Annotated in this window: 53 protein-coding genes and 1 tRNA gene (1 of these 54 running past the window's edge); 38 read left to right on the forward strand and 16 right to left on the reverse strand. The window is 29.3% G+C overall.

The window, feature by feature from the left end:
- The first annotated feature begins 102 nt into the window (after positions 1-102).
- The 5 genes from BUA86_RS10630 (at position 103) to BUA86_RS10650 (ending at position 2,269) form a co-directional block, all read left to right on the forward strand.
- Positions 103-543: a hypothetical protein gene (locus tag BUA86_RS10630; protein WP_072932541.1), complete on the forward strand. Its 441-nt coding sequence runs from the start codon at positions 103-105 to the stop codon at positions 541-543.
- A gap of 10 nt (positions 544-553) precedes the next feature.
- On the forward strand, positions 554-748 hold the full coding sequence (locus BUA86_RS10635) for a DUF2283 domain-containing protein (RefSeq protein ID WP_072932543.1): 195 nt from the start codon (positions 554-556) through the stop codon (positions 746-748).
- A gap of 94 nt (positions 749-842) precedes the next feature.
- A complete protein-coding gene (locus BUA86_RS10640) occupies positions 843-1,373 on the forward strand; it encodes a hypothetical protein (RefSeq protein WP_143147303.1) in 531 nt (176 codons plus the stop codon).
- A 128-nt stretch (positions 1,374-1,501) separates the two neighbouring features.
- A complete protein-coding gene (locus BUA86_RS16120) occupies positions 1,502-1,837 on the forward strand; it encodes a hypothetical protein (RefSeq protein WP_072932546.1) in 336 nt (111 codons plus the stop codon).
- A 9-nt stretch (positions 1,838-1,846) separates the two neighbouring features.
- The gene (locus BUA86_RS10650; protein ID WP_072932548.1) at positions 1,847-2,269 is read left to right on the forward strand and encodes a hypothetical protein; all 423 of its coding nucleotides are present in this window, start codon (positions 1,847-1,849) and stop codon (positions 2,267-2,269) included.
- Positions 2,270-2,355: 86 nt separating this feature from the next.
- On the opposite strand, the gene BUA86_RS10655 is transcribed toward BUA86_RS10650, so the two are convergent.
- Together BUA86_RS10655 and BUA86_RS10660 are read right to left on the reverse strand one after the other, a co-directional pair.
- Positions 2,356-3,063: a 3'-5' exonuclease gene (locus tag BUA86_RS10655; RefSeq protein WP_072932550.1), complete on the reverse strand. Its 708-nt coding sequence runs from the start codon at positions 3,061-3,063 to the stop codon at positions 2,356-2,358.
- Positions 3,038-4,243 (reverse strand): serine hydrolase domain-containing protein, encoded by a 1,206-nt coding sequence (locus tag BUA86_RS10660; protein ID WP_072932552.1) that lies wholly within the window; start codon positions 4,241-4,243, stop codon positions 3,038-3,040. Before BUA86_RS10660 ends, BUA86_RS10655 begins: the two co-directional genes overlap by 26 nt.
- Positions 4,244-4,379: 136 nt before the next feature.
- Between BUA86_RS10660 and BUA86_RS10665 the strand changes: the two genes are divergently transcribed.
- From BUA86_RS10665 to BUA86_RS10705, 9 genes are all read left to right on the forward strand, one after another.
- Entirely contained in the window at positions 4,380-4,982 is a 603-nt protein-coding gene (locus BUA86_RS10665; RefSeq protein ID WP_072932554.1) for a superoxide dismutase, read from the forward strand.
- Between the two features lie 68 nt (positions 4,983-5,050).
- Positions 5,051-5,407 (forward strand): dihydroneopterin aldolase, encoded by a 357-nt coding sequence (gene folB / locus BUA86_RS10670; RefSeq protein WP_072932556.1) that lies wholly within the window; start codon positions 5,051-5,053, stop codon positions 5,405-5,407.
- A gap of 52 nt (positions 5,408-5,459) precedes the next feature.
- Positions 5,460-5,530 (forward strand) — tRNA-Cys (locus BUA86_RS10675).
- A gap of 113 nt (positions 5,531-5,643) precedes the next feature.
- Positions 5,644-7,134 carry an AAA family ATPase gene (locus tag BUA86_RS10680; protein ID WP_083580352.1) on the forward strand — a complete coding sequence of 497 codons (1,491 nt, stop codon included), beginning with the start codon at positions 5,644-5,646 and terminating at the stop codon, positions 7,132-7,134.
- Entirely contained in the window at positions 7,131-7,985 is an 855-nt protein-coding gene (locus tag BUA86_RS10685; protein WP_072932557.1) for an HNH endonuclease, read from the forward strand. Before BUA86_RS10680 ends, BUA86_RS10685 begins: the two co-directional genes overlap by 4 nt.
- A gap of 358 nt (positions 7,986-8,343) precedes the next feature.
- Positions 8,344-10,554 carry an NADP-dependent isocitrate dehydrogenase gene (locus tag BUA86_RS10690; RefSeq protein ID WP_072932559.1) on the forward strand — a complete coding sequence of 737 codons (2,211 nt, stop codon included), beginning with the start codon at positions 8,344-8,346 and terminating at the stop codon, positions 10,552-10,554.
- A gap of 184 nt (positions 10,555-10,738) precedes the next feature.
- A complete protein-coding gene (locus BUA86_RS10695) occupies positions 10,739-13,288 on the forward strand; it encodes a phosphoenolpyruvate carboxylase (protein ID WP_072932561.1) in 2,550 nt (849 codons plus the stop codon).
- A 53-nt stretch (positions 13,289-13,341) separates the two neighbouring features.
- On the forward strand, positions 13,342-13,890 hold the full coding sequence (ruvC, locus tag BUA86_RS10700) for a crossover junction endodeoxyribonuclease RuvC (protein ID WP_072932562.1): 549 nt from the start codon (positions 13,342-13,344) through the stop codon (positions 13,888-13,890).
- A gap of 58 nt (positions 13,891-13,948) precedes the next feature.
- Complete coding sequence (locus BUA86_RS10705) at positions 13,949-15,007, forward strand: glutaminyl-peptide cyclotransferase (RefSeq protein WP_072932564.1); 1,059 nt, start codon at positions 13,949-13,951, stop codon at positions 15,005-15,007.
- A gap of 98 nt (positions 15,008-15,105) precedes the next feature.
- On the opposite strand, the gene BUA86_RS10710 is transcribed toward BUA86_RS10705, so the two are convergent.
- Positions 15,106-15,801, reverse strand: a complete 696-nt coding sequence (locus BUA86_RS10710; protein WP_072932566.1) for an ABC transporter ATP-binding protein — start codon at positions 15,799-15,801, stop codon at positions 15,106-15,108.
- Between the two features lie 246 nt (positions 15,802-16,047).
- Between BUA86_RS10710 and BUA86_RS10715 the strand changes: the two genes are divergently transcribed.
- The 7 genes from BUA86_RS10715 (at position 16,048) to BUA86_RS10745 (ending at position 25,260) form a co-directional block, all read left to right on the forward strand.
- Positions 16,048-16,869, forward strand: coding sequence for a prephenate dehydratase (locus BUA86_RS10715; protein ID WP_072932568.1), 822 nt, complete (start codon positions 16,048-16,050; stop codon positions 16,867-16,869).
- Complete coding sequence (locus BUA86_RS10720) at positions 16,866-18,011, forward strand: pyridoxal phosphate-dependent aminotransferase (RefSeq protein WP_072932569.1); 1,146 nt, start codon at positions 16,866-16,868, stop codon at positions 18,009-18,011. Before BUA86_RS10715 ends, BUA86_RS10720 begins: the two co-directional genes overlap by 4 nt.
- A complete protein-coding gene (locus BUA86_RS10725; RefSeq protein WP_072932571.1) occupies positions 18,008-18,859 on the forward strand; it encodes a prephenate dehydrogenase in 852 nt (283 codons plus the stop codon). The genes BUA86_RS10720 and BUA86_RS10725 overlap by 4 nt, the downstream gene beginning before the upstream one ends.
- Positions 18,860-18,907: 48 nt before the next feature.
- On the forward strand, positions 18,908-19,987 hold the full coding sequence (locus tag BUA86_RS10730) for a bifunctional 3-deoxy-7-phosphoheptulonate synthase/chorismate mutase type II (protein WP_072932573.1): 1,080 nt from the start codon (positions 18,908-18,910) through the stop codon (positions 19,985-19,987).
- 6 nt (positions 19,988-19,993) lie between these two features.
- Entirely contained in the window at positions 19,994-20,911 is a 918-nt protein-coding gene (gene rsgA, locus BUA86_RS10735; protein WP_072932575.1) for a ribosome small subunit-dependent GTPase A, read from the forward strand.
- 206 nt (positions 20,912-21,117) lie between these two features.
- Positions 21,118-23,883 (forward strand): SusC/RagA family TonB-linked outer membrane protein, encoded by a 2,766-nt coding sequence (locus BUA86_RS10740; protein ID WP_072932577.1) that lies wholly within the window; start codon positions 21,118-21,120, stop codon positions 23,881-23,883.
- Positions 23,884-23,895: 12 nt separating this feature from the next.
- Positions 23,896-25,260, forward strand: coding sequence for a RagB/SusD family nutrient uptake outer membrane protein (locus tag BUA86_RS10745; RefSeq protein WP_072932578.1), 1,365 nt, complete (start codon positions 23,896-23,898; stop codon positions 25,258-25,260).
- 79 nt (positions 25,261-25,339) lie between these two features.
- Here the strand turns inward: BUA86_RS10745 and BUA86_RS10750 are convergent, their stop codons facing one another.
- From BUA86_RS10750 to dprA, 6 genes are all read right to left on the reverse strand, one after another.
- Complete coding sequence (locus BUA86_RS10750; protein WP_072932580.1) at positions 25,340-26,359, reverse strand: T9SS type A sorting domain-containing protein; 1,020 nt, start codon at positions 26,357-26,359, stop codon at positions 25,340-25,342.
- Between the two features lie 64 nt (positions 26,360-26,423).
- Positions 26,424-27,572 (reverse strand): cytochrome-c peroxidase, encoded by a 1,149-nt coding sequence (locus BUA86_RS10755; RefSeq protein WP_072932582.1) that lies wholly within the window; start codon positions 27,570-27,572, stop codon positions 26,424-26,426.
- A 148-nt stretch (positions 27,573-27,720) separates the two neighbouring features.
- Complete coding sequence (locus BUA86_RS10760) at positions 27,721-28,158, reverse strand: hypothetical protein (protein WP_143147305.1); 438 nt, start codon at positions 28,156-28,158, stop codon at positions 27,721-27,723.
- A 143-nt stretch (positions 28,159-28,301) separates the two neighbouring features.
- Positions 28,302-29,021, reverse strand: coding sequence for a DNA repair protein RecO (recO, locus tag BUA86_RS10765; RefSeq protein WP_072932586.1), 720 nt, complete (start codon positions 29,019-29,021; stop codon positions 28,302-28,304).
- On the reverse strand, positions 29,021-31,270 hold the full coding sequence (gene porZ, locus BUA86_RS10770) for a type IX secretion system anionic LPS delivery protein PorZ (RefSeq protein WP_083580353.1): 2,250 nt from the start codon (positions 31,268-31,270) through the stop codon (positions 29,021-29,023). Before porZ ends, recO begins: the two co-directional genes overlap by 1 nt.
- A gap of 57 nt (positions 31,271-31,327) precedes the next feature.
- The gene (dprA, locus tag BUA86_RS10775; RefSeq protein WP_072932589.1) at positions 31,328-32,425 is read right to left on the reverse strand and encodes a DNA-processing protein DprA; all 1,098 of its coding nucleotides are present in this window, start codon (positions 32,423-32,425) and stop codon (positions 31,328-31,330) included.
- 87 nt (positions 32,426-32,512) lie between these two features.
- Between dprA and BUA86_RS10780 the strand changes: the two genes are divergently transcribed.
- On the forward strand, positions 32,513-33,607 hold the full coding sequence (locus BUA86_RS10780; RefSeq protein WP_072932591.1) for an HU domain-containing protein: 1,095 nt from the start codon (positions 32,513-32,515) through the stop codon (positions 33,605-33,607).
- A gap of 116 nt (positions 33,608-33,723) precedes the next feature.
- Positions 33,724-34,245, forward strand: coding sequence for an acyl-CoA thioesterase (locus BUA86_RS10785; RefSeq protein WP_072932592.1), 522 nt, complete (start codon positions 33,724-33,726; stop codon positions 34,243-34,245).
- Between the two features lie 67 nt (positions 34,246-34,312).
- On the opposite strand, the gene BUA86_RS10790 is transcribed toward BUA86_RS10785, so the two are convergent.
- The 4 genes from BUA86_RS10790 to BUA86_RS10805 are packed head-to-tail and all read right to left on the reverse strand — an operon-like array spanning position 34,313 to position 37,955.
- Complete coding sequence (locus BUA86_RS10790; protein ID WP_072932593.1) at positions 34,313-34,711, reverse strand: acyl-CoA thioesterase; 399 nt, start codon at positions 34,709-34,711, stop codon at positions 34,313-34,315.
- Positions 34,692-35,702 carry a Gfo/Idh/MocA family protein gene (locus tag BUA86_RS10795; protein WP_072932595.1) on the reverse strand — a complete coding sequence of 337 codons (1,011 nt, stop codon included), beginning with the start codon at positions 35,700-35,702 and terminating at the stop codon, positions 34,692-34,694. Before BUA86_RS10795 ends, BUA86_RS10790 begins: the two co-directional genes overlap by 20 nt.
- Before the next feature lie 5 nt (positions 35,703-35,707).
- Positions 35,708-37,369 carry a DUF6909 family protein gene (locus BUA86_RS10800; protein ID WP_072932596.1) on the reverse strand — a complete coding sequence of 554 codons (1,662 nt, stop codon included), beginning with the start codon at positions 37,367-37,369 and terminating at the stop codon, positions 35,708-35,710.
- Between the two features lie 7 nt (positions 37,370-37,376).
- Positions 37,377-37,955 (reverse strand): DUF3109 family protein, encoded by a 579-nt coding sequence (locus BUA86_RS10805; protein ID WP_072932598.1) that lies wholly within the window; start codon positions 37,953-37,955, stop codon positions 37,377-37,379.
- 73 nt (positions 37,956-38,028) lie between these two features.
- Here BUA86_RS10805 and BUA86_RS10810 point away from each other — a divergent pair, with 73 nt between their 5' ends.
- From BUA86_RS10810 to BUA86_RS10845, 8 genes are all read left to right on the forward strand, one after another.
- Positions 38,029-39,768 carry a 1-deoxy-D-xylulose-5-phosphate synthase gene (locus BUA86_RS10810; protein ID WP_072932599.1) on the forward strand — a complete coding sequence of 580 codons (1,740 nt, stop codon included), beginning with the start codon at positions 38,029-38,031 and terminating at the stop codon, positions 39,766-39,768.
- Between the two features lie 50 nt (positions 39,769-39,818).
- Positions 39,819-40,313, forward strand: coding sequence for a DUF4252 domain-containing protein (locus tag BUA86_RS10815; RefSeq protein ID WP_178300415.1), 495 nt, complete (start codon positions 39,819-39,821; stop codon positions 40,311-40,313).
- Positions 40,314-40,470: 157 nt separating this feature from the next.
- The gene (locus BUA86_RS10820) at positions 40,471-40,743 is read left to right on the forward strand and encodes a hypothetical protein (RefSeq protein ID WP_072932603.1); all 273 of its coding nucleotides are present in this window, start codon (positions 40,471-40,473) and stop codon (positions 40,741-40,743) included.
- 136 nt (positions 40,744-40,879) lie between these two features.
- Complete coding sequence (dtd, locus tag BUA86_RS10825) at positions 40,880-41,329, forward strand: D-aminoacyl-tRNA deacylase (protein ID WP_072932605.1); 450 nt, start codon at positions 40,880-40,882, stop codon at positions 41,327-41,329.
- Between the two features lie 23 nt (positions 41,330-41,352).
- Complete coding sequence (locus BUA86_RS10830) at positions 41,353-43,248, forward strand: DUF3857 domain-containing protein (protein ID WP_072932607.1); 1,896 nt, start codon at positions 41,353-41,355, stop codon at positions 43,246-43,248.
- A 7-nt stretch (positions 43,249-43,255) separates the two neighbouring features.
- On the forward strand, positions 43,256-45,262 hold the full coding sequence (locus BUA86_RS10835; protein WP_072932609.1) for a transglutaminase family protein: 2,007 nt from the start codon (positions 43,256-43,258) through the stop codon (positions 45,260-45,262).
- 92 nt (positions 45,263-45,354) lie between these two features.
- Positions 45,355-45,681, forward strand: a complete 327-nt coding sequence (locus BUA86_RS10840) for a nucleotide pyrophosphohydrolase (RefSeq protein ID WP_072932611.1) — start codon at positions 45,355-45,357, stop codon at positions 45,679-45,681.
- Positions 45,682-45,684: 3 nt separating this feature from the next.
- Positions 45,685-46,914: a 3-phosphoshikimate 1-carboxyvinyltransferase gene (locus BUA86_RS10845; RefSeq protein ID WP_072932613.1), complete on the forward strand. Its 1,230-nt coding sequence runs from the start codon at positions 45,685-45,687 to the stop codon at positions 46,912-46,914.
- Between the two features lie 118 nt (positions 46,915-47,032).
- On the opposite strand, the gene BUA86_RS10850 is transcribed toward BUA86_RS10845, so the two are convergent.
- Positions 47,033-48,868 carry an ABC transporter ATP-binding protein gene (locus BUA86_RS10850; protein WP_072932615.1) on the reverse strand — a complete coding sequence of 612 codons (1,836 nt, stop codon included), beginning with the start codon at positions 48,866-48,868 and terminating at the stop codon, positions 47,033-47,035.
- 145 nt (positions 48,869-49,013) lie between these two features.
- Positions 49,014-49,439 carry a DUF2147 domain-containing protein gene (locus BUA86_RS10855; RefSeq protein WP_072932616.1) on the reverse strand — a complete coding sequence of 142 codons (426 nt, stop codon included), beginning with the start codon at positions 49,437-49,439 and terminating at the stop codon, positions 49,014-49,016.
- 297 nt (positions 49,440-49,736) lie between these two features.
- On the opposite strand from BUA86_RS10855, the gene epsC reads away from it, so the two are divergent.
- The 3 genes from epsC (at position 49,737) to clpB (ending at position 54,234) form a co-directional block, all read left to right on the forward strand.
- Complete coding sequence (epsC, locus tag BUA86_RS10860) at positions 49,737-50,543, forward strand: serine O-acetyltransferase EpsC (RefSeq protein ID WP_244891557.1); 807 nt, start codon at positions 49,737-49,739, stop codon at positions 50,541-50,543.
- Between the two features lie 12 nt (positions 50,544-50,555).
- The gene (gene cysK / locus BUA86_RS10865) at positions 50,556-51,464 is read left to right on the forward strand and encodes a cysteine synthase A (RefSeq protein WP_072932618.1); all 909 of its coding nucleotides are present in this window, start codon (positions 50,556-50,558) and stop codon (positions 51,462-51,464) included.
- 160 nt (positions 51,465-51,624) lie between these two features.
- A complete protein-coding gene (gene clpB / locus BUA86_RS10870) occupies positions 51,625-54,234 on the forward strand; it encodes an ATP-dependent chaperone ClpB (RefSeq protein ID WP_072932619.1) in 2,610 nt (869 codons plus the stop codon).
- A gap of 124 nt (positions 54,235-54,358) precedes the next feature.
- Here the strand turns inward: clpB and BUA86_RS10875 are convergent, their stop codons facing one another.
- The gene (locus BUA86_RS10875; RefSeq protein WP_072932620.1) at positions 54,359-54,868 is read right to left on the reverse strand and encodes a DUF2480 family protein; all 510 of its coding nucleotides are present in this window, start codon (positions 54,866-54,868) and stop codon (positions 54,359-54,361) included.
- Positions 54,869-54,970: 102 nt separating this feature from the next.
- On the opposite strand from BUA86_RS10875, the gene lpxB reads away from it, so the two are divergent.
- The 4 genes from lpxB to BUA86_RS10895 form a co-directional block, all read left to right on the forward strand.
- Positions 54,971-56,083, forward strand: coding sequence for a lipid-A-disaccharide synthase (lpxB, locus tag BUA86_RS10880; RefSeq protein ID WP_072932622.1), 1,113 nt, complete (start codon positions 54,971-54,973; stop codon positions 56,081-56,083).
- A 125-nt stretch (positions 56,084-56,208) separates the two neighbouring features.
- Positions 56,209-56,658: a hypothetical protein gene (locus BUA86_RS10885; RefSeq protein ID WP_072932623.1), complete on the forward strand. Its 450-nt coding sequence runs from the start codon at positions 56,209-56,211 to the stop codon at positions 56,656-56,658.
- A gap of 13 nt (positions 56,659-56,671) precedes the next feature.
- Positions 56,672-57,214, forward strand: a complete 543-nt coding sequence (locus tag BUA86_RS10890) for an RNA polymerase sigma factor (protein ID WP_072932624.1) — start codon at positions 56,672-56,674, stop codon at positions 57,212-57,214.
- On the forward strand, positions 57,207-57,671 hold the 5' portion of the coding sequence (locus BUA86_RS10895) for a porin family protein (protein ID WP_072932626.1). Its footprint extends 966 nt past the window's final position; only the first 465 of its 1,431 coding nucleotides appear in the window; the start codon lies at positions 57,207-57,209; its stop codon lies off the right edge, out of view. The genes BUA86_RS10890 and BUA86_RS10895 overlap by 8 nt, the downstream gene beginning before the upstream one ends.

Below are 57,671 nucleotides of genomic sequence, written 5' to 3' on the forward strand. Positions count from 1 at the left end.
TTTTATTTTTAATGAGAATTTTAAGATAGATTTTATAAATCCAATTTATTATACATTATTATTCTTAGTAATGTATTTTACAAAACATATTAAAAAAGGATAATGAACAAATTCTTATCTAAATTAATGAAAGATAATATTAAAGAAGATTTAATATATTGGCTCGGAATAATATTAATTATTATTTTTTTTTCTATTATTATTTTTTATAGCAATCGTAACGGACTAAATAACATTAAAGAGAAAAGATTATATACTGTAGGTATTATTTCTGGTTTTTCAAGAACAAAAACAACAAAATCTGTAAAATACATTATTTCATACTCTGGTAAAACTCTTGAAGGAAAGTCTTCAATTAATATTAATAAATATTCTATTGGAGATAGAGTTTTAGTTGTTTATAATCCTAACACTAACATAAATATACTCTTACCATATTTTATAGATGACTCTATAAAAGAGCCTTATAACGGATGGAGTAAACCTCCTATGAATAATATCACTGATAGCGAAATTATCAAATATTTAGAAGAGAAATATTAAATAAAAATTAATGGAAAATATTATTATAAAAGAAAATGATGAAGCTATTTATATTCAATTGAAAGAACATCCTAAAAAAGTTACTTATGAAATTGTAGATAAAAATGTAGACATAGCATCATTAATTAAAAATTACATTGGACCATCTATTTATTTTGATTTTAATAAAGATGGTACATTAATAGGAATTGAAATTTTAAAATAGGTTTTATAACTTCTATTGATTATTATTTTTAGTATTTTGTTTCATAAAACATATTTAAAAAAGATAATATTAAAGAATACCTAATACAATGGCTATGAAAACTATTTTATTATTATACATATCCTTATTACTTTCAAGTTTTACTTTTTTTGAATCAAAACAATCATTAGAAAATATAAGCCGAAAGAAGGCGACTTATGTTACCGAAAGCGCAAACTTGAAAAATGCTTTAAAGGATAAACCAATTTTACTTTTTTCAATAAACGATAAATGGTATTATTCAATAGTGAAAAACCTGGGTGAATTATATGAATATTTTGCAATTCTTGATTCTAAGAATCAGTTAGAATATTTAGAAAGTTGTCTTATAGAAAATCCCAAAGATTTTTTAGTTAACGCATTTAACAAAGAATTGTACCGTAAAGAATTTACAGATTTAAACGCTGAATTTTACAATGATGGTTATGAAATATCTAACGGAAACCCTACATATTTTTATTTCAAAGATAAAGAGGGTAAATTATACGGAGAATCTAAATTAACGACTATAATAAATCCTATTCCGATAGATTCGAAACTATACTATCATATGTTAATGAAAACATTAAGTTTATCTAATAAATAATAAGTAATTCATAATGAAGAGTTTTTTTTAAAAATAAATTAACATCTCCCTCAACTAGCGCGAGCACAATGTTATTAAGTAATGAAAAAAGAAATAAAAGAGAAGATTTTAATTTTTAATTGATTTTTATGCAAAAAAACAAGAAAGATACTATTATAGGTGTCATATTTACTTTATCTCTAGTACTAGTAATTTCATTAATAGCTTATTATTTAAGAGTTTCAAGAAAAGAAGACATCAAACTAATCAATAATTCATTTGGTTATACTAAAGGTATAGTCATTAAGAAAACAGTTTATAAAAGTCGTTCTATTAATGTAAAGTATATAGTAAATGGTAAATCTTATATAGAATCTGATGGAATTAACGCAGAAGACAATGTAAGTGAAGGAGATAGTATTATTGTAAAATATTCCACGGAAAAACCAGAACTTATGATTACTCAATTTAATGATGAATTTTAATGATAAAAAATGAAATTTAAAATATCTCAGACACAGCAATATTTTTTAGGCATAATTATATTTACACTTTTAGTTATTTTTTTCTATATAAAGCAACAGAAAATTTTTTTAAAAATTATAGAAAAACCTGTATATAGTATATCTAAAATTACAGGTATAAAACATTACAATAGGAAAGAAGATAGTTATAAATATGAATTTACATTCTTAGGCGAAAAATTTGAAAGAGGTATAGGAGAATCTTCTTCAAACAATCTTTTTGTCGGTAAACGTTATTTTGTCATATTTGAAAAAGGTAATCCAAAAAATTCAATGTTAATACCTTTTATATTTGTTCCAGATAGTATAACAAAAGCTCCTGATGAAGGTTGGGTACAACCTCCTATTCCAATAGATAAAAATGAAATTAAAAAGTTTTTAGAGAATTATTAGAAGTAATGTAAAAATTAATCACATATTAAATACATAAAAGGATAGACAATTGTCTATCCTTTTGTGTTATAAGATTGTTTATATTTCTAATCATCTTCCCTCCTCTGCAAAGAATTATCGTATCTCATTTTTCTAAAGACATTAATAAGTGTTACGACATCTTTTTCGCAGTAATCTTTTATTCGTTCAAGATTATTTTCATTGTAATAAACATGTGCAACTCGAGAGCCATCAATATCATCTTTAGGTGTAGGAATCTCGAAAATATTGGCTAATAAATCTAGTGAGGTAAAATTTTTATAATCCCCAAATTTCCATAATTCCATTGTATCAAGATGTTGTATTTCCCAAGGCTTTTTACCAAATAATTGTAAAATTGCTGGAATCTCAATCTGATGAATCAGCATTCGACGGGCGATATAAGGAAAGTCAAACTCTTTCCCATTGTGCGCACACAAAATATGATCTGGTTTAAAGAAACTCTCTACTAATAATTGATTAAAATCTTCTAATATCTTTTTTTCTTCGTGTCCATAAAAACTTTTAATATGTAAAAAAGAATCTTTTACAACGACACCAACCGATATGCAAACTATTTTACCAAATTCAGCTAAAATACCAGCTCTCTCATGATAAAATTCTTCAGGAGAAATATCATTATTATTACGCTGAAAAGCTGTTTTCTTTTCCCATAATACTTTTGTTCTATCAGATAAAAGGTCCCAATCGTCTGTCTGAGGAACGGTTTCTATATCTAAAAATAAAATCTTATTGTATGGTATTCGTTGAATCATTCTCTTTCACTTTATCATTGATACGCATAGCTTCGTCTACCAAACGATAAACATCCCCATCTTCAATAGGAAGGTTATCAGGCATATCGTTATGCGTTTTTCCTGTTCTAACAATTACTAATTTTTCTTTTGGAACAACAATTATTCGTTGTCCAAGATGTCCTAGCATAGCATAAAAAGGAGTTTTATAATCATAATCCATCCAAACAGAATAACCATAAATTTGTGATTCGTTAGCATTAAATGCTTTTTTGTTTGGAGTAATCATTTTCTTAACAAATGCACTATCTAAAACTTGCTTTCCAAACCAATTTCCATCATTTAATAATAATTGTCCTAATTTTGCATAATCTCTAACAGTAGCATTAAAACAACAATACGTTTTTTCCATTCCTTTGGGATTATCTTTCGACCATTGTGCATCCATTTCCATTCCCATTGGTTGCCAAAACTCTTCTTGAAAATATTGTGATAAGGACTTATTTTTTAATGCTCTTTCTATAACAATTCCTAACAATTGCGTGTCACTTGATTGATACTTGAAATGACCTCCTGGTTTTGAAACAAACTTTCTATCTAACAGTTGTTTTACAACATCATCTCCATAATATGCCTTTGCCGTTGGGTTTAATGGAAAATAATATTCCTCACTCCAATCATATCCAGATGTCATTGCAGATAAATCGCCAATCGTACACAGTGCGCCAAATTTATCGTCTTTAAATTCTGGAATGAAATCTGTTATTTTCTGATCTAAACTTTTAATATAACCTTGCTCTATAGCTTTTCCAAGCATCATGGTTGTAAAAGTTTTTGCCATAGAAAAGGAATTCGTAATATCGTTCTGTGCATATCCATTAAAATAATATTCACTTAATAACTGATGGTCTTTAATAATAACTAAACCAGCAGTTCCGAAATCTTTCATCTCTTTTTCAAATTTTGGAGACAATGGAAATTGATTATAATCTAAATGTTGTTGCCAAACTCTAGGAGCTCCTGCCATAATTACATTGTTATCAAAATCTCTGTAATCATCAATGTTTGCGGTTTGTTCTCCTTTAAGATAAGTTAACTTTATGCCTCTAAAAATATAGCTATTACCTGTTGCATAAAGAATTAGAATAAGTACGCAAATTACGATAACTATCCATTTTATAATTTTCCAAAGTATTTTCATTGGTTAAAAATTTGAATCTGTTACTAAAATAAGCTTTTACTATTAAATAATTTCAAAAAACTATTGTTTCGGACTTGTTTTTGTTGAGTTATACGTATATTTATAACATAAATAAATCTAAAAAAATTATAATATTATGGCTTTTGAATTATCAAAATTACCTTATGCATTTGATGCATTAGAACCTCATATTGATGCAAAAACGATGGAAATTCACCACGATAAGCATCATGCTGCCTATACAAACAATTTAAATGCTGCCATTGAAGGAACAGATTTAGAAAATGCTACAATCGAAGAAATTTTAGCTAAAGGAACTGACAAACCAGCTGTACGTAATAATGGTGGAGGTTTTTATAATCACAATTTATTTTGGGAAATTTTAACTCCAGGTGGAAGCAACAAACCAACTGCAGAAGTTGCAGAAGCAATTGATGCTGCTTATGGTTCTTTTGATGCTTTTAAGGACGAGTTTTCTAAAGCTGCTGCTACACGTTTTGGATCAGGTTGGGCTTGGTTAATTGTAAAAGATGGTAAAGTAGTTGTTACTTCTACTCCAAACCAAGATTCTACATTAATGCCAGTTGCAGATGTACAAGGTTTTCCTATCTTAGGATTAGACGTTTGGGAACATGCTTATTATTTAAATTACCAAAACCGTCGTCCAGATTATATAGAGGCGTTTTTTAGCGTAATTAACTGGGATAAAGTAGCAGAAAGATTTGCTGTTGCAAAATAATAAAGTTTATCCATTTAAACTTCTTAAGACTTGTGTAGAAATACGCAAGTCTTTTTTATATTTGACACATGGGAATAATAATTTTAGAAAATATCAAAATCTATTCTAATCACGGATGTTTAGATGAAGAAGCTCGTATTGGATCTGATTATTTAATCGATTTAGAAGCGCATGGAGATTTTACAAAAGCTTGCGAATCGGATGAATTGATAGATGCATTAGATTATGTTACTTTAAATAAAATTGTAAAAGAGGAAGTTGGTATCCGTTCAAAATTATTAGAACATGTTTGTAAAAGAATATTAGATCGTATAGGTCAAGAACTTACAACTGTTCAATTCGCAAAAGTTAAATTATCTAAGCTGAATCCTCCTATTGGAGGGCATGTAGAAAAAGTGAGTATTATTTTAGAAAAATCGTATTAAAGTTTTTTTTTCTAAAAAAATTAATATATTTGCAGTCCAAAACAATGGAAGTGGTTCCTTGACCGAGAGGCTAGGTAGCGGTCTGCAAAACCGTCCACAGCGGTTCGAATCCGCTAGGAACCTCAAAAAAAAAACCTCAACGAGTTTCGTTGAGGTTTTTTTTATACTTGTCATACATTTACCTCGTAAATATTATTTTCATAATATTCTCGTTATACCTATCAAAACACTTATTGATGGGATTTGAAATCGAAGAAGAAGAACTGCAATTTATTGTAACAAATAAATTTAATGATGTTCAATCTGGAACAATTCATAAAGTTTTACTATCATCAGACAACTGGAATGATTTTGGTTTTTATACAGTTTACAATACAAATTACATTGATCATCAGGGTAATAATATTGAACTAGGAATGATTAGAATAGCATATTATGGACAAGAAGAAGGAATAGATGCTAAAAAATTGAAAATTGAGGATCAATTTGATTCTTTAGATCATACATATTTTTCTCTAGGTGTAAGTGAAGATTATTATATAAATATTAATAAACTTGATGATGAATTAAAAAATGAAATACTTACAAGTTTAAATGATATTGCATATGATACTAACATTTTAGAAAAAGCTTTTAATGAAAAAGTTACTCGAGTCTCATTATTCCGAGATATAACATATAATACTGTTAAAATACAATACAACAGAATTGCAAATGGAGGAGCATTATTAACAGATTACTATTTTTCCTACTATAATAATCAAAGTGAAATTGATTTTGATGTTAAAGCTGCAAGTAATCCTCCAACAAATATTCACACGATAATTGGTAGCAATGGTGTAGGTAAATCATATTTAATTAATGACATGATAAACAGTGCCTTAAATTCTGATTCATCTTTAGGGAAGTTTAAATTTAATAAACTTTCGGATAGTGATAGTTTTTCAAATGTAATATGTATTAATTTCAGTGCATTTGATGATTATAATTTTGAGGCTAAAAAAGGATCTTTTCATATTAAATATAATTACATAGGTATAAATTCTTCTAAATCAAACAAAAATCAATTTAAAGAAAATTTTATAACAAGTATAAATGATATAATTAGAAGTAATAAAATTAAACGATGGTTTAACGTTATTGAGTTTTTAAATAGTGATTTAATATTTAGTCAATTAAATCTATCAGATATTTCTGAGAGAGATTTTTCTTCTTATAAAGAAATCTTAGAAGAAAAATTTTCAAAATTAAGTTCAGGTCATAAAATAATTCTATTATCAATTACTAAATTAGTTCAATTGTCAGAAGAAAAGACATTGATATTTTTTGATGAACCAGAAACACATTTACATCCACCATTATTATCTTCATATATAAGAGCAATTTCGTATTTATTAAATAATAGAAATTCTGTCTGTATCATGACTACTCATTCACCGGTTATTTTACAAGAAGTGCCAGCTTCTTGTGTTTACATTTATACAAGAGTAGGTGAAATGATGAAATTTGAAAGACCATATTTTGAAACTTTTGGAGAAAACATTAGTGTTTTGACTAAATCTGTTTTTGATTTAGAAATATCAAAATCAGGGTTTTATAAAATACTAAAAAAGCTTGTTGATGAATTTGAAACATATGAGCAAGCATTAGGTAGTTTAAATAATAACCTTGGGTTTGAAGGAAAATCGATTTTAAGAAGTCTTTTTTTTGATAAAGAGAATCAATGAAGAAATTAAATATATTACCTATTAATGTTGAGGATGTAGCAAATTTAATTATAAATGATTACAAACAGCAAGCTAAAAAAGAACTTTTAAATGCTAATATTGAATATTTAAAAGATTTTGAAACTGAATATATAGAAAAAGCAAATCAAGTTAAATTATTCGAAATTGAAAGATATAATGAAGAAGAAGTAGTAATAAATAAAAAATTAATGATTAATTATTATGAGAATAGATTCTTGTTAGAAAATTCTGGAGCTCGGAAATTATATGATGAAATTTTAATAATGACAAAAAGATGTCCTTATTGTACTATTGGTACTGTAAAAACTATAGATCATTTTCTGCCTAAATCTTATTATCCATATTTAGCTTTAACTCCTTCGAATTTAGTACCTAGCTGTACAGATTGTAATAAAGGAGTATTACACAATTATCCAAGTAAAGCTGAAGAACAAAGTTTTCATCCTTATTTTGATGATGTAGAGTCTGTTATTTGGATTAAATCAGAATTGATGATTTCAGATTCTTTATTTTTTCAGTATAAAGTTATAAGTGAAAAACCTCAAGAATGGGATGAGGTTAAATACCAAAGAGCACAAAGACATTTTAATGATTATAATATCAATGAATTATTTTCTTTAAATGCGAATGATGAACTGAATAGTATTAGAGAAAAGAGTAAGGATATGTTTTATAAAAATAAAGATTTATTGAAAGAAGATTTAGAGGATTCATATGCTAGTTGTGTTTCGGCATTGGGGTTGATGCATTGGAAAACTATAATGTATAGAGAATTATCAACTAATGATTGGTTCTTAAATGGATGTGAAGGAAATGATTATTTAAAATAATATTTAAATTACATCTAAAACTACAGAAACATAATTAACTGTAATAATTTTATTTTTTGCTAAAAATTCTTCTATTCAGAAAAAAAATTATAAAATTTCATCTCATCAGGTTGATAATTTTAAACCTTATAATTTGTCAACTTGAACAATTTTCTTTTAATATTTTATCAACTTGAACAATTCTCTAAAACTTATATAAAATCAGGAATTATTTCATCTAATTGATTGACTTATGGCAGGTTTAAATCTTTCAAAAAGTGTATATTTGCAAAGTTTGTAGTATTTCTACAAATAAAATTGAAAAAATGTATTTTTTAATTGACTATTATAAAAATAGTCTCAAAAAATTTAAAACATAATGTCAAAAATTCATTACACACTTACGGACGAAGCTCCGATGTTGGCAACTCATTCATTTTTGCCAATCGTACAAGGATTTACAAAAACTGCTAACATTACAATTGAAGTTCCGGATATTTCTTTAGCTGGACGTATTTTAGCAAACTTCCCTGAATTCTTAAAAGAAGAACAAAGAATTCCTGACGCTTTAGCAGAATTAGGTGCATTAGCTACAACTCCAGAAGCTAATATCATTAAATTACCAAACATTTCAGCTTCTGCTCCTCAATTAGATGAAGCAATTGCTGAGTTACAAGCTCAAGGTTTTGCAGTTCCTAATTATCCTGCTGAACCAAAAAACGAAGAAGAAAAATTAATTAAAGCAAAATACGGAAAAGTTTTAGGTTCTGCTGTAAACCCAGTTTTACGTGAAGGAAATTCTGACCGTCGTGCGCCAAAAGCTGTTAAAAACTATGCAAAAGCAAATCCTCACAAAATGGGTGCTTGGGCAAAAGACAGCAAAACAGAAGTTGCTTACATGAAAAGTGGTGATTTCTATGGAACAGAAAATTCTACAACTGTTGAAAATGCAACAGAATATACAATCAAATTTTACGGTGAAGATGGTTCTACACAAGAATTAAAAGCTGCTGCTGGTTTAAAAGCTGGTGAAGTAATTGATTCTTCTGTAATGAATTTAAATTCATTAAGATCTTTCGTTCAAGAAGCAATTCAAGAAGCTAAAGATAAAAACGTATTATTATCTGCACACTTAAAAGCAACAATGATGAAGATCTCTGATCCAGTTATCTTTGGTGCTATTGTAGAAACTTTCTTTAAAGATGTTTTCACTACTTATGCAGATACATTTAAATCTTTAGATATTAATCCAAACAATGGTTTAGCAGATTTATTCGAAAAAATCAAAGGAAACGCATTAGAGTCAGAAATTAAAGCTGCTATTGAAACTGCTTTAGCAAATGGACCTCGTGTTGCAATGGTTAATTCTGATAAAGGAATTACTAATTTCCACGTTCCTTCTGATATTATTGTTGATGCTTCTATGGCTGCTTTAGTAAGAAACGGAGGTAAAATGTGGAATAAAGATGGTGCAGAAGAAGATACTGTAGCTATTATTCCAGACCGTTCTTATGCTGGTTTCTACGAAGCTGTTGTAGATGATATGAAAGTAAACGGAACATTAGATCCAACAACAATGGGTTCTGTACCTAACGTAGGATTAATGGCTCAAAAAGCTGAAGAATATGGTTCTCACGATAAAACTTTCCAAGCTCCATCTAACGGTACTATTAAAGTAGAAGATGTAAACGGAAATGTTTTATTAGAGCAAAAAGTTGAAACTTCTGATATTTTCAGAATGTCTCAAACAAAAGATGCTCCTATCCAAGACTGGGTTAAATTAGCTGTAAACAGAGCAAGATTATCTGAAACTCCTGCTATTTTCTGGTTAGATAAAGGAAGAGCTCACGATCAACAAATCATCAAAAAAGTTGAAAAATATTTAGCTGATCACGATACTACAGGATTAGATATCCGTATTATGGATGTGAAAGATGCAATGACAGAAACTTTAAAACGTGCAAGAGAAGGAAAAGATACTATTTCTGTTTCTGGAAACGTTTTACGCGATTATTTAACAGATTTATTCCCAATCTTAGAATTAGGAACTTCTGCAAAAATGTTATCTATTGTTCCATTAATGAATGGTGGTGGTTTATTTGAAACTGGTGCTGGTGGATCTGCTCCAAAACACATAGAGCAATTTGTTGAAGAAGGTTACTTACGTTGGGATTCTTTAGGAGAATTCTTAGCATTACAAGCTTCTTTAGAGCATTTATCTCAAACACAAAACAATGCTAAAGCACAAACTTTAGCTGACGCATTAGATGAAGCAAATGCTAAATTCTTAGCAACAGATAAATCTCCTGGTCGTAAATTAGGAACTATTGATAACCGTGGTTCTCATTTCTACTTAGCTATGTATTGGGCAGAAGCGTTAGCTAACCAAACAAAAGATGCTGAGTTATCTGCTAAATTTGCTCCTATAGCAAAAGCTATGCAAGAGAACGAAGAATTAATTAACCAAGAGTTAATTGGTGCGCAAGGAAAACCACAAGAAATTGGTGGTTACTACAAAGCAGATTTTGCAAAAACAACTGCTGCAATGCGTCCTTCTAAAGCATTAAATTCTATTATTGACGCTATCTAAGCCTTAATAATTACAATAATATTTTAGTAAAGAATCCCCGAATTTTCGGGGATTCTTTTGTTTAATGGTTTTCTTAATAACCTCTTAACTTCTCGATAAAAAGCTGAAAGACATCCTCTCAATATTTTTTTTGCCAAATTACTTTTCCTAAATTTACTTAAAAGAGAAAAAAACACAACTAATAATGAGAAGTAAGAATCTATCAGAACAGAAGTTCCATCAAATAGTGGAAAATAAGTTCCATATATACAATAGCCTCTTTATGAGCCTACCTTACGATAAGATGCAAAACATTGGTTCGTTAATTCCATTTTTATATCAAGAAAGTCAGAATGGTTTACCAGAAGGTAAATCTCCTAATGAAATCATCACTAACTTTTTCGAAAAATATACTGAACTACAAACAGAGCAAGAACAAATAGATTTAATGTTTCGTATGATACAATACATCGAACGTCAAGTTGTTTTGTTTGATAGTATAGAAGATGCAGCATTTTCTTCTTTACATTCTGAGAATGGAAAAGGAAGTTTAAAAAGTATTTATCACGTTGCGCAAGCACAAGGAAAAACAGAAGAAGTTCGTAAGAAAATAGAAAACTTTGTAACACGAGTTGTTTTTACAGCGCATCCAACACAGTTTTATCCTACAAATGTTCAACAGATTATTCAAGATTTACGCGATGCTATTCAGCAAGATTCTGTTAGTAAAATTGATATGTTGTTACAACAATTAGGAAAAACACCATTTATTAATGATGAAAAACCAACTCCTTACGATGAGGCAAGTTCTATTATTTATTATTTGAGAAATGTATATTATCAAACAATAGGTAAACTTTACGAAGAAGTTAATCAACTATTTTTTTCAGAAAGTAATCCATTACAATCTCCAGTTATACAATTAGGTTTTTGGCCAGGAGGAGATCGTGACGGAAATCCTTTTGTAACATCAGAAATTACATGGAAAGTTGCAAGATTATTAAGAACAAGTATTATAAAGAATTATTACAAGCATCTTAAGATCATTCAAAGAAGATTAACATTTAAACATGTTACACAACCTTTAAAAGAATTAAGTGATTTGCTTTATGAACACATGTTCAACGAAGATGGTCCAATTACAATAGATCAGATAAAAGATAAACTACAAGAAACACGTACAATCTTAATTGAAAAACACAACGGAATATTTTTAGATATTTTAGATGATTTTATCACACGAGTTAACATCTTCGGGTTACATTTTGCTTCGTTAGATATTCGACAAGATTCTCGTATTCATCAAAAAGTTATCAATCAAATTGTAGAAAAATATACAGGAATTGATTTAAACGATTTAAGCGAGACAGAAAAAATAGAATTATTAACTAATCCATCATTTACTGTAAAAGCAGAAGATTTTGAAGAAGAAATTGTTGTTGATACAATCAAAAATGTTTATCAATTAAAAGATATTCAAGAACAGAATGGAGAATTAGGTGTTAACCGTTACATCATTTCTAATTCTGAAACTATTTTTGATGTGTTAAATGTGTATGCTTTGTTTAAATTCTGTGGTTACAAAGATGAAGATATTAGGTTTGATATAATGCCACTTTTCGAAACGATTAGAGGTTTAGATGGTGCAGAAGCAACAATGAATAAATTGTATAATTTACCTATTTATGCTGAGCATTTAAAACGTCGAAAAGATCGTCAATCTATTATGTTAGGTTTTTCTGACGGAACAAAAGATGGTGGTTATATAAAAGCAAATTGGGAAATTTATAGAACAAAAGAAATTTTAACTGCTGTTTCTGTTAAAAATCAAATAGATGTTATCTTCTTTGATGGACGTGGAGGACCACCAGCACGTGGAGGAGGAAAAACACACGAATTCTATGCTTCGCAAGGAAAAACAATTGCAAATAATGAAACGCAAATAACAATTCAAGGTCAAACAATTACTTCTAATTATGGAACCTTGCCACAAGCAAAACATAATTTTGAGCAATTGTATACGGCTGGAATTATATCGGATGTTTTTGCAACAAGCGAAAGTCAAATTGCGCCAGACGAACGTATTCTTATAGACAGACTTGCTTCTATAAGTTATAAAAAATATGAAGATTTAAAAGCTCATCCTTCTTTTATGCCGTACTTAGAAAACATGAGTACATTAAAATATTATGGGAAAACAAATATTGGAAGTAGACCGAGTAAACGAGGAGGTGATAAAAAATTAGAGTTTGATGATTTACGTGCCATTCCATTTGTTGGTTCATGGAGTCAATTAAAACAAAATATCCCTGGTTATTTTGGTGTTGGTACTGCTATAAATGAGTTTAAAAAAGAAGGAAAATTAGATGAAATAAAAGATTTATTTAAACATTCTAGCTTCTTTAGAACATTAATACAAAATAGTATGATGTCGATGTCTAAAACCTATTTCCCATTAACTTCTTATATGAAAGATGATGCCGAATATGGAGAATTTTGGAACATTTTACATGATGAATTCGAATTATCGAAAGAATTATGTTTAGAAATTTCGGGTTATGAAGTTTTAATGCAAGATGAACCTTTAAATAAGGCTTCTGTACAAATGCGAGAGAAAATTGTGTTGCCATTGTTAACAATTCAACAATTTGCTTTAAATAAAATTCATCACGATAGCGAGTTTAAAGCACTATACGAACAAATGGTGATGCGTTCTCTATTTGGAAATATTAATGCTAGTAGAAATTCAGCTTAATCTTATAGCCTGTTTTAAATTTATATTGTAAGAATGTTTATACCTTCGCAGCGATGGAAAAGATTATTTTGGGAATAGATCCTGGTACACTGGTTATGGGTTATGGGCTGATTGAAGTAAAAAACAACAAAATTCGTCTAATTACTTTAGATGAGTTATTGTTGCATAAATTACCCAATCAACAAACAAAGTTGAAAAAGATTTTTGAGAAAACACTTGCCATTATAGATCAGTATAATCCCGATGAATTAGCCATTGAGTCTCAGTTTTTTGGAGTCAATGTACAATCCATGTTAAAATTAGGACGTGCACAAGGTGTTTGTATCGCAGCTTGTTTACATCGTGATATGCCTGTTGTAGAATATGCGCCAAAGAAAATTAAAATGGCAATTACAGGAAACGGAAATGCCTCTAAGGAACAAGTTGCCGGAATGTTACAACATTTATTAGGATTAAAAGAAATTCCAAAACGATTAGACGCTACAGATGGATTAGCTGTTGCTGTTTGCCATTATCTTAATTCGGGAAAGACAGCAGGACAATCTAGCTCTTATTCTGGATGGGATGCTTTTGTTAAAAATAATCCGAATCGAACAAAATAAATTCGTTATTTAAAATATATTTGTAATTGAATTTAATTCGCAAAAACAAAATATAAAAATGAAAAAATATATAATTGCAGCATCATTTTGTGTCACATTAAGTGCTGTATTTTTATCTTCTTGTAAAGACTCGTCTGGAAAGACAAATGCTGCTATTACAGAAATTGTATCTAAAATAGAGCAAAATAAATATAAAATTGGAGACAAAATAGATATTCCAATTTCAGATTTAGAAGGAATTACAAAAGTTATAGTTGCTGTAGACGAACAAGAAGTACCTGCTAATTTTACAATTGATGGAAAAACAATTGGATTAGGAAACCACACTGTAAATTTAAAATTCTTTAAAGGAGAAGAAGAAACAAATTCTCGCGATTTTACATTTGTTGTATATGCTAACGAGCCTGCAGCACAATGGTCGTACGAAATTGTAGGTTCTTATCCACATAATCCAGATTATTTTACACAAGGTTTTTATTACAAAAATGGTAATATTTTCGAAGGAACTGGATTAAGACAAGGTAAAACTCGTTTAATAGAATATAAACTTGGTGCTACAGAACCAACAAGATTATACCAAATTAAAGACGATGTTTTTGGAGAAGGAATAACAGAATTTGACGGTTTTATTTATCAATTAACATGGCAAGATAGAGTTGTTTATAAATATGATTTAAACTTTAATCAAGTTCAGAAATTTGAAATGCCAAGTCAAATTATAGAAGGTTGGGGAATTACTAAAATTGGAGATGAATTAGCTATAACAGAAGGTTCTCAACGTATTCACTTTTTTGATAAGGACTTAAAATATTTAAGAACAGTTCAGGCTTTTGATAGTGTACAACCGTATAGCTATTTAAATGAAATTGAGTATCACGATGGATTAATTTATGCCAATGTATATTTAAAATCTGGACATGCTGATAACAGTAATATTGTTGTTATTGATCCTAAAACTGGTGCAGTAAAAGCAGAGTTTAACATGGCAGAATTAAAAGCAAAACAAGGTAATCCACAAGCACAGGAATTCAACGGAATTGCATTTAAAGAAAATGGTAATATGTTGGTAACTGGTAAACTTTGGGATAAGATTTTCGAAATTAAAATCAAGAAATAATCATTATTTACTATAAAGCAAAAGCTCCAATTTTTAATTAAAATTGGAGCTTTTTTTATGTTGTTATTTTTATAACGAGTATAAAAATCAAAAATTTATTATAAAGTCAATGTATGAAAAGCTTCTTCTAAACTTCTATATTGACCTTTAAATTCTTCTATCGATTGATCTGCAATAATTCTACCTTTATTCAATAAAATAACACGTGAACATAAAGCCTCTACTTCTTGCATAATGTGCGTAGATAGAATAACTGTTTTTTCTTTACCTATCTCTCTAATAACTTCTCTAATCTCAATAATCTGATTCGGATCTAAACCATTGGTAGGTTCATCTAAAATCAAAATTTCTGGACTAGAAATGATTGCTTGTGCTAAACCAACACGTTGTTTATATCCTTTTGATAATTGATTTATTTTTTTATGTTTTTCAGGTGTTAACCCAACTTTTTCTATAATCTCATCAATCTTAGATTTTTCTACTTTCTGAATACTTGTTACAAATTCTAAATATTCTTTTACATACATATCCATATACAATGGATTATTTTCTTGTAGAAAACCAATCATTTTCTTCGTTTCTATCGGTTGATCAGAAACCTTAAAATCATTCACCAAAATATCTCCAGAATCAGGATTAATTGCATTAGTAATACTTTTCATTAATGTTGATTTCCCAGCACCATTCGGCCCTAATAAACCAACTACTTCTCCACTTTTTATAGAAAATGAAACCTTATCTAAAGCTAATTGTTCTCCGTATTTTTTTGTTAAATCTTTAATGATTATTCCCATTTGATGAAAAATTTTGATAAAATTAATGAAAAAGATTTGCTTTATTAAAAATATATTTTTTAGATTTGTCAAATAATTAGAGAACAAGAATGACTACATTCAATTATTTTAACACATTTTTCTTTTACTTTTTTGGATATTATTCGAAAGAGCAGGGACTTGTGTTGTCGTAATAGATTGTAAGAATGATATTAAGATATAAAGAAAGTCCCACGTTTGTGGGACTTTTTTTTTGCAAAATAAAATATGAAAACAAGAGTTGCAATACAAGGTTACATAGGTTCGTATCATCACGAAGCAGCAAATAATTACTTAGGAAATGACATAGAAATTATTGAGTGTGATACGTTTAAAACTTTAGCAAAATCACTTGCAAAAGGAAAAGTTGACCAAGCGGTTATGGCTATAGAAAATACAATTGCAGGAGCTATTTTACCAAACTATGCATTGCTAACAAAATATGATTTAAAAATTGTTGGAGAAATCTATTTATCAATTCAACATCAATTGATGGTAAAAGAAGGACAAACACTTGAAGATATTAAAGAAGTTCGTTCGCATCAAATGGCAATTTTACAATGTGATAAATTCTTAGAGAAACACACAGATTGGAAAATTGTAAATGATATTGATACTGCTTTAACAGCAAAAGATATTGTAGACCAAGATTTAACATACGTTGCAGCAATTGCATCAAGAAAAGCAGCAGAAGTTTATGGATTAGATATTTTAGCTTCTAGCATTCAAACTTTTAAAGACAATTTTACAAGATTCTTTGTTTTGCAACGTAACCATAACGATTACGAAGATTTTAATAAAGTTTCTATGAGATTTTCTGTTCCACATCATTCTGGTGCTTTAGTAGATGTATTAAACCAAATTGCAAGTTGTGGAATTAACATGGAAAAGATACAATCTGTTCCAATTATTGACAAACCTTGGGAATATTCATTTCATATCGATATCACATTCGAAAAGAAAGAACAATATTATGAGCTATTAGGAAAAATTGCTCGAAAATTAACTGATTTAGAAATACTAGGAGAATACAAACTGGGAAAAAAATGATAACAGAAGCCCAAAGATTACAAAGCGTTCAGGAATACTATTTCTCGAAAAAATTGCAAGAAATAGCGAACATGAAAACAGAGATTCCTATTATTTCATTAGGAATAGGAAGTCCAGATTTACAACCTCATCCAGAAGTTATTGAGGAATTGATAAATGTTTCACAAAGTGGAATCAATGGTTATCAAAGTTATCGCGGAATTCCAGAAATGCGAGAAGCCATGTCAACATTTTACCAAAATAAGTTTAATGTTTCGGCTAATCCTTCTACAGAAATTTTACCATTAATTGGTTCTAAAGAAGGGATTATGCACATTTCGATGGCTTTCTTAAATGAAGGAGATAAAGTTCTTATTCCGAATCCTGGTTACCCAACTTATTCTTCTGTTACAGAATTAGTACAAGCAGAACCATTATTTTATGATTTAAAAGATGAAAATAATTGGTTACCAGATTTCGAGAAATTAGAGAAATTAGCAGAGCAACAACCAAAAATAATGTGGATTAATTATCCTCATATGCCAACAGGAGCAAAAGCTTCTAAAGACGTTCTTAGAAAATTAGTTGAATTTGCAACTCGTCATAATATATTAATTGTAAATGATAATCCTTACAGTTTTATTTTGAACGATGAACCAATGAGTATTTTATCTATTGACGGAGCAAAAGAGGTTTGTATAGAATTAAATTCTTTAAGTAAAACATTTAATATTGCTGGTTGGCGAGTAGGAATGGTCATTGGAAAAGAAAATTTCATTAATTCTATATTAAAAGTAAAGTCAAATATGGACTCGGGAATGAATTTTGCTATTCAGAAGGCTGCTACAAAAGCACTTCTAGTGGACAACTCTTGGTATGATGAATTGACAAATATTTATGCTGAAAGAAGAAAGATTATTTGGGAAATAGCAGACTTATTAAATGTAAAATACAATAGAGAAGCTGTAGGAATGTTCATATGGGCAAAACTACCAAATGATAAAAAAGATGATAAAACATTTATAGATGAAATACTTTACGATAAAAAGATTTTTATTACACCAGGAAGTATTTTCGGAAGCAACGGTAAAGGATTTATTCGCTTTTCATTATGTGCTCCATTAGAGAAGTTAATTGAAGTAAAAAAACGATTAGAAGCATGAAAACAATTTCAGTAATTGGTTTAGGATTAATCGGAGGTTCCTTTGCAATGGCTTTAAATAAAGTTGGTGTAGCAGAAAAAATTATTGGTGTAGATCAAAATGAAGAACATCAGAAACAAGCATTAGCATTAGGAATTGTTCAGGAAATAGTTTCTTTAGATGAAGCGATAAAACAATCAGATTTAATTGTAATTGCTGTTCCTATTAATATTATACAAACACTTTTACCAGAAATCTTAGATAAGATAGACGATAAAACAATTGTAATGGACATGGGATCTACAAAAGCAGGAATTTGTAAGAAGATTATCAATCATCCTAAACGTGAACAATTTGTTGCAACACATCCTATTGCAGGAACAGAAAATTCTGGTCCAAATGCAGCATTTGCAGAATTGTTCTTAAATAAAGTTGCCATTTTGTGCGACATTGAAAAAAGTAATAAAGAAGCTGTAAAAAAAGTAAAAAAAATATACCAATCACTTTGGATGAATGTTAAAACAATGACATCAAAAGCACATGATGCACATATTGCTTACGTTTCTCATTTATCGCATATTACTTCTTTTGCCTTAGGACAAACAGTTTTAGAAGAAGAAAAAAATGAAGAAGCAATTTTTGATATGGCAGGTTCTGGTTTTGAGTCTACTGTTCGTTTAGCGAAAAGTTCGCCCGATATGTGGACACCTATTTTTATACAGAACAAAGAAAATTTATTGAATGCGATTGATGCTTACCAAGATCAAATTTCTAAAATAAGAAACATGATTGAGGAAGAAAATTCAAAAGAAATTCATCGGTATTTGGAGAACACAAACGATATCCGCAGAATATTAAACAAGAAATAAAAAAATACTATTAAAATAATAATTGATAAAGCTTAAATTTGTAGAGTTATGGAAAATAATAATTGGATTAAAGAATACGACAAACCAATGATCATCGCTGGACCTTGTAGTGCAGAAAGTGAAAAACAAATGATGACAATTGCCGAAGATTTGGACAAAGATTACGTTCAAGTATTTCGTGCAGGAATTTGGAAACCTCGTACAAAACCAAATTGTTTTGAAGGTGTTGGAGCAATTGGTCTTAACTGGTTAAAGAAAGTAAAAGACGAATTTGGTATGAAAATAGCAACGGAAATTGCCAATGCAAATCATGCTAAATTAGCCTTAGAATATGATGTTGATGTATTATGGATTGGAGCTCGTTCTACAGTAAATCCATTTACAGTTCAGGAAATTGCTGAAGCTTTACGTGGTACTGATAAAACAGTTTTAGTTAAAAATCCTGTTAATCCAGATTTAGATTTATGGATTGGAGCTTTAGAGCGTTTAGAAGGTCAAGGAATCAAAAATTTAGGAGCAATTCATAGAGGGTTTTCTACATACAAGAAAACAAAATACCGTAACAACCCGCAATGGCAAATTGCATTAGATTTTAAAAATAAATTACCTAATGTTCCTATTATTTGTGATCCATCACACATTTGTGGAAATAGAACTGGTTTATTTGATGTTGCTCAACAAGCATTCAACTTCGAATACAATGGATTAATGATTGAAACTCATAATAATCCTGATGAAGCATGGTCTGATGCTGCACAACAAGTTACGCCAGCTCGTTTATTAGAAATATTAAAAGATTTAGAAATTCGTCAATCAGATGATAAAGATTCAATCTACAAAACAGGAATTGAACATTTACGTCACCAAATTGATGAGTTAGATAGCTCTATTTTAGATGCTATTTCACAAAGAATGAAAGTCGCTAATTCTATAGGAGAATTGAAAAAAGAGCACAATGTTGCTGTTTTTCAACCAGACCGTTGGAAGCAAATTAAAGACAACTCTATAAAAGCTGGTGTTTCTTTAGGATTATCAGAAGATTTTGTAGATAAATTGTTACAAGCAATCCACCAAGAGTCTGTTGCGCAACAAAACCAAATAATGGTTAAGAAAGAAGAAAAAATATAATTTATATTGAAAGGAATTGTTATAAAATCCACTGGTAGTTGGTACCATCTTCTTACAGAAGATGGTTCAACTTTTCAGGCAAGAATAAGAGGAAAATTTAGAATTGCAAATATCAAGCATACCAATCCTATTGCGGTTGGTGATGAGGTTGATTTTGAAATTGATAAAGATGATACTGCCGTAATTACAAATATTCACGAACGTAAGAATTACATTATTCGTAAATCTGTAAACTTATCTAAGAAAACGCATATTATCGCTTCTAATATTGATATTGCCTTTTTAGTGGTTACACTTTCTAATCCAAAAACTTCTTTTGGTTTTATAGACCGCTTTCTTATTACTGCAGAAGCCTATCATATTCCTGTTGTTTTATTATTCAATAAAATGGATGTTTACACAGAAGATGAATTAGCAGATCTAGAAATTTATAAATCAATTTATAATTCTATTGGTTACGAAAGTTTAGATATCTCTGCTGAAACTGGTTTAAATTTAGATTTAGTGAAAGAATTAATGAAAGATAAAGTTAGTTTAGTTTCTGGGCACTCTGGTGTTGGAAAATCTACTTTATTAAATACATTAAATCCTGACTTAAATTTAAAAACACATGTCGTTTCTGACTTTAATAGTAAAGGACAGCATACAACTACATTTGCACAAATGTATCCTTGGCCATTTGGTGGCTTTATTATAGATACACCTGGAATTAAAGAATTCGGTTTAGTACACATTGATAAAACTGAATTACAGGGATATTTCCCTGAGATTTTAGCTTTAAAATCTGAATGTAAATTTGATAATTGCATTCATGTTAACGAACCAAAATGTGCTGTTCGTGACGCTGTAGATAATGACGAGATTGCTATTTCTAGGTATGAAAATTATCTAACTTTTTTAGAAGAAGATATTTATCGAGATTAATTATCTTATATAACATAAACTTAAAAGGTCGAAAGAATATTCTTTCGACCTTTTTTATTCTCTAAAAATATCATATTAAGTGACATATATTATTTTAAATATTTAATTTTTTATCAAAAAAAGAACTAATTTCGCACCTTAATTATAAATGTTCTAAATTAAAATAGTCTATAAGCCACTATTTCAATGTTTAGTAAACGATACACATGAGAAAAAATTTTATAGTTGTTGGATTACTTCTTGCAACATTATCTGTAAATGCTCAAGAGAAAGATCCTATAAAAAATGATACAGTAAATTTAGCAGAGTCTGTTATTGTAACCTCATCTTATGGAACAACGAGTAAGAGAAAAGATGTTGTAGGTTCGTTAACTCAACTTACGGAGGATGATATCATTATTTCACAACCTTTTGAGAGTATTGAAAAAATGATTGCTGGTCTAGATCCTGGTGTACAAATTGTGAATAATACCGATCTTGGTAAACCTGTGGATATTAACATCCGTGGATTAGGATCAATCGTTGGTGTTAATGGTCTTCCAGGAACTTCTACTCAACCATTAATTATTATTGATGGAGTCTATATGCGAGAAGATAAAGCTTCTAATATTCCTTTTTTTAATGGTGGAGTAAATGCTGAAATGAATATTAATCCTTTGGCTAGATTGTCTACTGATAATGTACAAAGCATTACCATTTTAAAAGATGCTGCTGCTGTTGCTCTTTATGGTGCAGATGCTGCGAATGGAGTTATTTTAATTACAACAAAAAAAGGTAGAAAAAGTAAACCAAAATTTACCTATTCTTCTCAATATGGTATCTCAACAAGTATTAATAAAATAAAATACTTAAGTGGCGAACAACATGCACAAATTAGAACTGCTTACGGAGATAAAGATCCATGGAATGGTGTTGATGTAAATTGGTTTGATGTGATGAATCGTGAAAGTGATTATTTCAAGACTAATTTTGGTGTTTCTGGAGGAACAGATCATTTTACATATCGATTTGGAGTTGATTATTCTAAAAACAATGAATCTAAAATTTTTAATTATTTAGAGAAAAAAGGTATCGACTTGAATCTTGGTTATCACACAAAAAAATTTAGAGTTAATTTATCTGCTGCTTATAATAATTTTTACAAAAACAACCCTAATACTTATTTCAGTTTTGTGCTTGCACCAACAATTCCTATATATGATGAAAATGGTGAATTTAATAAAACAGGAACAAGAGGAATTACAAATCCTTTAGCGGCAGCTACACAAAATAAAGTTTATACTGAAAACAACTCATTATTAAGTAGTCTTAATGCAGAATATCAAGTAACAAATGATATAAAAATTAGTTCAGTATTTGGTATAGATTATTCAAAAAAGAATAATGTGAGCTGGCAAACTCCTATGAACGAAAGCGCTAGCAATGTTGGAGGAAGAAGTAGAATTAACAAATCTGATGGAACTAATTGGAACTGGAGTGTACATGCATTATACAATAAAGACTTTGGGAAACATCATATAGATGGTTTACTAGGTCTTGAAGTTAGATCGGCAAAAGATTATAAAGAAAACTTTACCGGCTCAGGATTTACAGGAGCTAATTACCCAGCTGTTATAGATTACATTTTACAACCATGGCAAGCAACAAATTACGCATATAGAGAAAGTACTACTGAACAAAATGGAAGAAGTACATTTGCTCAGATTAACTATAATTACGATAGTAAATATTTCTTTACAGGAAGTATCCGTCGTGATGAAAGTTCTTCTTTCGGTTCAGATAAAGGGATAACTCCAAATGGAGGATTAGGATTTGCCTGGATGATTTCAAATGAAGATTTCTTAAAGCATAGCACGATATTAAAAGTATTAAAACTACGTGCTTCATGGGGTATGACTGGAAATTCTAGAATTGGGACTTATCGTTCTTCTGGACTTTACAATGTTTACCAAAATGGATTCATATATGATTATTTTTATTCTTACCCAGATTCAAGTTCGCCACCAAATAAAAATTTAGGATGGGAAAAAGATGAAAAATTTAATCTTGGATTAGATATTAATTTATTGAATCGTATTGATATTACAGTAGATCTCTACAGAAATAATAAATCTAGTATAATTACAAGTAGCCCTGTACCATTAGAAACGGGGTATACTTCTGCAGAAATCAATGCAACGTCAATGTATAACAAAGGTATAGAAGCATCCATACGAGTACATTGGTTAAAAAATAAAAACAATAGATGGACAACATCATTTAATATTGGTACAGTACAAAATAAAGTAACTGAAATATTAGGCTTTGGTGACCAATATTCTGTTGCTTCCCTAGCTAGAGCAAATAGAGTAGGCGCTCCTACTTCTGCTATTTGGGGATATGAATGGGTAGGTATAAATCCAGAAACAGGATTAGATCGTTATAATGTAAATGGTGAAATTTTAGATTCAAATCAATTCTCACCTTCAGCTGATAAAACAAAAATCATCGGAAATACTCAACCAGAAGCTATTGGTGGGTTTATGAATTCTATTCAAATAGGTAATTTTACTTTCAATGCATTATTTAATTTTCAAATAGGTGGAGATATTCTAATTAACGGAGAATTGATAGATAAATATAATATTTCCGGTAATAGAAACATGAGTGTAAATGCGTTAGATTATTGGACAGGACCAGGGGATACAAATGCTCTTAATGCAAAACCCGCTTCCAAAGCTCCAATAGCAAATAGTAGTAAATATGTTTATGACAATACACATATTAAATTACAAAACGTAAGTTTTTCTTATCAATTACCTATCAAGAAAGATACTTCATTCATTGATGCTGCTAGTATTTTTATGGATGTATCTAACGTTTTGTATTGGTACAAAGAAAAATCACCACATGATAGAAATGGTGTAAGAGAATTTAAATATCTGTATCCTGAAATGAGAACCTATAGTATGGGATTCAGAGTTAATTTTTAAAATTTATTGAACATGAAAAAATTTATTATTCCAATTATATTCTGCTTAGGATTAAGCTCTTGTAGTGATTTTCTTGATATAGAACCAGTAGAACAAATTTCTATTACTGATCAATTTTCAACGAAAGAAGGTGCTTTAAAAGCTTTAAATGGTGTATATTACAATACTCGATCTACAATTTTTAATTTACAGAGTTATACTTACGGAGATTTACTTTCTGGTAATATAGCTTTTTCTTTGAGCTCTGCTCCTAATGCGGTTGAGAATTTGTACAATTATAGCGATGATATTTATGCAACTGAAGACTCTAAATTATCATTATTTTATTCTAATAGCTATCAAGTTATTAATAATATCAATCTTATCTTACAAAACATTGATAATGTTCCTGATGTAGATGAATCATTAAATAAACAAATCAAAGCCGAAGCACTTGCTATGAGAGCTTTTATTCATTATCAGTTGTTGAAAGTATATGCACAAAACTATACATTTACTTCAGATGCTAGTCATCCAGGAATTGTTTATAATACAAGAACATTAGTTGTAGGAAAAGATTATCCTGCTAGAAATACAGTTAGTGAGTGTTATACTCTTCTAGAAAATGATTTAACAACTGCCATTTCTCTTTTCCAAAGTTCTCATGCTATTCCTGTAGGAACAACTAAAAATTTCATGAATATTAATGCTGCTAAAACATTAGCTGCATCAATAGCTTTGGATAAGCAGGAGTACACTAAAGCAATTTCATTTTCTACAGATGTTATTGATAATTCTGGAATCCAGCTTGCTGAAACAAATGATTATACAGTAAATTTTGCAGTTAGCGAAAGTATTTTTGAAATCACTAATACAAATGAAAATGATTCTTATATTAGAAATATTTACAATCCTAAATCTGGAACATCAGCTTACGTAATTTCTAAAGATGTAATTGATTTATATGATACAAATGATCAACGATTAAAATTAATAAATCTAAGTGGAAAATATTATTTCACTAAAAAATATGCAACTCCTATTAATGGTTTAGTCTATCGTTTATCTGAGTTATATTTTATTCGTGCAGAAGCCGCATTGAAGTCTGGAAATACAATTTTAGCATTAGAAAATATAAACACAATTAGACGTAGAGCTGGATTAGTAGAGGTAAATTCAATTAATATTGATGAGCTTTTAATTGAAAAAAGAAAAGAATTTGTTTTTGAAAATAAATATTTTTATGATTTAATGCGTAATCATAAAAATATTGTTAGAAATAACGGATGTATTTCTAACAACTGTAACATGACTTATCCTAATGATAAATTTGTTGCTCCTATTCCAAGGAAATCCATTGAAGTTAATACCAGTTTAAAACAAAATCCTGGTTATTAATTTCGAATAAAAAGCCTATATAAACAAAAAGGAGTTTTCATTAAATGAAAACTCCTTTTTTATATTATCGAAATATATCTTATTTCTTAACTATTTTCTGAGTGTATGTTTTGTTACCTTCTACAATCTTAACAATATATACTCCACTTGGTAAGTTAGAGATATTTACTGCATTTTGAGGTGCAACTTGAACAGTTTTGACTAATTGTCCATTTAAAGAATAAATGTCAACAGAAGTTTTTTGATTACTTAATACTTTAAATTGATCTACAACTAATGTATTCGAAATAATGTTTTTAGATTTATTAACTACTTCTCCAGTAGATAAAGTTGATTCTGTAACTTCTTTCCAAGTTGATCCAAATCTAATTTCATCTAACTCTAATCCTGGTGCTGCACTTGCTCTTTGTCTTACAATAACGCTACTAACTACTGGTAATTTACTAGATGTTCCAGCTTCTGATGTATGTAATACCTCATTCTCAGATAAAGTGTTAACCCAAATACTAGATTTCCCTTTTTCTCCAGACATATCATATTTTATTACAACAAAATATGTTTCATTTAAATTGTAATTTTTTGGATTTTGACCAAATATCTCATCAGCTGGTATTGTTCCTCCAGTAGTATTTAATAAAGAAATATTATACGTATTATCAGTACTTCCTTTTCTAATTCCTATTTTAGAAACCGATTGCGTTCCATCATTTACTGCAGTTTCTTCATTTGCTGAAAAAGAGAAAAAGAAGGCCGCAGGTGCTCCAGTTGTAGTATTTGCTGGTACATTCTTAGATAAGTCTACTACTTTTAATAAAAAAGAAGCATACGCTACTGTTGAAGTTGACGTTTCAAAAGATTTGTTAACAGATACATTAGCTGTCGGAGTTAACACAATTCTGTTTCCTATTGATTTTGGTAGTCCTTCGTATGATAAACTACTTCCATTATCCGATGGTGTTGTAACTGGAGAAAGTATAACACTACCAGAGTGAGTTGTCCATCCATTATCATTTAAGGGTGTAGTATAGTTAAAACCATCATATTGTGCATTTACAACAGATAATGCTGTAAAAGATAAAATTGTAAATATTTTTCTCATGTGTAAAAAATTTTCACAAAAGTATAAAAGAAAATTTAATTTATTTAGACTAAAGTCAAATAAATTATTTAACAGGAAACTCTGGTCTTTCCATTTTATTATTCGTTCCCGTCAAAACTTTTAAGAAACTAACAATTGCTTGCTTTTCTGGTCGTGTAAGATGTAATGGTTTTATAAGAGAATCAGTAATAGGATACATAGGATCATTTTTCTTATTCTCTAACATTTTTTTATCACTTGGTCGAACATTATAAAAGTTTATAATCCCTTCTAAGTCTACAAATCCTCCCGTGTGCATCCATGGTCTAGTAGATAACAATTCTCTTAATGGTGGAGTTTTAAATTTACCTAAATCATCAAGGTTTTTTGTTACATTATATCTTCCTAAATCTTCATATTTGGTTTTATAAAAAGCTAAACCAATATTATGAAAAGACTCATCTGTTAAGTATTTTCCATTATGACAGTTCATACATCTTGCTTTAGTTCTAAACAAATGCATTCCGTAAATTTCTTCATCAGACATTGCTTTGTAGTCACCTTTCATAAAACGATCAAATTTTGTAGGGCGGCTAACTATTGTTTCTTGAAAACTTGCTAAAGCATCTGTTATGCGATCGTATGTTATTTCATCGTCACCAAAAGCATTTACAAATAGTGCTTTATAATCTTTGTACTTCTTTAGTTTCTTTGCTAGTTTCTTTGGCTCCATAGCCATCTCATGATGAGCAGAAATAGGTCCTTCAGCTTGTTCTTTTAAAGTAGAAGCTCTACCATCCCAAAAGAAAGATTTACGACTACCAACATTATACAATGAAGGTGTATTTCTAGCTCCACGTAAATGTTCATTACCAAGAGAAACTCCTCTTAAATCATTCCATGCTAATTCGGGATCATGACAAGAACTACAAGAAATTTGATTAGATCCTGATAATTTCGGATCAAAGAATAAGATTTTACCTAAAACAGCTAAAGGAGCTTTTTGTTTCGCAACTAAATCACGGTCTCTTTCTAATGGAGAAAACTCTTCCCAAACAACTCCTTTATCGATAGTTGGTTTAGGCCATTCGGCAATATTTTTTTTGTAACTTTTTACAATATCTGCAATTGTTGGATCTTCAATATTCTCTACATCCATCTTTACTTTTGGTATAAATCCTACCAAAATAAAACAACAAACAACACCAATCAGAAACAAAAATTTTCCTTTCATCTACAAAAAAATTAGTTGCAAATATACACTGTTTTATTGATTAGATTTTTCAATTTTTAACAATGGAAATTAGATTTGAATTAATTTTTAATGAAACTTAATTGAAAACGTATTAAACTAATAAAATAAATCAAAACCATATTAATAATTAATCTTCTATAGATTTTGATTGAATTTTAATTGAATCAATTATAAAAAGATTAAAAATAGTTTTTCTATATCTTATCATAGCATGATTTTTACTTAGTTTAATATTCTTCAATTTATCAAATTCACTCTTTGATAAATCAATAGACTCAATATTTTCTTTAAACTGGAGCTCAGCTTTAAAATATTTACCTCCTCTTTTCCATCTTCCTTCTCTTACATCTAGAATTTTGGCATTATATAACTCTACTGGGGTTTTAGAAAAATATGATAAACTAGATTTAAATACATAATAAAGCGGAACTGATAAGAAGAATGCTATTATAAATGAAACAAAATATTTTACTAAATTTTCATTTATTGATTTAATAAACTGAAAAATGATAACGATAATAATATACAGTATACAAAACAGAAAGAGATAAATTGACCATGTCATATTAAAAATTATAGTATTATCATTTGTATAAATTTGATATACTATAATAAAATAAATAAGTGATGAAATATTATAAATCTTATTCACTCTTTTTTCTTTAGTCTTAGATTTTTTACTCCTAGAATTATTTATATTCCTTGCCATTAATTAAACAACTGATGTAACACTTGTAAAGAGTTAGGTTTTTTAAAATTATTTGTATGAACTTGGTAGTATTTTACCAAAATATCTAATAATAATGATCGTTGCGCTTGATTAAACACATTTTTTGATTCTTCTGTAAAATTAAGTTCTAGTAATTTTTTAAATAAAACTGTTTCATCGGCTTTCAACATATTTATAGAAGAATTAGTATTTGTAAAAAAACCATTTTCTAAATCGAATAGCATTCCATCTTCTTCTAAATTAGGATAAAACCCTAGAAAATGAGATAATTGAATTAGAAATATTAAATGAAAATCAGCAAAATCATCTTTCTTTTGATCAAACTCTTTTAAAGAATTATCAATGTATAAATATAACTCCCTATTTGAAGCCTCTTCTTTTAGAACTAAATTTAAAATCTCTGCTAAGAAAAATATAATTGCTGATTTTATAGGATGAAAATGCAACGACTCATAATAATATACTGTTTGAGCTGATTTTAGATAAACTAAGTGTTGTTCAGATACTTTTGGCGTGTAACTAATTTCAAGTTCATTTAAAGGAAAGTAAAGTGATGTATTTCGCTTCTTTTTTGCAAAAACACCTTTCGCTATAAAGGACTTTAATCCTTCTTGTTCTGTATAACAGCGTACAATTAAACTTGTATCACCATATTTTAAGCTAGAAAGTACTACAGCTTTTGTTTCTATAACTTTCATTAGCGAACAACAGCAATTTTTAGGGTTTTAGTTTCTGTTCCATCAGCATTTGTCATTAAAACCAAATAAATACCAGAAGCAACAGGCCTACCTTTAGAATTATTTGTATTCCATTCTACAATTCCTCCTTCAGCAGTTCTTTCGAACAGTAAATTTCCTACAACATCTGTAATTTTTACTAATGCTCTATTAGGTAAATTCTTTATCGTTACATTGCCTTTGAATGTAGGACGAACTGGATTCGGATAAGCTATTGTTTGATTAAAATTTGTAGATTCTGTTGAAACATCCCCATTAAAAGATACAACTCCTTTATCAGTTGAAAAATATACTTTCCCATTAGATTCATCTAACGAAACATCATAAACAATATCAGAAGGTAAAGGAGAATTTTTTGTTGTAAAATGAAACTTTGTTTCTTCGCCATTTTCAGAAACATAATAAACTCCTGCTCCATTAGTAGCTATCCACTTTCTATTTGCATTATCTACTTTTATAGCATAAATTCCGATATCAGTTAATAAAGCTTCAGGAATTCCATCTTGAATAATAACAATAGGTTCTGCAGAAAAATTACCATTATCTGCTGCACCTTCTATACCATAGGTTACAGCTAAACCTTCTGCTGTACCAATCCAAAGATTACCTGTTCTATCTAGTGCTGCAGACCAAACATTATCTGTTGGTAAGGTTTGGTCTCCCGTATTTAATATATTTCCTATCGTTTCGTAATTATCTTTTCTTATAATCGCAACTCCTCCTCTCCTCGCTTGAGGGACATAAATATATTTATTGTCAATAATTGGAGATAAAGCATTCGATGCATCTAAATTTGTTCGTTGTACAACTCTCCAATTAGCGCCTTTTATTTTTACAGCTAATGAATTTACATTTCCATTTAATAAACCATAATTTGGCACTCCACTAGCCATACAAGCCTCATTACAATAAAAACTTTCTGAAAGATAAAAATTCCCTTGACTATCATAACTTCCTCCTCCAAATCTATAAACTTGAGGTAATGGAGATGTTATATGTGTTGGTTGAGTTTTCCCAGCTTCAAACTCGAAAATACCAATTTGTTTTTGACCCCAATTGATAACTTCAGCATATGGTACAACCATAAAATGATTATCATCTGTAGGATCAACTGCAATTTTTATAATGTCTTTTGCATTTTCAAGACTTTCTGAGCTATAATGTTTCCAATTTTTTGTATCAAAGTATGAAAAACCATCTGCATTAAATGTCAAATTGTTAAAGTTCTCAATTCCTCCTGGGGCAATCCAAACTTTACCATTTTGCGCCGTAACCGAGTAAGAATTATTTGTATAAGGTCCTTGTGGTTTATAATCCATTGTTGTACCAGCAGATAAATCTGTTAGTCCACCTCTTAAAGAACCTGCATAAATTTTATTATTAACAAAAATTGCATCGTTAAAGCTGTAGTTTGGTTTAGTATAACTACTCCCATTTAATACTGAAACCTGATTATCTTGTGTTATTACCAACTGTCCATTAGAAGACTTTAGTTTTCTAATTGTATTATAATTATTGAAAATACCATTTATAGATCTAAGACTATTATTAACAGAGTAAAAAATATCATTATTAAACAATTCAATATTCGTTACGTTTTGTCCTGCATTAATAGGTATCCACGAATTAATATTAGGATTATTTAAATTATTTTGTAGAGCACTAGAATAGATACCATTCGACGTTGCTAAATAAATTGTCTCGTTAAAAACTGTTACATCATTTACAACAAAAGTAGTTCTTGTTGTTTCTTTAAACTCCTCTTCTGTTAAATCGTAAGAAACAACTCCAAAGGCTCCAGAAATAAAAGCAATTCCATTGTGGATAAAAATATTATTAACTTTTTTACTTCCATTGAAATTATTCCATCTTATATCCAAAACCATCGTAGATTCTCCAGATTTCAATAAATCTATTCCTCCATTTTCGTAACCTACTAAAAAAGAATCTGAAGCTTTATCATAAGCCATTGCAGAAATTGCAATATTATTTAGGAAGTTTGTTTTATTAAGTTTTATCCAATCTGCTGTTGGATTTTGTGGATTAAATAAAAATATTCCATTTTCTGAACCACAATAAATTACTCCATTAACTTCTTCAAGGAAATTAACACGATTGTAAGAAAATAAATCGTTCCAACGCGCTCTATTATTTTGCGCATTCAAACTAATGAAAATCATTGAGATGATAAAGAATAATTTTGTCTTCATATTGTACAAAAATACTGTAATAAATAACAAAAAAATCAACTAAAAATTGTATTCTTATCAGATTATATCGTAAAACTTACCTGGAAGTGTTTTAATAGCTTGCTTTAATTCAAGTTCTAAGAGAGTAGGCATTAATTCGTAAGATTTTAAATTAAGTTCGAATGACATTTTATCAATATGTTGTTTTCCATTCATTTTTAGGTAGTTTAAAATTAATTGTTCTTCATCAGAGAACGTTAAAAACAAATCGAGCTGCTGTGTATTTTTCTTTATATCAAAATTAAAATATTCCACAATATCTTTAGAGTTATCAATTAAAAAAGCTTGTTGAGTTTTAATTAAATAATTACATCCCAAACTCAAAGCATCAGTTGTTTTGCCTGGTAATGCAAATACTTCTCTATTATATTCGTTTGCAAACTTAGCGGTAACTAAACTTCCTCCTTTAAAAGCAGATTCGACAACTATTGTAACATCGGACAATCCTGCAATTATTCTATTTCTTTGTAAAAAAGCTTCTGGAATAGGGTTTCTAAAACTTGGTTGTTCTGTTATCCAGCAACCTTTCTCTAAAATTTCTGCTGCAGTTTTTTTATGAGCAGCTGGATAAATTCTATCGAAATTTGTTCCCATTACAGCCCAAGTAGAAAGTTTATTACTTAATGCTTGCGAATGTGCCTCGATATCGCATCCATAGGCTAAACCACTAATTATATTTACATCAAATTCGGCTATATTTTCGATTAATTCAATTATAAAATTTCGTCCATAATTAGACATTTTTCTAGTCCCAACAATGGATACATTCTTTTTACCTATTTTATTAAAATCAATATTTCCTTTTGTATAAATTACTAATGGTGCATCAATGCATTCTTTTAATACATTAGGATAATCTTCATCATAAAAAGTGAGAATATCTATTTTATTCTCAGTACAATATTCTATTTCTTCATAAGCCAATTCTAACCATTTTTCATCTCCAAAATCTTGACTTAATTGTTTTCCTATTCCAGAAATTTTCATTAAATCTGTTGGTTTAGAATTCCAAGCAATTTCAGCGGAATCAAAAAATTGAATAATTTTTCTGGCCATAGCATCTCCTATTCCTCTCTGAAAAGAAATTGCTAATATGTAAGGTAAATTAGGTTGCATTGTGTTAAATTATTAATATTTAATTAAGTATGAATAATTTTAAGTATTTATCTTTGTAAAATCTAAAAAAAATGTTAATTTCGTAGTATGAGGTTAGAAGAGCATATAAGTCAACTATTATTTCAGCACGATTGTGTAATTGTACCCAACTTTGGTGCATTTATATCTAATCCTGCAAATGTTGCTTTTGATGAAGCAACCAATACATTTATTCCGCCTAAGAAAGATCTTTCCTTTAATTCTACTTTAACAAAAAATGATGGCGTTTTAGTGAATAAAATTGTGATAGATGAATACAAATCATTTAACGATGCACAAACATTTATAAATGAGCAAGTTTATTTTTGGCAAGAACATTTGAGAGCGGGAAAAATATTGACGTTAAAAAATATTGGAACTTTACAGTTTAATGAAATTGGAAAAATTGATTTCAAACCTGAAAATGAACAAAATTATTTTATTGCTTCTTACGGACTTTCTAACCTACAAGCAAATTATATTTTAGATTCTTCTGAAACAAAATCTTCTAACAAACATATGTCAAAATTCTTAGCTGCAGCCTCATTTATTCCAATCGTTGTTGGTGGTTATCTATATTTTAACACACCTCAACCTGTACAGAAATTTGTTACAGAACAATGGAGCGGATTAGTTTTACCAATGTTTGGTAAAGAGGATATTTCTAAAAATAAAGAAGAAAGTCTTGTAAAATACGATGTTTACAACATGCCTCAAACAATTTCTGAACCTTCTTTAGTAGAATATCAAATTGCTGAAATGGTAAGAGATTCTGTTGAAGTTCCTAAAAAAGTTGAAATTACTGTTGTAAAAGAAACTAAAATTAACGAAAACGAGAAAGAAGTTACAGCAATTGTAAAAGAAAAACCTGCGAAAAAAGAAGTTGTTAAAACAGATTCTAAAAAGGAAGAAAAGAAGGAAACAGTTGTAAAATCTTCTAAAAAATATCAAGTTATTGCCGCTTCTCTTAAACGTAAAGAGGATGCAGATCGCTTAATTAGCGAATTAAAGAAACAAGGTTATAAAGATGCTGGCGTTACTTATGTAAAAGGACGTTATTATTATGTTACTTATAATAGTTTTGGTAATGTAGAGCAAGCTCAGAAATACATGAATGAGATTAACCAAAAACACCCTGGTACTTGGGTTAGAACAGAAAATTAAAATTATTACTATAAATAGTAAATAGCTATCTTCTTAGGTAGCTATTTTTATTTGAAAAAAGATCGTTTCATAAACTCAATTATTTTACAGAAATTTGCACACAACAAATAAAAGTTATGATAAAAGCAAAAACAGCGAAAGAATCTTTATCTGTAATGACAAATTTAGTCCTTCCCAACGAAACTAATAATTTAGGAAATATGTTTGGAGGAGAATTATTAGCTTCTATGGATAGAATTTCTTCTATTTCTGCAAAAATGCATGGAGGAAGTTACCTTGTTGTTACAGCAAGTGTAAATCACGTTGCATTTAACATTCCTATTCCAATGGGAAGTACTGTAAAGCTAGAATCTAAAGTAACAAGAGCATTCAACTCTTCTATGGAAGTTTATGTAGATGTTTATGTATACGATTATGATAATAGTATTTATAACAAAACAAATACAGGAATTTACACATTTGTAGCTGTTGACAATGATAATAAACCAGTTAGAGTTCCGGAATTAATTCCAGAAACTGAACTTGAAATAGAGCGTTACAATGCCGCTTTACGTCGTAAGCAATTAAGCTTAATATTAGCTGGAAGAATGGATCCTGCTGATGCTCACGAATTAAAATCATTATTTATAACAGAATAAAGACAAAATAAAAAAGGAACCTTATATAAGGTTCCTTTTTTATTGCTTTTATATTTTGATAAAAAATTTAAAGTATTTTTCTTGTCAATCTATCTATTACGTATTCCACTTGTGTTTTACCATGTGGTTTTGGTTTCCCATTTTCATCTAGATTAACCATTGTAATATTTTCTACTGTTATAATTGTTTCATGCGTCATTTTGTTTCTAACTTCGCAACGAAGAATTAATGAAGTAGTTCCAAACTTTACAACTTCAGTTCCTATTTCTACAATATCACCTTCTCGCGCAGATGCCATAAAATTTATCTCAGACATATATTTGGTTACAACGTGAGAGTTTTCTAATTGTACAACACTATATAATGCTGCTTCCTCATCTATCCAAGCTAAAAGCTTTCCTCCAAATAATGTTTTATTTGGATTTAAATCCTCTGGTTTTACCCATTTACGCGTGTGAAATTTCATAGTTATCTGTTGTTCTGGTTATCTCTTTATTATTATTGGATGCCATAAAATTAGCATCAGTGATAAACTTCACTAAATTTAACGCATTTTTTCCATCTAACAAAGACTCATTATTAAACAACATAGCATCCGAAATTTCTGTAACTAAATTAGAGTGAAAATTTTTCTGTTCTGTTGATATTTTCTGAGAACAACATACATTTTTAAGATCAGAATAAATCATCTGATTAAGATATTGATCTCCTATTTTAATTGTTCCTTTCTCTGAAATAATAGTAATATTACTTTCAAAATTTTTATTAAAAACAGAAGTTGTATAAATCATATTTCCAATTGCATCATTAGCCGTAAAGTTTATACATCCAGAATCATCAAAATCTGTTATTTGTTCATGTGTAAAATTATAACTCTTAGAAGCTGTACATTTTACCTCATCAAACCAGAAATTCATAATATCTATAAAATGAGAAAATTGCGTAAATAAAACACCTCCATCCATTTCGTGGCTTCCGTGCCATTCTCTCAATTTATAATAATTTTTATTTCTATTCCAATAACAATTGATATTAACCATAAAGATTTTACCTAAACAATTGTTATCAATCAGATTTTTAACATACTGAACTACTGGAGAAAAACGAAGCTGCATAGAAGTAAAAACACGAAGTTTTTTTTCTTCTGCAACTCTTAATATCTCAACAGTATCTTCTACTGTTAATGCAATAGGTTTTTCAATTAAAACATTTTTCCCAGCTTTTAGACAACGAATAGCGTGTTCTCTATGCAAACCATTTGGCGTTGCAATAACAACAACATCTGTTTCTTGGTCTTCTATTAAAAAACCTTCTAAAGTAGAGTAACCTTTAACAGATAAATCTTCTGGAAGATTAAAATCTATTATAGAAATTAATTGAGCATTTTCTGCTTCCTCTATTGCTTGTTGATGAACACGTCCGATATGACCAAAGCCTAATATGGAAAAATTCTTCATTAAATCTATTTAATAATTTTCTCTAATATTTTTTGAGTAATTAAGTAAGTTGGTTTTACACCAGTTAAACCTAATCCTCCTGAAGCTAATGTGCTCCCTGTTTCTAATGGATTATCTGAAGCGTAATATGCATACATTACTTTTACATCTTTATCTATGTGATGTCTTATCTTAGAAGCAACCTGAATTGCTTTTTGATAATGTGCTCCTTCCATTTCTAATCCGATTGCTTGGAAAGATGAATTTTTAAAATATTCTAAAATATCTTTATTCTGTAATGATGTTCCTAAAACTGAAATCATAGGTCCTTCATATACTCCTAATCCTTGCCCTTCGAAATCTGAAGCTGATAATTCGTTATCAAAAACATAATTATCTGTTGTTCCTTCAAATACGTGAGCAGTAGCAATCATAATGTCTCCTTTTACACCTTCTAAAATTCCGGCTTTACCCATAATTGCAACAGATTTAACATTCATTTTAAAACGAATATCTCCTACTTTATAAGGTTTTAAAAGTTCGTCCATTGCTTCAAAAGCCTGCTCTCCAAATGCATAATCCATTACAATGATAACCTCATTGTTTTTATCTTTTGCATAAGAAAATGCCGAATTTGTCACATTTACTTTTTCTAAATCAATAATCTGAACATCTATATTTGTTCCTGACTGATCTTTGATATAGATTAAGCCATTTTGTTGTGTGTATTCATTTAACGAATCTCTTAAGATTTTGTTGTTTGCAGCACTTAAATCTTCGTAAATTTCTACACCATCATTTTTAAACTTTCTTTTCAATCCATCATAGGCATACAACATATTAGATACACTGTGCATATTAGCTGAAACGATGTGAATGTTTTTATCTTGAAGATTATTTTCAAATAATACTCTTTTAATCTCATTTGCCCATTTTTCACCAATCATGTGATGACCAATAGACTCTCTTAATGTCGATGTAAAAGTAACCTCACGTTTTTTAGTCCCTATACGGTCTTGTTGACTTGTATAACCCATCCAATAAACAATTCTGAAAAAACGATCTTTGTCTTCGTTTGTTCCAAAATAACTGTGTATTGCTTGCGTTTCTTCGAATGTTCTACCTAAAATAGTAGATAAATGCATTAAAGCTACTTCACGATCTTTACGAGATATTTCTGATTTACTAAAAACTACTTCTTCTATAAATTCCCAAACTCTATTCTTAGTAAGCGTATCATTACTAAATGCACGATTTCTAATTTTGTCTGCTTCATTGTATAAAAAAGTTAAATGCGTTAAAACATCGTAAATATCAGAACGACCACGAGATATTTCTATGTTCATTTGATCGTCATCTATACGATAACAAAAACGACGACGTTTTGCAGGAATTATTGGTGTAAAAATAGATCTATCGTATCCTTCATCAGAAGTAAAACACACATAAGGTGTTTCAACTATTCCTTCAGGTAAACGATCTAAAACATACATTAAACCACTTAATTCAACTTTATTTGGATCTGTCATTGATCCATAAATTTCAGGATCAATTTCAAATAATAAATTTCTTAATATTTTTCCAGGTGCACCAGATGGACGGTACACTCCTCTATGAAATAAATGACGCATTGAGATATATAATTTCTCGATAGCATCAGTAGATCTTCTTGCTCTTGTTATTGACATAATAATTTTATTTTTTCTGGTTGTTTAGTTCATTTTGAATTGTCATTAATTCATCGTACCATTCTGTTCCAAATTTTCTAACTAAAGAATCTTTTGCAAAAGTTGCTACATTAACTTTTAATTCTTTTCCTAAGGTACAAGCATCTGAGCAAATATCCCATACGTCATAGTTGACTGCAGTGAAATTTGAATATTCCTTAATACGAACTGGATATAAATGACAAGAAATAGGTTTTTTATAATCAATTTTTCCTTCTTCATATGCTTTTTCTATTCCACATTTTGAGAAGCCATTTTCCTCAAAAACTAAATATGCACATTCTCTATTATTGACTAATGGTGTTACCCAATCTCCGTCAGAATCCATTGTATATTTACCTTCTTCCTCAATTACGGCAATTCCTTCTGCGCGTAAATAAGGTTTTACATCTTGATAAATATCGTCTAAAATGGTAAGTTCATCTTCGTCTAGTGGTGCTCCGGCATCGCCTTCTACACAACATATCCCTTTACATTTGTTTAAATTACAAACAAAATCTTCATTTAGTAGTTCTTCAGATACAAGGGTCTTTCCTATTTGGAACATAAGTTACATTAAATTTTGTAACGTGCAAATATACGAATAATTACTTAGAAAAATGTAATTTTGTATAATAATAATGAATAACATTCTTTCAAAAATAAGTCATCCTAAGCAACTTAGAGCTTTAGATACAACTCAGTTAACTGCGTTAGCTTACGAGATGCGCGAGTTTATTTTAGATACTTTAAGCGTAAAACCAGGACATTTAGGCGCTAGTTTAGGTGTTGTAGAGCTTACAATTGCACTACATTATTACTATAATACACCAGAAGATTTGTTAATTTGGGATGTTGGACATCAATCTTATCCACATAAAATTTTAACTGGTAGACAACAACTTTTTGATTCATTAAGACAAAAAAATGGAATCTCTGGTTTCCCTTCTCGAACAGAAAGCGAATTTGATACATTTGGAACTGGACATTCTTCAACATCCGTTTCGGCAATTGTTGGAATGGCTACCGCAGATAAAATAAATCAAATTAACCGAAAACATATTGCCATTATTGGCGATGCATCTATTACTTCTGGAATGAGTTTGGAAGCGCTCAACCATCTTGGTTCAACAGATTTAGATGTCTTAATTATCTTAAATGATAATAATATTGGAATTGATGATTCTGTTGGTGGATTAAAAAAATATTTTAAATCATTAGAAAATCAAACCGAAAATATTTTTACCAATTTTGGTTTAAATTTTATTGGAACAATTGACGGTCATAATTTCGAAGAACTTTTTTCTGCATTCGATAAAGCAAACTCCATAAAAGGTCCTAAAGTTTTACATATAAAAACTATAAAAGGAAAAGGATACGATCTAGCAGAAATTGATCAAGTTAAGTGGCATGCTCCAGGTTTATTTAATAAATTAACTGGAGAAATTTCACAATCTAAATCATCTACAACATACCAAGATATTTTTGGAGAAACTTTATTAGATTTATTAAAAAATAACTCTAAAATTGTTGCAATTACGCCAGCAATGCTAACTGGAAGTAGTTTAATAAAAAGTCGAAATCAATTTCCAGATCGAGTAATAGATGTTGGTATTGCTGAACAACATGCTGTAACATTTGCAGCTGGTTTAGCCACACAAAACACTGTCCCGTACTGTGTTATTTATTCAACATTTTTGCAACGTGCCTACGATCAAGTTATTCATGATATTGCTTTACAAAACCTTCATGTAGTTTTTTGTATAGATAGAGCTGGTTTTGTTGGGACAGATGGTGCTACACATCACGGAATATTTGATATTTCTTTTTTAAGAGAAGTTCCTAATATGATTGTTTCATCTCCAAGAAATGAAAAAGATTTTAGAAATCTTCTTTATACAGCTCAATTTACAAAACAGCCTTTTGCTATTCGTTATCCAAAGAACGAAATCCCATTAAGTCCAGATTCAACATATGAGAAAATAGAAATTGGAAAATCTGAAATTATCTTCGAAGGAAATAAATTAGCTATTCTTTCAACTGGATTAATAAGTTCTCGAATAGAGAAAATAATTGAACAGAATAATTTACAAGATAAAATTGCATTGATAGATTTTCCTTTTATTAAACCTTTAGATGAGTCTAGATTAAAAGCTATTTCTTTAAAATATGATACGATACTAACTTTTGAAGACGGTATAAAAAAAGGAGGATTTGGAAGTGGAGTTTTAGAGTTTTTAAACTCTATTCATTACAAAGGTAATACGACAATTAATGGTTATCCCGATGAATTTATAGAACATGCATCAATTAAAGAATTAGAAGAAATGGTTGGTTTAGATGATTTGTCTATTTTACAAATGATTTTGAATTATCTTTAATTTTCGGTACAAGAGTTGTAAGAGTTTTTATGATCTTAATAAATAAAAAAATGAAAAAAATAATCGGATTATCATTTGTTGCTATACTATTGATTTTACAGGCTTGTGGAACAACAAAAAACATGCAAGAGTTTTACACAAAGTATGATAAACAAGCAACTGTTATTCCTTTACCTTCTTTTGCTTTAAAGCTAGCAGGAAAAGCTGGTGGAACAGATTTATTTAATTACATAAAGTCTGCAAAAGTATTCGTAATTAGCGATGCTGGTCAAGGTAAACAAAACCGTGTAATTAAAGATTTACAATCTTCTTTTAGAGGAGAAAATTTTGAGAATTTAATTAAATTAAAATCTAAAAATAACAATCTAAATGTTGCACTTAAAGAGCAAAATGGACGAGTAAATAAAATGATTTTTGGAATTAATGGCTTAAGTAATGTTTTAGTTATCGATTCTAAATTAGATATTACAAGAGCAGAATTAGATAAAGCGTTAGAAAATATCAATACTGATGACATTGAAAATTTAGCAGAAATTCTGAAATAATTTTTAAAACTCAGCTTAATAAATCAACCCCAAAGAATTTCTTTGGGGTATTTTTTTTCATAAAAAAAGGTGTTATAAATCATTTATTTAGGGTTTTTATGGAAAACCGTAATTTATAACAAAATCTCGCTATTACATTTGTGAAAATTAGTTATTAATGAGTGACATTTCTATTCGAGTTGCATTAGATTTTTCGGAATGTACAACTGCACAAAAAGAAGTTTTTTTCGAGCACTTAAACTCGTTAAATTGGGAATCTATTAATCCAAATAAATTATGGATTACCAACCTTATCGAATGTGATAATCATCAACAATTAGTTGATGAAATAGAAAAAGAATTAATAGTTGCAAAAGAGATTTCTAATTTATACGAATTACATTATGCGATTATTACAAATAATGAAATTTACTTTAATCATTTAAATTAAAAATAGTATACTGATTACTTACTTAACCGTAAACTACAAAATCGTCACATCTTTAAATTAAGGAGGGTGACGATTTTACTTTTTCTGCATTTATAAATTAACTAAATTTGCACACTTAAAAAATACTCATAAAACAATGCGCGTAATTCTGCAACGTGTTCAGAGAGCTTCCGTTGAAGTGGAAAAAGAAATTGTTGGAAAAATACAACATGGAATTTTAGCTTTAGTAGGTTTTGAACCAGAAGATACAATAGAAGATTTTGAATGGATATCGAAAAAAATAATTCAACTACGAATTTTTAACGATCATAATCACGTAATGAATCTTGATATTCAACAAGTGATTGGAGACATTTTAGTAGTTTCTCAATTTACATTACATGCAGCTGTAAAAAAAGGAAATAGACCCTCTTATATTAAGGCTTCTAAACCAGATATCGCAACAGAACAATATCAAACATTTTTATCCGTTTTAGAAAAAAACTTTAAACCTGTACAAAGAGGAATTTTTGGAGCAGACATGAAAGTTGAATTATTAAATGATGGTCCTGTTACCATTTTTATTGATTCGAAAAATAAAGAATAAACCGACTAATTTTCAAAAAATATATGAATAAAATTTTACTTTTAACAACATTTTTCATTGCCAATTTTTGTTACTCTCAAGATTATTCAGCAGATAAAATTCCTGCAAATTTACTACAAGATGCTTACGCCGTAGTACGTCAGAAAAATGAAACTGTAGAATTGTCAAAAATTGACGAATTAAAATATACCGAAGATGTAGTAATCACTGTACTAAGTAAAGCAGGAGATAGCTATGTAGGCGCTTACACAAATTATAGTCCTAGTACAAAAATTAATCTTTTTGAAGCAAGTTTGTATGATGCCTCTGGAAAAGAAATTAAAAAGTTTAAATCGAAAGATTTTGGTGACCAAAGTAATGTAGATGGTGGTCAAATGTATACAGATGACCGTGTAAAATATTTAAGTTTTACGCCAACAACTTATCCATATACAATTCATTACAAAATTGTTACTATAACAAAAAATACCATTTTTATCCCAAGATGGTTTCCTATAGGAGCATCTAATTTATCTATTGAACAGGCTAATTATCAATTCACGAATAAAACAGATTCTAAAATTAGATTTAGTGAAAAGAATTTAAATAATTATCAAGTTCAAAAAATTGGTGATAGCAACCAAGTAACATACTCACTAACTAATATTCCTGCTTTTGAAGAAGAAGACAACATGATTAATTCTCGCAATATTTTTCCTAATGTTATTGTTGCTTCAGATCAAATTAATATTGCTGGTATTAAAGGAAAATTTGATAATTGGAATGATTACGGAAAATGGTTTTATGAGAATTTAATTAATGGAAAATTAGATTTTACTCCAACACAAAAAGCCTTTTTTCAAGACCTAGTAAAAGATGCAAAAACAGACCGTGAAAAAGTTCAAATTTTGTATAAACACATGCAAAATAAGGTTCGTTATATTGGTGTACAATTGGGAATTGGCGGACTTTCTCCGTTTCCTACATCTTACGTAGAAAACAAAAGCTATGGAGATTGTAAAGCACTTTCTAATTATATGATTGGAATGTTAGATGCTGTAAATATAAAAGCCTATCATACTGTAATATACGGAAATTCTAATGCAATGGATATTGATGATGAAATGGTTTATCATCAAGGAAATCATATGATTGTGTATGTTCCATTAAAAGAAGAAAATATATGGTTAGAAGCAACAAGTCAAACTTCTCCCTTTAATTATCTAGGTCGTTTTACTTCGGATAGAAAAGCATTTATTATAGAAGAAAACGGAGGTAAAATTATTTCAACTCAGCATTTTAACCCAGAAGACAATCAATTATTAGTAAATGGAAAAGCTTCTATATTAGCCAATGGAACTTTAAACTTCGAGTTTTCTGAGGTTTCTAAAGGTTTAATTTATGAGAATTACTCTAGCTATTCTAGGTTAACAGAAAAAGATTTAAATCTTAGATTAAAAAATCGTTTTAGTGATTTACAAGGAATAAACTTCAAGAAAAAAGAATTTGATAATAGTTTGGAAAATGCAGTTTTTACATCAAATTTTGATTTTTCAGTTCCTAATTATGCTAAAATTCAAGGAAATAATATTATTATTAATATGATTCCTGTTAACAGAGAAGAAACGTCTGTAAAAAAAGCCAAATTACGTAAATTCGATTTTAAAATTCAAAGTGGATACGTTGATGAAGTCTCTTATATATTAACCTTACCAGAAGGTTATAAATTACCAACATTATTTTTACCTATTATAATAAAGTCAGATTTTGGTGAATACTCTTTACAAATTACACCAAAAGAAAAAAACAACTTCGAAGTAAAACGCGTTTACAAACAGTTAGCTGGAACTTTTGCCAAAGAAAAATACAACGACTATGTTGATTTCAGAAGGCAAATTGCTGGCTACGATAATACTAAAATTTTATTAGAAAAATTATAACACCTATATGAGAACATTTTTTACAATTGTTTTATCTACCATTACTACAATCAGTTTTGCTCAAGAAGTAAAGTTTGGAAAGTTATCCAAACAAGATTTTAACAAAACAGAAAGTACGATACAAAAAGATGCTCCAGCAGAAGTTTTATACGCTGATGGAAATTACAAAATTAGTTTCAGCGCTACAGGTGTTGAACAAACAAAAAAAGTATTTTACCGTTACATTGTTTTTGACAAAGACAGAACACCTGACGACGTTTTAACGATAAGTATTCCTATTTACAAAAGTTCAGGATCTGACCAAGATAAAGTTCTTACATTAAAAGCTGTAACTTACAATTTAGAGAATGGTAAAATTATTGAGCAGAAAGTAGAAAAAAAAGATATTTTCTTAGAAAAAGCTCACCGTTTTTTAGACAAACAAACTTTTACATTTCCTAATGTAAAAAATGGATCTATCTTAGAATATACTTACGAAATTTCTTCTCCATTTATCAATCAAACAGATACTTGGTATTTCCAACAATCTATTCCTGTTATAAAAAGTAATTTAACTTTTGAATCGCAAGAATTTTTTAATTACCAACAGGATTTAAGAGGTGGATTTGCTCCGAAAATGAAAAAAGATCTGAAAAGTGAAAATATCACTTACATTTCTGGAAGTTCAAGAGGTGTTTCTTCTTTTGGAGGAGCTGCATATGGAAGTAGTATAAATAATGATAAATTAAATATTAATTCTTTAAGTTATTCATTAGAAAATCTTACATCATTATCCAGAGAAGCTTACGTTTTAAATCACCGTAACATGTTAGCTAGCGTTCAATTCGAATTAGCGTCTTATCATTCGCCTGGACAACCTATTAACAATTACTCAACAACTTGGGACAAAATCGGAAAAGATTTAATGGAGCATTCTGATTTTGGAAAACAATTAAATGGAAATGCTTTTTTAGATGAAACTGTAAAAGGTATTACTGCAAATAAAACAACAAATTTAGATAAAGCTCAGGCAATTTTTGATTATGTAAAAACAAACATGACTTGGAATGATTATTCTGGGGAATATACAGATAAAGGAATTAGAAAAGCTTTTAACGAAAAATCTGGAAACGTTGCAGATATTAACTTAATGCTTATTTCTATGTTAAGAAAAGTTGGTATTGAGACTAATCCTATTATTTTAAGTACAGTTAGTAACGGTTTAATTAATTATGCTTTTCCTTCTCGTACTAAAATAAATTATGTTATTGCTGGTGCAACAATTGATGGAAATTTTTATTTGATTGATGCGACAGATAAAAACGCACAACTTAATTTATTGCCTATTCGTGATATTAATGATAGAGGTTTCATGATTTCTGATAAAGGTATTAAAGAAGTTTTATTAAGAAATTCTGTTATGACAAGCGATAAGAAATCAATTACAGCAGATTTAAAAGCAGACGGTTCTTTAACAGGTGTTTATTCTAGTATTCGTGATAACTACTTTTATATGTCAGACAAGAGCGAAATTGCAAATGATCCTAAAGCATTCGAAAAAGAATACATTGAGGATTATAATTTCGAAATTGCTGACTTTAAAACACAAGATAATAGCAAAGATTTAATTCGTCATCAATTCAAATTTTCTGATGTAAAGGTTGATGTTGCAGGAAATAAAATAATTTTTAGTCCATTTTTATTCATTGCAAATACAAAACATAGTCTTAATTTGGAACAACGTAATTATAATATAGAGTTTGGTGCTCCTATTACAAATACCAATACAATAAAAATTAAAATTCCTGAAGGATACAAAGTAGAATCTATGCCTAAAGAAAAGAATTTTACAATGCCAGATCAAGCTGCTGGTTATGCTTATAATGTAATAGAAAGAGATGGTTTTATTATTGCACAAGCACAAAAAGTAACTCCTTACAGTGTTTTACCAGCAAATTATTACAAACCTTTAAAAGAGTTTTTAGAAAATATTATTTCTACTGAAGGACAACAAGTAGTTCTTGTAAAACAGTAAATAAAAAATTAATTTCATTTATAAAACCACTCTTTCGAGTGGTTTTATAATTTTGTACCTTTACTTTTTAATCAAATAAAATTTTAAAATAGATGAGTCTTAAACAAGCACAATTAGATGTTGACAATTGGATAAAAGATCATGGCGTTCGTTATTTTAACGAGTTAACAAACATGGCACAATTAACAGAAGAGGTAGGAGAAGTTGCTCGTATTATTGCTCGTCGTTATGGAGAGCAGTCAGAAAAAGAATCAGATAAAAATAAAGACTTAGGGGAAGAATTAGCAGATGTTATATTCGTTGCTTTATGTTTAGCTAATCAGACCGGTGTTGATTTAGAAACTGCTTTTTATAAAAAATTAGATTATAAAACAAAACGTGATCACGATCGTCATCAAAATAATGATAAATTAAAATAAACTATGATTGAAATTTCGGCTTTACAATCGCCATTAAAAAATCAATTAGCAATTACAGGATCAAAAAGTGAGAGTAATCGTTTGTTGCTATTAAATAAATTATTTAATCAAGTTTTAACTCTAGAGAATGTTTCAAATTCTGAAGATTCTCAATTAATGCAAAAAGCTTTAGCAAATGAAACTGATTTAATCGATATTCATCATGCTGGAACTGCAATGCGCTTCTTAACTGCTTATTTTTCTATTCAAGAAGGAAGAACAATTACAATAACTGGATCTGCTCGTATGAAACAACGTCCAATTAAAGTTTTAGTAGATGCCTTAAATCAATTGGGTGCAGAAATTACTTATGCAGAAAATGAAGGCTTTCCTCCTTTAAAAATTGTTGGAAAAAAAATTACGACTAATTCAATTACAATTCCATCTAATATAAGTTCTCAATACATTACAGCTTTGTCTTTAATTGGGACAAAATTAGAGAATGGTTTAACGATTACTTTGGACGGAAAAATTATTTCTGTTCCGTACATTCAAATGACAATTGAATTATTAAATAGAGTTGGTATAAAAGCTATTTTTGAAGAAAATACGATTACAATTCCATTTACAGAAAATATTCAATCAGAAAAATTACAAGTAGAATCTGACTGGAGTTCTGCTTCTTATTACTATAGTTTAATCGCTTTATCTAAAGAATCTGAAATAACAATTTCTACTTATTTTGAGAATTCATTGCAAGGAGATTCGGCACTACAAAATATCTATGCAGAACATTTTGGTGTAATTTCTACTTTTAAAGATGGAAGTTTAACATTAAAAAATAATCCAGCATTTTCTTTAGAAAATAGAATCGAATTAGATTTAATTAATACGCCAGATATTGCTCAAACTATTGCAGCAACTTGTGTTGGTTTAAAAGCTAAATGTTTATTGACTGGTCTAGAAACTTTAAAAATTAAAGAAACTGACCGTTTAGTTGCTTTAAAAAATGAATTAGAAAAATTTGGAGCAATTATTACCATTACAGATGATTCTTTATCTATTGATGGGTACAATGCTTATACAACTGTACCTAAGTTAGAAACATACAACGACCATAGAATGGCTATGTGTATGGCACCATTGGCACAAATTTATTCGATTAGAATTAACAACGAAATGGTTGTAGAAAAATCTTATCCAACGTTTTGGGAAGATTGGACAAAATTAGGTTTCGAAATTAAAGCTATATAATAGAAACTCCCATTAAGTAACTTAATGGGAGTTTTTTATTTGTAATTCGTTGAATCTTATTCTGAGCTAATGAAAATTCTTTTAAAGATTATTCTATAAGATAATTCTAAAACAGATTTTAAGAGAAGTTCTGCATATTAACTAAATTCGCATACACACCGTTTTTCTCTATAAGTGACTGGTGATTCCCTTCTTCTACTATTCTACCAGAATCCATTACAATAATTTTATCTGAACTCTGTATCGTTGATAATCTATGTGCAATAACCAAAGAAGTTCGGTTCTCCATCATGTTGGTTAATGCTACTTGAACTAATTTTTCTGATTTTGTATCTAAAGCAGAAGTTGCCTCATCTAATACCATTATAGGTGGATTTTTGTAAACTGCTCTCGCTATACTTACACGTTGTTTTTGTCCACCAGAAAGTTTATTACCTCCCTCTCCAACAGATTCTTGGTATTGCTCTGGCATTTTTACAATAAATTCTGCTGCGTTTGCAATTTCTGCCGCATGCTCTACTTTTTCTTGATTTGGATTTTTATCTCCTAAAGCAATATTATTATATAGAGTGTCATTAAACAAAATAGAATCTTGCGTTACTAAACCAAATAAGGTTCTGTAATCATGTAATTTAATATGCTTAATATCAATTCCATCAATTAAAATTTGACCAGATTTAACATCCCAAAAACGTGTAATTAAATTAGCTAATGTCGACTTTCCTGAACCTGATTGTCCTACAAGTGCTACTGTTTCTCCTTTGTTTATTGTTAAATTAAAATCTTTAATCACATCATATTCACCATAAGCAAATGTGACATTTTTAAACTCAATTTTATCTTCAAACGTTTCAATAGATTTAGCCTCAGCAGTATCTTGTATAGAGACCTCAGCATCTAATACATCAAAAATACGCTTTGCAGAAACTTCTCCTTTTTGTACATCAGATAAAGCTTTAGAAAAACGCTTAATTGGGTCTAATAAGGTATAAAACGTTGCGATATAAAAAATAAATTCAGATCCTGATAATCCATTTCCTTCTAACGATAATTTTCCTCCAAAAAATACAATTAATCCAATTGTAATTGCTCCTAAAAATTCGCTTGTTGGTGAAGCCATCGCACGTTTTTTCATTACTTTTTGTAGGTATTTTCTGTAACGATTTATCGAGTCATCAAATCTTCCTTTTACTTGTTCTTCTGCATTAAAAATCTTAATAATTTTTAAAGAAGATAATGTTTCATCAACATAAGTAATAATGTTTGATAGCTCTACTTGTGCATTTTCTGCCGCTCTTTTTAAACTTTTACCAATCAATGAAATAATTGTTCCCATAATAGGAAATACCAATATTGCAAAAATGGTTAATTGGTAACTAACTGTGAATAAAAAAATCACAAAAACAATAATCATAATTGGTGAACGAACCAGCTCAACAAAAGAGTTAAGAATATTACTTTCTACTTCGTTTACATCACTTGACATTCTATTAATCATGTCTCCTTTTCTTGTTTCTGTAAAATATGCAACAGGTAATTCTATAATTTTATTATGAATATCAACACGTAAATCTCGTGTAACACCTGAACGTAAATCGACTAAACAAGTTTCTGAAAGAAAACTAAAAATATTTCTGAATAAAAATGCTACAATAAAAACTAAGCAAGACATCGCCAAAACATAAACTGGTCCTTCTGTTTGCGAAAGCTGATTCATGTAATAACCAGAATAATCAGAAAAAAATTGTTTTAAGTCGACCAAATGACCAGTATAAACTGGCTTTTCAACTATGTGGGTTTTATCTTCTCCAAAAAGTACTCCTAATATAGGCATCATGAATGCCAGCGCAATAATATTAAATATTGCATAAAGTAAATTAAAGATAATTGCCGTAACAAATGATGATCTGTATGGCTTTATATAAGATATAGCTCTGCTTTTATATGAACTCATTTAATTTTTTTTAATCTATCAAAATTATATTTTGAGAGCACAAATTTACACAAAAAAATAATGACTATTCTTTTCGGAATAGTCATTATAGAGTAAAATTTTGTGGTTTGATTACTCAGTGTAACCCTTTTCGTTTTTGTTTTGATTATTTTACTCGATGCCAAGTTTGTGTTCTTCCTACAAGAGAAATCCCAATATAACCTCTAACATCAAGTTTGTCATTTCCATTTAATGACATTTTTGCTTTGTATTCTTTTCCTTTGTTTGGGTCTAGAATTTTACCTCCACTCCATTCATTTCCGTCCTTTTTAAGACCGTAAAGAATTTGCATACCCAAAATTGGTTTATTTTTTAATGCTCCTGAACATTCTGTACATTTCGCATCTTCTTTTCCTTTAGTTAAAATCTTAGTTACTTTACCGTAAAGCTTTCCATCTTTTTCAAAGATTTCTACGTAAGATTTTGGTTGTTTAGTCTCATCATCTATTGTTTTCCAAGTTCCTATCGGAGATTGTGCAAACATAATTGATGTTAGCATAAAGAATAACCCGAATAAAATTGATTTTTTCATAATTTTTATCCTTTAAAATTGATTTCACTAAATTAACATTTTTTTGGTGTAAATAAAACACTAACCTAAAAAAAGTATATTATTTAACATAAATTAATAAAAAACACAAATTAAACTACTGATTATTAATCCAAAAGACGCTAAACACATTTTACAAAACTATTAAATGATTTTATTCATTATAGTCAAAAAATTCTTTATTTAGTAAGCTAATGACATGATGTTTTAATTAAATTTTCATCAAAAAAATCATAAAAACCTATTTGCAATTAACAGAAGTGAAAAAAAATATTATATTTGTCTACTAATTTAATAGAGTTAATAGATAATATGAATCATATAACAAAATATACAATTCCTTTTAACAAAAAAGAATTAGACCCAATAATAGAATCTATCCTATATGATGCGATTTTTTCACAACCAAATACAACATATAAAAAACAAGAATTATTTAATCAATTCAATAAAATATTACTCAAAATAGTACCTGAAACCAAAGCAGAAAAAATTTCCCTTTATTTTTTCGACCAACTTGAATCTGTTAAAAGAGAATTAGAACATTTAGCCTTTGTTTTTTATAAAAATGATCCTGCCTCTAAATCAGAAATAGAAATCATATTAGCTTACCCAGGCTTTCTTGCTATTGCAATTTACCGTTTAGCTAATATTCTATATAAAATAAATACTCCGATTTTACCGCGCTATTTTTCTGAATATGCACATTCTAAAACAGGAATAGATATACATCCTGGCGCAACAATTGGTAAAAACTTCTATATAGATCACGGAACAGGTATCGTAATTGGAGAAACAACAGTAATTGGGGATGATGTTAAAATTTATCAAAGTGTAACATTAGGTGCATTTTATGTATCAAAGGATTTAGCAGATAAAAAGCGACATCCTACCATAGAAAATAATGTTACCATATATGCAGGAGCAACAATTTTAGGTGGAACGACAGTAATTGGAGAAAACGCTATTATTGGAGGAAATGTTTGGATAACAGAAAGTATTGAAGAAAACTCTATCGTGTACCAAACGCAAACACCAATTATTAAAAAACAAAAAATAGACAACGAAAACCAATATATCATATAAAAAATTTTCACAATGATTTATAACAATATTCTAGAAACAATAGGAAATACATCTATTATTAGACTAAGTAGATTATTTCCTGAACACAAAGTTTACATTAAATTAGAAAAAGAAAACCCAGGCGGATCTATAAAAGATCGTATTGCTTTAGCAATGATAGAAGATGCTGAAAAAAGTGGTATTCTAAAACCTGGAGGTACAATTATAGAACCTACTTCTGGAAATACTGGAATCGGATTATCTTTTGTAGCGGCTGTAAAAGGTTATAAAATAATTATTACAATGCCAGAATCTATGTCCATTGAAAGAAGAAAAATTATGGAAGCTTATGGAGCTGAATTTGTTTTGACCCCAAAAGAATTAGGAATGAAAGGTGCAATTGCAAAAGCACAAGAATTAAGTGAAAAAATTGAAGGTGCTTGGGTTCCACAACAGTTTGAGAACGATTCTAATCCTAAAGTTCATTACAATACGACTGCAAAAGAAATTATAAATGATTTTACAAATGGAGTAGATTTCCTAATAACTGGTGTAGGAACTGGTGGACACTTATCTGGAATTGGAAAAGCATTAAAAGAAGTTAATTCTTCTACAAAAGTAATTGCAGTAGAACCAACAGATTCTCCTGTAATTTCTGGCGGAGAACCAGGTCCACACGCAATACAAGGAATTGGAGCAGGTTTTATTCCAAAAAATTTAGATACAACTATTGTTGATGAATCAATTCAGATCACAAAAGATGAAGCATTTGAGTTTGCAATAAAAGCAGCAAAAGAAGAGGGATTATTCGTGGGAATTTCAACAGGAGCATCTCTTGCAGCTGTTTCTAAGAAATTAGATATTATTGATAAAGAAGCTACAATACTTACCATAAATTATGATACGGGAGAACGCTATTTATCGATAGAAGGTTTATATTAAATTAATTCAAAGTATATCACTTTAAAAACGAGACATTGACAAAATGTCTCGTTTTTTTGTTCAAAAAAGTCAAAAAGTCAGCTTTTAGATTGTTTTTAATGTTTGGAATTTTTTTTGATTATTCACAAACAACAAACAAACATTTTAAACTATTAAGACTATGGATTTCAATCAATTTACAATAAAAGGTCGCGAAGCGATACAAGCCGCACAGCAAATAGCTGTAGCGCATAAAAATCAAGCAATAGAACCTGCACATATTTTAGGAGGAATGATAGATGTTGATGAAGACGTTATATCATTAATCTTGGAAAAACAAGGTTTAAAAATAGATTTACTTCGACAAGAATTAGATTTAGAGATAAGTAAATTTCCTAAAATAGAAGGTCAACAAAGTAATCATCTTTCAAATTCATCTAACCAAGTTTTGCAAACTGCACAGCAAATAGCAAAAGAGATAAATGATGATTTTATTACATTAGAACATTTATTATTAGCAATTATTAAAAATAGTTCATCTGCAAGTCAAATTTTAAAAGACAAAGGTGTAACATTTGATAACACAAAAAAATTAGTAACAGAGTTGAGAAACGGAGAAAGAGTAACTTCTGAAAATGCAGAAGGCACTTACAATTCATTAAATAAATACGCTAAAAACTTAACAGATTTAGCTAAAGAAGGAAAATTAGATCCTGTAATTGGACGTGATGAAGAAATTCGTCGTGTTCTACAAATTCTATCTCGCCGTACAAAGAATAATCCTATTCTTATTGGTGAGCCTGGTGTGGGTAAAACTGCAATTGCAGAAGGTTTAGCACACAGAATTATTAATGGTGATGTACCAGAAAATTTATTAGATAAACGTATTTTCTCTTTAGATATGGGAGCATTAGTTGCTGGTGCAAAATACAAAGGAGAATTTGAAGAACGTTTAAAGGCTGTAGTAAAAGAAGTAACAGCATCTAATGGAGAAATTATTTTATTTATTGATGAGATTCACACATTAGTTGGCGCTGGTGGTGGCGAAGGTGCAATGGACGCAGCAAATATTCTGAAACCAGCTTTGGCTCGTGGTGAATTACGTTCTATTGGTGCTACAACATTAAATGAATATCAAAAATATTTTGAAAAAGATAAAGCATTAGAGCGTCGTTTTCAGAAAGTAATGGTAGAAGAACCAGACGAAGAATCTGCAATATCTATTTTACGTGGAATAAAAGATAAATACGAGCAACACCATAAAATTGGAATTAAAGACGAAGCAATTATTGCTGCTGTAAAATTATCTACACGTTATATTACAGATCGTTTTTTACCAGACAAAGCGATTGATTTAATGGATGAAGCTGCTTCTAAACTACGTATGGAAATGAATTCTAAACCAGAAGATTTAGATAAATTAGACCGTAGAATTATTCAGTTAGAGATTGAAATTGAAGCAATAAAACGTGAAAATGATGAGAAAAAATTAAACTTTTTAAAAGAAGAATTATCTAATCTTCAAGATGAAAGAAATCAATTAAACTCTAAATGGGAAGCGGAAAGAAATCGTGCTGATGAAGTACAAGATTTAAGAAAGGAAATAGAAAATATAAAATTCGATATAGAACGTGCAAAACGCGATTATGATTATGCAAAAGCTTCTAAATTAGAATTTGAAGATCTTGTAAATGCGAAAAAAGATTTAGAAGATGCGGAGAAAAATTTAGAAGAAAACAAACAAAACAAATTGGTAAAAGAATTTGTTGATGCAGATGATATTGCAGAAGTTGTGTCTAAATGGACAGGTGTTCCTGCTCAGAAAATGATGCAATCGGATCGTGAAAAATTATTGAGCCTAGAAAACGAATTACATAAACGTGTTTTAGGACAAGAAGAAGCTATAACTGCTGTTGCAGATGCTATTCGTCGTTCTAGAGCAGGACTAAGTGATGAAGGTAAACCAATTGGTTCTTTCTTATTCTTAGGATCTACAGGTGTTGGTAAAACAGAGCTTGCAAAAGCTTTAGCTGAATTTTTATTTGATGATGAAAATGCCATGACGCGTATAGATATGTCGGAATACCAAGAAAGACATGCGGTTTCTCGTTTAGTTGGGGCACCTCCGGGCTATGTTGGTTATGATGAAGGTGGACAATTAACAGAAGCTGTTCGTCGCCGTCCATATTCGGTTATCTTATTAGATGAGATAGAAAAAGCGCATCCAGATGTTTTTAATATCTTATTACAAGTATTAGACGATGGTAGATTAACAGATAATAAAGGTAGAGTTGTCAACTTTAAGAATACAATTATCATTATGACATCTAACTTTGGTTCGCATACGATTTTAGACAAATTTTCTAATATCGACGAAAACAATGTTGGAGAGGTTTACAGCGAAACAAAAGACACTGTTTTTGAGGAATTAAAACTTAATTTCCGTCCAGAGTTTTTAAATCGTATAGATGAAATTATCCTGTTTAGACCATTAAGTGAAAACCAAATTTCTGGAATTGTTTCTATTTACTTAAATGGTGTTGCGAAGAAATTAGCACAGCGAGATATCACATTAGATATTACGCCAGAAGCTGTTAATTATTTAGCAAGAAAAGGATATGATCCTCAATTTGGTGCTCGACCATTAAAACGAGTAATACAACAAGATGTATTAAATGAGCTTTCTAAAGAAATTTTGAAAGGAGAAATAAATGATAATGACGCGGTTTTAATTGACTATTTCGATGAAAAACCAGGAGAAAACAAACTGATTTTTAGAACAAACAAATAATTATCAATATTTTATTAGTGTGATAAAAGCCTGCAATTCTAGTATGAATTGCAGGCTTTTTGTTTTAAGCAGAATCATAAAAAAGCTATTTCACATTTGTAAAATAGCTTTCTATAAATAAGTATTATTTTTTCTTTTTATAAAGCGGAACCGTACTACACGCTTCACCAAACATTAACGAACTTACAATAGGTTGCAAACGTTCTATTAATTGAATATAAGCAGAATCTGGAACAGGTTTATGTGAACAACCTTTTACAATAATTTTTCCATTTTCATATTCTTCGTATGGTAAATGATCTACAATTTCTGTGTATAAAATTTGGTCTAAATCTTTTAAACTACCGTGTACTACTCTTCTTGCTACAGGAGATAAATAAGTAGTTACTAACAAATATGCCCAAGATGGTACAATGGCATCTGCAGTACAAGTTATCGCAACATATTTATTTTCGTATTGAGACCAATCATGATTTTTAAGATTCTCTCTAAAATCTTTTTCTCTCAAAATAATTTCTTCGTACAACCAATCTTTCAAATCGAAAACAATACGTTCTCCATCTGGATAATAGTCTTGTAAGTCTATTGTTACTAAGCCACTATTGGCAATTTTATTTATTATTTCGTCTGACATTTATCTAATCTTTTCGTGAAGTAAAATTACGCAATAAAAATTATTCATCTCTGCTCTACTTATAGATTTCTCCTATCTTTGTAAGAAGAAAAACTATTTCCATTGAAATACTATATTATTGCTGGTGAAGCTTCGGGCGATTTACATGCCTCGAACTTAATGAAAGAAATAAGAAAAAAAGATACTCAAGCAGAATTTCGCTTTTGGGGCGGAGATTTAATGCAAGCCCAAGGCGGAGCATTGGTAAAACATTACCGAGATTTAGCTTTTATGGGATTTGCAGAAGTTCTTATGAATTTGAGAACCATTTTAGGAAACATTTCTGTAGCTAAAAAAGACATCGAAGCTTATAAACCAGATGCAGTAATCTTAGTAGACTATCCTGGTTTTAATTTACGCATTGCAGAGTTTGTAAAGAATCTTGGAATAAAAATTTATTATTACATTTCTCCACAAATTTGGGCGTGGAAAACTGGACGTGTACACAAAATAAAAAAAGTAGTTGACAAGATGTTTGTTATTCTTCCTTTCGAAGAAGAATTTTATGGACGTTATGATTATAAAGTTGACTTTGTTGGAAATCCATTATTAGATTCTCTTGATAATCTTCCTCCTATTGATGAAGAGAAATTTAGAAAAGACAATAATCTAGATGAACGTCCTATTATTGCAGTTTTACCTGGAAGTAGAACACAAGAAATAAAAGTAAAACTTCCTTTGATGCTTTCTGTTGAAAAGGATTTTCCTAATTATCAATTCGTAGTTGCTGGTGCTCCTTCTCAACCCATAGAGAATTACAAAAAAATTATAGGAGAAAACTTAAAAATTGTAGAAAACAAAACATACGATTTATTAAGAGTTTCTTATGCTGCTTTGGTTACTTCTGGAACTGCTACTTTAGAAACAGCATTACTAAAAGTACCAGAGGTTGTTTGTTATAAAGGAAATGCTTTATCGTACGAAATAGGTAAACGTGTTGTAAAAAATATTCGTTTTATATCGTTAGTTAATCTTATTATGGATAAAGAAGTTGTAAAAGAATTAATTCAGTACGATTTAACTTATGAAAATATCAAACACGAATTAAATTTAATTTTAAATACTCCAAAGCGCGAACAAGTTCTAAATGATTATGAAAATTTGCATGATAAACTTGGTGGTGTAGGCGCTTCTGAAAGGACTGCTAGTCTAATCGTAAACGATTTAAAAAAGTAAAAAAACTATTAAATAACTAATCCTCTTGGTCTTCCAAGAGGATTTTTTTGTTAAAATTTTATACCGCAACGCAACCTTTTTTCATATTCTTCTCTTTTTGGTATAATAGTTAAAACAAAAAAAATATGAAAACAATCAAAAAGTTAAGTACAATTGCTGTAGTAGCAATGCTTGGATTTGGAGTTTCTAGTTGTCTTAATACAGATGACAATAATAACTTTTCTGTAGATGGATATCTTAATGGTACAGAGATTAATGTAAACAACGATTCTATTAATCCAGTTGGACAAGTAACAAACGTTCATATTACCTACAAAACAACAAACAGCTGCCAGGAATTTATTGCTTTTAGACTTTTAAATAATTCTAATGATACAATACATACTGTTGGTGTTTACGGAAGACAAACAAATATGAATGGGTCTTGTTTAGATGAAGTAAAAACTTTTACAAAAACATATAAATTTACACCAAAGAAAGCTGGTAAAAATAAAATTCGTGTTTTAGCTGGAATTGATCCTACAGATAACACAAAAAATATTTATATTGAGAAAACTTTAGATATTAAGAACTAATTTTTTATCAACTTTGGACAACGACACTCTTGAAAATCTGATTAAGCAATGTCAAGAAAAAAATAGAAAGGCACAAGAAGAAATTTATCTTCAATTTTCTCCTATTTTATTCTCGATATGTCTTCGCTATGCAGACAATTATGAAGATGCTCAAGATGTTTTTCAAGAGGGGTTTGTTCTTATTTTTAATAAAATTGATCAATTTAGATTTGAAGGTTCTTTTGAAGGGTGGATGAAAAGAATAATGGTTAATTTATCATTAGAGAAAATTAAAAAAAATAATCGGGTTTCGTTTGAGGATTATGAAAATCAATATATACAAGAAGATGAAGAAGAACCTCAACAAGATTATGATTATCAGGAAATTTTAGAGAATGTACAAAATCTTCCACCACAATATAAACAAGTTTTTAACCTTTATGTATTTGAAGAATATTCTCATCAAGAAATAGCAGAATTACTCTGTATTTCTATCGGAACTTCAAAATCAAATCTATCGCGTGCTCGAAATATTTTAAAAAGAAACCTTTTAAAAGCTGTTATTAAAGATGAATAAACTTGATCAACATATAAAAAATAAACTTTCTCAGCCACAGGTTCCTCCTTTGGATGCATGGAAAAACATTCAAGAAAAATTGGATGAAAAAGAGAAAAAGAGACAAATCATTCCTTTATTTTATTGGATTGGTTCTACTGCTGCATGTTTAGTTATAGGAATTGGTGTTTTTTATTTTAATCAAGAAGAAACTAATTCTTCTAATAAACCAGCACAAGAAGTTGTCAAAAATAATTCTAATTCATCTTTAGAAAAACAACAGTCGAGTAAATCGAACAAAAATAATTCTGATACAATAGAGCAAAATTCTATTCATAATCAAGTAAAAGAGGAAAATACTCTAAATGAAAATTCATTACAATTAACACACAAAGAGACAAAACAAAATAATACAATTCATTTAGAGAACAACTCTCCTACTTACACAACAACTTCTACAGAAGAAAAGAGAATGTTA

The organism is Chishuiella changwenlii, from assembly GCF_900142565.1.
GTDB lineage: Bacteria > Bacteroidota > Bacteroidia > Flavobacteriales > Weeksellaceae > Empedobacter > Empedobacter changwenlii.

Bases quoted from the DNA above. Each gene is read 5' to 3' on its own strand.
- BUA86_RS10810 (WP_072932599.1), top strand. From the start codon at position 38,029: ATGAATAACATTCTTTCAAAAATAAGTCATCCTAAGCAACTTAGAGCT.
- BUA86_RS10665 (WP_072932554.1), top strand. From the start codon at position 4,380: ATGGCTTTTGAATTATCAAAATTACCTTATGCATTTGATGCATTAGAA.
- dprA (WP_072932589.1), bottom strand. From the start codon at position 32,425: ATGCAACCTAATTTACCTTACATATTAGCAATTTCTTTTCAGAGAGGA.
- BUA86_RS10640 (WP_143147303.1), top strand. From the start codon at position 843: ATGAAAACTATTTTATTATTATACATATCCTTATTACTTTCAAGTTTT.
- BUA86_RS10790 (WP_072932593.1), bottom strand. From the start codon at position 34,711: ATGAAATTTCACACGCGTAAATGGGTAAAACCAGAGGATTTAAATCCA.
- BUA86_RS10830 (WP_072932607.1), top strand. From the start codon at position 41,353: ATGAATAAAATTTTACTTTTAACAACATTTTTCATTGCCAATTTTTGT.
- BUA86_RS10730 (WP_072932573.1), top strand. From the start codon at position 18,908: ATGGAAAATAATAATTGGATTAAAGAATACGACAAACCAATGATCATC.
- BUA86_RS10840 (WP_072932611.1), top strand. From the start codon at position 45,355: ATGAGTCTTAAACAAGCACAATTAGATGTTGACAATTGGATAAAAGAT.
- ruvC (WP_072932562.1), top strand. From the start codon at position 13,342: ATGGAAAAGATTATTTTGGGAATAGATCCTGGTACACTGGTTATGGGT.
- BUA86_RS10695 (WP_072932561.1), top strand. From the start codon at position 10,739: ATGAGAAGTAAGAATCTATCAGAACAGAAGTTCCATCAAATAGTGGAA.
- clpB (WP_072932619.1), top strand. From the start codon at position 51,625: ATGGATTTCAATCAATTTACAATAAAAGGTCGCGAAGCGATACAAGCC.
- folB (WP_072932556.1), top strand. From the start codon at position 5,051: ATGGGAATAATAATTTTAGAAAATATCAAAATCTATTCTAATCACGGA.
- BUA86_RS10750 (WP_072932580.1), bottom strand. From the start codon at position 26,359: ATGAGAAAAATATTTACAATTTTATCTTTTACAGCATTATCTGTTGTA.
- BUA86_RS10655 (WP_072932550.1), bottom strand. From the start codon at position 3,063: ATGATTCAACGAATACCATACAATAAGATTTTATTTTTAGATATAGAA.
- porZ (WP_083580353.1), bottom strand. From the start codon at position 31,270: ATGAAGACAAAATTATTCTTTATCATCTCAATGATTTTCATTAGTTTG.
- cysK (WP_072932618.1), top strand. From the start codon at position 50,556: ATGATTTATAACAATATTCTAGAAACAATAGGAAATACATCTATTATT.
- BUA86_RS10875 (WP_072932620.1), bottom strand. From the start codon at position 54,868: ATGTCAGACGAAATAATAAATAAAATTGCCAATAGTGGCTTAGTAACA.
- BUA86_RS10660 (WP_072932552.1), bottom strand. From the start codon at position 4,243: ATGAAAATACTTTGGAAAATTATAAAATGGATAGTTATCGTAATTTGC.
- BUA86_RS10685 (WP_072932557.1), top strand. From the start codon at position 7,131: ATGAAGAAATTAAATATATTACCTATTAATGTTGAGGATGTAGCAAAT.
- BUA86_RS10630 (WP_072932541.1), top strand. From the start codon at position 103: ATGAACAAATTCTTATCTAAATTAATGAAAGATAATATTAAAGAAGAT.
- BUA86_RS10800 (WP_072932596.1), bottom strand. From the start codon at position 37,369: ATGTCAATAACAAGAGCAAGAAGATCTACTGATGCTATCGAGAAATTA.
- BUA86_RS10785 (WP_072932592.1), top strand. From the start codon at position 33,724: ATGATAAAAGCAAAAACAGCGAAAGAATCTTTATCTGTAATGACAAAT.
- BUA86_RS10650 (WP_072932548.1), top strand. From the start codon at position 1,847: ATGAAATTTAAAATATCTCAGACACAGCAATATTTTTTAGGCATAATT.
- BUA86_RS10780 (WP_072932591.1), top strand. From the start codon at position 32,513: ATGAGGTTAGAAGAGCATATAAGTCAACTATTATTTCAGCACGATTGT.
- BUA86_RS10855 (WP_072932616.1), bottom strand. From the start codon at position 49,439: ATGAAAAAATCAATTTTATTCGGGTTATTCTTTATGCTAACATCAATT.
- recO (WP_072932586.1), bottom strand. From the start codon at position 29,021: ATGAAAGTTATAGAAACAAAAGCTGTAGTACTTTCTAGCTTAAAATAT.
- BUA86_RS10690 (WP_072932559.1), top strand. From the start codon at position 8,344: ATGTCAAAAATTCATTACACACTTACGGACGAAGCTCCGATGTTGGCA.
- BUA86_RS10720 (WP_072932569.1), top strand. From the start codon at position 16,866: ATGATAACAGAAGCCCAAAGATTACAAAGCGTTCAGGAATACTATTTC.
- BUA86_RS10845 (WP_072932613.1), top strand. From the start codon at position 45,685: ATGATTGAAATTTCGGCTTTACAATCGCCATTAAAAAATCAATTAGCA.
- BUA86_RS10820 (WP_072932603.1), top strand. From the start codon at position 40,471: ATGAGTGACATTTCTATTCGAGTTGCATTAGATTTTTCGGAATGTACA.
- BUA86_RS10815 (WP_178300415.1), top strand. From the start codon at position 39,819: ATGAAAAAAATAATCGGATTATCATTTGTTGCTATACTATTGATTTTA.
- BUA86_RS10885 (WP_072932623.1), top strand. From the start codon at position 56,209: ATGAAAACAATCAAAAAGTTAAGTACAATTGCTGTAGTAGCAATGCTT.
- BUA86_RS10740 (WP_072932577.1), top strand. From the start codon at position 21,118: ATGAGAAAAAATTTTATAGTTGTTGGATTACTTCTTGCAACATTATCT.
- BUA86_RS10705 (WP_072932564.1), top strand. From the start codon at position 13,949: ATGAAAAAATATATAATTGCAGCATCATTTTGTGTCACATTAAGTGCT.
- BUA86_RS10635 (WP_072932543.1), top strand. From the start codon at position 554: ATGGAAAATATTATTATAAAAGAAAATGATGAAGCTATTTATATTCAA.
- dtd (WP_072932605.1), top strand. From the start codon at position 40,880: ATGCGCGTAATTCTGCAACGTGTTCAGAGAGCTTCCGTTGAAGTGGAA.
- BUA86_RS10760 (WP_143147305.1), bottom strand. From the start codon at position 28,158: ATGACATGGTCAATTTATCTCTTTCTGTTTTGTATACTGTATATTATT.
- BUA86_RS10715 (WP_072932568.1), top strand. From the start codon at position 16,048: ATGAAAACAAGAGTTGCAATACAAGGTTACATAGGTTCGTATCATCAC.
- BUA86_RS10805 (WP_072932598.1), bottom strand. From the start codon at position 37,955: ATGTTCCAAATAGGAAAGACCCTTGTATCTGAAGAACTACTAAATGAA.
- BUA86_RS10850 (WP_072932615.1), bottom strand. From the start codon at position 48,868: ATGAGTTCATATAAAAGCAGAGCTATATCTTATATAAAGCCATACAGA.
- BUA86_RS10745 (WP_072932578.1), top strand. From the start codon at position 23,896: ATGAAAAAATTTATTATTCCAATTATATTCTGCTTAGGATTAAGCTCT.
- BUA86_RS10755 (WP_072932582.1), bottom strand. From the start codon at position 27,572: ATGAAAGGAAAATTTTTGTTTCTGATTGGTGTTGTTTGTTGTTTTATT.
- BUA86_RS16120 (WP_072932546.1), top strand. From the start codon at position 1,502: ATGCAAAAAAACAAGAAAGATACTATTATAGGTGTCATATTTACTTTA.
- BUA86_RS10725 (WP_072932571.1), top strand. From the start codon at position 18,008: ATGAAAACAATTTCAGTAATTGGTTTAGGATTAATCGGAGGTTCCTTT.
- BUA86_RS10680 (WP_083580352.1), top strand. From the start codon at position 5,644: ATGGGATTTGAAATCGAAGAAGAAGAACTGCAATTTATTGTAACAAAT.
- BUA86_RS10795 (WP_072932595.1), bottom strand. From the start codon at position 35,702: ATGAAGAATTTTTCCATATTAGGCTTTGGTCATATCGGACGTGTTCAT.
- BUA86_RS10835 (WP_072932609.1), top strand. From the start codon at position 43,256: ATGAGAACATTTTTTACAATTGTTTTATCTACCATTACTACAATCAGT.
- BUA86_RS10710 (WP_072932566.1), bottom strand. From the start codon at position 15,801: ATGGGAATAATCATTAAAGATTTAACAAAAAAATACGGAGAACAATTA.